Below are 57,671 nucleotides of genomic sequence, written 5' to 3' on the forward strand. Positions count from 1 at the left end.
CGGATACAATTATCAATACCGACTTTGCTAAATTAATTGCCCAGCAATCGAAAGATATTTGGAACGGTATTCTTGATGAATTAAATAAAAACTCCCATTACAACACTACTTTGCAATTAATTTTCATTACTGGTGATAATCACCTACTGCCGTCAATTTGCACAATATCAAGATTATTATATAGCGATGAAATAATTGTAAGTTCAGTATCAACCCTACTGGAAGACATGCGTAACATTAACGACCGTCTCTCTGGTTCAAAAATTCGTAGACAGAATGAAGTTACTGCGGTGCAAAATCTACATGATTATATTTTAAGTCATCTGGATGAACCATTACCCACTTTACATTACTTGGCTCAAATGTTTGGTATTGAAGAACACATATTAAAAAATGGTTTTAGAACCTTATTTAAAACCAGTGTCTATAACTTTTATCAAGAAGAACGCTTAAAAAGAGCGAATCTAATGATCCAGCAAACATCCGTTTCTTTAAAAGAAATTGCCTACCTGAATGGCTTTAAGGGCTATCTTAATTTCTATAAAGCCTTCAAAAAAAGATTTGGCTACAAACCAAGTGATATTTCAAGACCTAAAGAAGATCTTCAACCCTAATACTTTTGCACTGTTTTATTTTTTGAATAACGAAATGCCTGATTTGCATAATGTTATATGTTTTTTATTTACAATTTTACAATATAAAACGGACATAAAATGAAACCAACAACAAATTCAAAGAATAATATCATTTCAGCAATCTGCTATTTGTACGCATTCCTTTTTACATATGCTGCAATTAGTAAAATTCTAGATTATCATGATTTTAGAATTAAATTGGGTCAATCTCCATTACTGAGCGTATTTGCTGGTTATGTTGCTATTGGTATCCCCGTTTTAGAGCTGATAATAGTTCTGATGTTGATTTTTCACCAGTGGAGGATTAGTGGGTTATTTGCTTCATTCTGTCTAATGATTGCCTTTACAGCTTATATTTTCATCATCTTAAATTTTAGTTCAAATATCCCGTGTTCCTGTGGTGGAATTTTACAGGAACTTGGTTGGAATGAGCACTTGATATTCAACATAGTATTTATTTTATTAGCTCTTTTAGGGCTTATACTCACCTATCCGGACCAAAGAAATTGGCTTTCAAAGATGAAAATTATTCAATTTTCAATTACATTAACTGTTGCGGCTCTTTTAAGTATAACTTCAGTAGTGGTGCTGTTTTTAATTTCTGAAGACATTATCCACAAACGAAATAATTTTATTCGCCGCTTTCCATCGCATGCTGAACCTGCATATAACAAATATGACCTCCAAATAAATTCGTACTATTTTGCAGGTTTTGATAAGGACACAATCTACTTAGGGAATTATAGTACACCGCTGTATATAACAAAAATTGATACTGCATTAAAATCTAAAAATCGCGCAAAAGTGCAGCTTGACCAACCCCAACTTCCTTTTAGGGATATAAAGTTAAAGATAGTTGCTCCTTACTTTTTCGTGACAGATGGAACAGTACGTTCAATCTTTAAAGGAAAAATGAAGGATTGGAAAGCTACGAGCCAATTAGGGAAAATACCCTATTTTACGGTAGCTGAGCCAATGGATTCTACAACTGTTACATTAAGACTCACTAGTTATATTAAAAAGAATAACAGGTTGGTGACGTACGGCTTAAATGAAAAAAGGATAATAGCGGAAAATAAAAACTTACTTAAAAAACAAGTAGACGGCATTTTTGATACCGACGGTATGCTGCACTACAACAATCAATTGGGCGAGTTAAACTATATCTTTTATTATAGAAATCAATACTTATCCATCAGTCCGACAATGAAATTGACTGCTCAGGGAAAAACTATTGACACAGTACAGATCGCACAAATTCAGGTTTCTCAAATGACAAGCGGCGAAAAGCAAATGTCAAAACCACCTTTGATTATCAATAAAACCTCAGCAGTATATAGCAATTTACTATTCGTTAAATCCCTGCGAATTGGCAAATATGAGGACAGCAGAATCTTAAAAGAAGCTTCGATTGTAGATGTGTACAACCTATTAAATGGAAGCTACGTTGGTAGTATATATATTTATAATCTCGACAACCACGAAATGTCAAGCTTTCGAGTAAATGGTAATAAATTATATGCGCTTTCCGGAACATACCTTTCTGTAAATAGAATAAGCAAAAAGATAACTGATAGTTATGAAGCACCGTATCAAAAATCAAAATAAACATAACTAAAAACATACCCGGCCGGTATCAGGGAAAAGGCTGAAAACCTGTAAATAGAGTAAGCCATCACCACAAATTTTTTATATTATGAAAAAATTAATTGTACCAATGCTGGTAATTGTTGCAGCAGCAACCAGTGCATTCAATACGAATGCATCAGCAAAAAGAAGTTCAGCTCTCGTACCGGGATTTATTCCCCACAACGCACAAGGTACGAATTGTGAACAAAAAAATAGTTGCAGTGACGTGAATACTGGCATAGTCTGCCGAGTGGGACAAGTAAGTAGCGGAGCCCAGTTAAAGATTATGGACGGTAATGACGAGTGTGTCCTTACTGGTTACAAACCATAAATAGTTAAAAAAAACAATGCAGTCCCTTCGGACTGCATTGTTACTATTTCCATATTGGAGCAGCCATACCCTTAAGGTAATGATCAAACCATTCCTCAATTTTTGTAGTTAGGTCTATTGCACTCTCTTTCTTTTCTATACCATGGCCCTCATTAGCATAAGCAAGTAGGATATGCGTTTTACCCAATCGTCGCAACGCCATATAAAATTCAAAGCTTTGCCTCGGTTCTACCTGCAGATCTTTCAATCCGGTCCAAGATAACAGCGGAGTCTTAACATTCGCAGCATGAATCACTGGCGAATTCTTCAGATACCATTCCATATTCTCGTACGGAGATAGTTTCATCCTAGCCTGTCCATATTCCATTTTGAAGAAATTTGGAATCCCTAAATTTTGGGCAACAGATAAGTAGGAACTTAAGTTATTCGTGGTAGCAGATCCCGCTACCGCACAGGCAAACAAATTACTTTGGGTTATTATAAAATCTGTTTCATAGCCACCGAAAGAGTGTCCAATTAAACCTATTTTGCCATCGTCAATTAGAGATAATTTTTTTACCTCTTTTACTGCGGCTTCCACACATTCCAATGCCGAAAATCCAACATTGCCAACTTCATAGGTAATATCTGGAAGCAAAACGAAATACCCTTTAGTAGTCAAATTACTGATGTTGAAACCATCTTCATTCGTCATAGTGGGATTAACATAGGAATGCCGTTGGTACGATTGCTTTTCATAAAGGTGTACAACCATTGGATAAAGCTTGTTTTTATCGTATCCTGAGGGGTAATACAAAAGCCCCTGTAGTGCTTCACCCTTTAAATTTTTATAGGTTATCATCTGTAATTTGGTCCAGTGAAATTCTTTATGATGTACATTGCTATCCACCACAGAAGTAGATTTACCGCCAACTTTTCCAACCACGATACTTCGGGGCTGGTCTATATCTTCTTCCACCCATGCATAATCACCTCTTTCAGATTTCATTATTCCGGTTACACTTTTATTCACATAGCATATTTTTGTCATTCCCTTTTCTGGCTTCAATAAGTAAAACCCATTAAAGGAATAATCAACAGCTCTCGCACTTAAAAGCAGTGCGCTATTAAGGTCAAATTCTGCATTAGTAAATATCCTGTCGGTTATAGTTTGTGTTTGCTCTTTACTTTGTGCTACAATCCTAAAAACAATGCCCTGCTCACGACCCTGCGTTAAACGTACGGGATGCGATCCGTCTGATTGAACTTTCCAGATGTCAAATTGATCATACAACAAACATTCGCCTTTGGTAGTCCATCCGGGATTACCATAGCCATTCTCCTCTTTCTCAGTAAGACTTGGAACGCTTAAGGTATAAGGTACATTACTGCTGATTAATGTATGAGTTCCCTGTGCTACATCATAAACATACCAATGCCCTTCCTTAAAATAACTGATATATTTTGCATTTCGCGAAACTAGAAGATTGAATTCGCCACCAACATGCCTCCGAAGCATCAAGCTACTTTGTCCAGTTTCAAAATTTTTAATATACACATCCTTGTCTGGTACCGACTTGCTCTGTGGCTCATAGTCGTTTGGATTAAAAGTCAAAGCAAAGCTTTCGTCACCTGGGGTTGAACCATAAGGCTGTATCGAATCTGTAATCTGCAAGAAGCGACCTGTATCGGGTTCCCACATCGCCAGCTTTGGATTCTTAGAGTAACCCTCTGTAACAATGTGACGTGGATAAATATTTTTGTCAGCAGCATTCCATACCTGAACATCACTTTCTTTTCGCACAAGGTCAAGTTCTTGGCGTTGCTTTATTTTAAAGAAAACACGCTTGTTGTTCTTCGATATCGTTAATTTCCTTGACGGTATTAAATTCATGGTTTTTGGAAATTCGACAGCATTGGTAGAAAACGTTTCAAGTCTCTCTTCACCCAAATTGTAATAAAAAAGATGGGATTCCTTTTCATTGTAATTCATAAAAGCAATTGCTTTCCCGTCATCTGACCAACTAAGGTTTAGGAAAGGTCCACTTTTTTCACTTTTAGCTATGATTTTTTGCTTTTGAATAGCTGCAATATTGAGCAGTAGTACTTGATTGGTATTTTCTCTTTTCACTGACACTGCAATACTTTTAGTATCAGGACTAATAGAGAAAAATACTACGTCTTTTTCAGTGTGCAGCAAAACACCATCTAAAGTATAAACTGATAATAAATCCCCAACGGTACTGTACTCCGTCACAACTATAAAATTCTTAGAAACCGTAAAGGCTTTAACATTTCTCAATTTCCTTTCAACTCCATGCTGCAACGAAACAATATGAACGATGCTGTCAGGGGTCTGGCAAACGAAATGATCACCTGTAAAAGTCCCGTCTTTTCCCTTTGCAAAACTATAAAGTGTAGCAGACCTGCGGTGTTTAACAAATAACGAATCAGTGGCATCATAATAATTACGGTAGCTGATCCAATTTCCATCATCAGAAATTGCTTCGGCATCCATAGAATGCCACAAAGGATAATCTTCTCGTGTTACAGTTTTCTTTTCTAACACCTGCCCGATCAAAGGGCAGGAAACTACTACAAAAAAAAGGAACAAAAAAACCGAATGGCAACCTCTATCTAAAAGGTTACGTCCAATACTATAAAATAGAGCCTTCATTAATAACCGGGATTTTGAGGCCCAATATTAGGGTTCAGGTTCAACTCAGTCTGTGGTAGTGGTAACAAGTTATCAGTGTTGTTCCAATCAGCTTTAACACCTGATAGTGTCCTGTCTAGTGCATCAAAACGTCTCAGGTCAAAAAAGCGGTGGCCAAACTCACTAAACAGTTCCACTTGTCGTTCATGCAGTATGGCAGCAAGTATTTCATCTTGGGTAACAGCGCTTGTGTTTCCAAGTCCAGCAGTATTCCTGATTAAATTAAGGTCATCTTTAGCATTGCTAAGTTCTCCTTGCCTTGCACGGGCTTCCGAACGAATAAGATACATTTCAGCAAGACGCAAAACTATAGAAAATTCAACCTGAGGGCTATTACTGCCTGTTTTCTTGTACTTATAAGCATGATACCAGGTGATACTGCCTTTACTTATTGATCGAATCCATTTAGCCTTCCTTTGGTCATTTGCCTCAAATGCATTTACTAAGGAGTTAGTCAATGCCACAGAATTTGGCGGACCCCCATTAAATATGTAAGTGGTTCCCTCATCGGTATTTCTTGTTGGCGTTCTTGGGGCATATTGCCAGATGGTGGCGCTACTTCCTTTTAAAAACACAGCATTTAGTTCAGTAACCCATGTATAGATATCAGTCTTGTTAAGAACTGCAGAAGCACTGTTGGCTGCCTCAGGCCACATTCCGGCATACAAATATACTCTTGCTAATAACGCTTGCGCAACATACGAATTGGGACGAACTCGTGTCTGACTTATATATTCCTCAGGTAACAATTTTATGGCAGATTCTAAATCTTCAATAATCTTTGCATATACTTCAGCAGTGGGCAAACGTTTAACCATACTGTTGTACGTGTAATCTGTTCCGGTAATGTACGGCACATTGCCCCAAAGCTGCAAAACATAAAAATGTAAAAACGCTCTGGCAAATTTTGCCTCCCCTGTCAATTGCTCCTTATCAGCCTGCAAGAGTTTTGTCGATGCTGCTACACCCTCAATTACGGCATTAGCGGCATAAATCTGGCTATAGCTGTTATTCCACCAAGTTGCTAAAGTGGGATGCGTTGGAATGAGCGTATTAGTGAAGAAATTAGCCGAACTCTGAGCACTGTTTCCATACCATGTGAGTTCATCGGCATACAATCCCATTTCTTTCTGTATTCCAGTAGTTTTACCCGTTAGCATTCCATTGTCGCGCATTTGCGCAAAAACATTTGCCATTGCACTATATGCTGTGTTTTTTTCTTCAAAAACAGCCGCTGTGTTTAGTTGTGATACTGGCGTATCGATCTCTGTAAAGTCACTGCAACTGTTAAGCCAGAACACAATAAATAAAAGGGCTAGGGCGGAAAGAATCCTGTAAACCCTTGCGTTTTCGGTACAATACCGTATCAAAAAGTTATTGATAATCATATCTCTTGTTTTAAAGGTTAAAAGTTAAATTGTAAACCGACCGTAATAATCCGCAATGGTGGCAAAAATCCATAACCGGCAAATTCAGGATCAGCCCCTTTATAACCAGTAATCGTGAACACGTTTTGACCTTCAACTGTGGCCTTGCAGTTAACATTTTTAAGCCACCTCTCAGAGAATTCATAACTTATGGAAACGTTCTTCAGTTTTATAAACGATGCATCGGTTATCCCTGCATCACTGGCGGCATATTGGTAAAGGGCATTTTCGGCTGTGCCATTTGCACCCGAAGTATATAATTGGGAAGAGGCTACGTCTCCCGGAGATTGCCAACGGTCAACGATAGCGACGCTTTGGTTGTTCATCGTGCCAGCAACTCCCAGCGTTCGCGGTACATTATAATTTTGCTGCTTTACAAAACTGAACAGAAAATCAAATTGCCACCTTTGAAACCGTACGGTGTTTTGAATTCCTCCAAAATAAGCCGGGTTTAGATCTTTCACTATCTGCTTGTCTTCGGGCTCTGTCAATATACCGTCTCCATTTACATCCTCAAAGTTGTAAATACCAGTTTCAGGATCAATGCCGGTATAATGATAAACTTTTACAATATTCAATGGCTGTCCAATGACGTACGAATTACTGTAGGTAGAACTTTCAAGGTCTGGAAACGAGCGCAGCTTGTTTTTTGAAGCCGCAAAATTGATTGTGGTACTCCAGTTAAAATCAGTAGTTTTCACATTGAGAGTGTGCAAGGTTAGTTCTACACCGCGATTCTCAACTGAAGCATTAAGGTTCGACTGTATTTCAGTAAAACCCGCAGTCCCCGGCAGCGGTATCCCTACCAATTGGTCGGATGATCTATTGCGGTACCATGCCGCAGTCAGGAAAATGCGATCTTTCAAAAATCCGGTTTCTATCGCTACTTCCAGCTTTTTGTTAGTTTCCCATCCAAAACTGGAATTATATAAACGCGATGGAACCAGCCCCATTACTCCATCATAATTGGCATTTGATGGTGTGTACGTATTCAGGAATTGGTAATTCCCTATCTGGTCATTTCCTGTTGTCCCATAACTGGCACGAAGCTTTCCAAAACTCAGCACGGTATTGTCCTGCAGTAATTTCTCGCGGGAGAAAAGCCATGCTGCGCCCACGGCCCCAAACCATCCAAAACGTTTACCAGCACCAAAACGGCTTGAACCGTCTCGCCTTCCCGTAAGGTTAATTATATAGCGTTCTTTAAGGTTAAAATTAGCACGTCCAAAAAAAGATTGATACTTATACACTGATTCGTCAAAACCAAGTATCGAAGTATTTGTAGCTGCAGCAGGATTATAAATCATGCTGTTGCTGGAAAAGCCACTGCTTTGAACCGAAAGGGAGGTGTTATTTTGACTTTGGAAAGCGCTTCCTATCAGCAGCTCTGTTTTTACAACTCCTAATGTAGGTTTCCAGTTCAGTTGTGGTTCAATAATCCACGAATTCCTTTTAGTATCGGTATAAAAAATACGGGAAGTTTCACTACCAATTCCTAAGGATGGGTTATACATTGTAGAAGGAAACGTACTGCTTTCATGATGGTTGAGATCAGTATACCCAAAACTGCTTTTTATTTCAATGTTTTCTAATAAGTTATAGGAAAGTGCTGTATTGGCAACAAGGTCATGGGTTTTAGATTTCGATAACCCTTTTAAGTATCGTAGCGGATTTTCAAAAGTGTTGTTTTCCCAATTAAGGTTGCCTTCCGCATCATAAAGTGCCGGAGCATTTGGGGCAAGTCGCCAGGCCTCCGTGGTAAGGTCGGTCGATGGTTGATCGTTATTCTGTATTCCATAGCCACCGGTAAAACTTATTTTAAATCGTTGGTCCGCCGAAGCGTGATTAATGCTTGAACGAACATTGGCGCGATTATAACCAAAATCACCAGGTAGCACGGTTGTTTCTTTGCCATAGGTTCCGGATAGCATAAATTGGGTTTCCTCAGAACCTCCGGAGATAGAGCCGTTGATATTGGTAATTTTTGAAGTGCCTCCCATTAATTCTTTTTGCCAATTGGTAGATCGGGTTTGGTCCCAAGTTCCATTAATGTCATAGGCGCTTTCCGGATATTCCGTTATGCCGTCGTTCGCAAATGCTTCAGCACGCATAGCAAGGTATTGTTCCGTGTTCATCATTTTCATAAAATGCGGTACGCTTCCGGTTCCCTGTGCTACCGATGCGCTAAAACGAGTCTTACCTTTCTTACCTTTTTTGGTTGTGATCAATACCACACCGTTCGCCCCACGCGATCCATAGATGGCAGTTGCATCCGCATCTTTAAGAACTTCCAGACTTTCAATATCGATTGGATTAATGTTGTTTAGCGGATTCGTATTCATCGACATGACTGACATCGACATTCCGTTCCCGATTTCCTCACTTGAATACGGCACACCGTCAATAATGTACAAAGGCGAGTTACCTCCTCTTCTCACACTGTTCTGTCCACGAATCTGGATATTAAACCCACCTCCTCCAGTTCCTGTCTGTTGTGTAATATTCACCCCCGCCATCCTCCCCTGCATTGCTGCAAGCACATTAGTGACTGGTTGCGTTTCAATATCCTTTGAAGTTATTCTGGAAATACTGCCCGTGCGTTCGCTTTCTTTTACGCTGTAATAACCAGCGTTGACTTTTACTTCTTGCAAGTTGGTGGCATCCTCCTGTAATTGTAAACTAACTACTGTACGTCCCGCTATAGGAATATTTAATGTGCTATACCCTACGAAAGAAAAAACAAGAACATCAGTGGCCGTGGCCGTTATGCTATATTTCCCTTGATAATCGGTAATGGTGCCTATTGATTTTCCCTGAATAGATACAGTAACACCAGGCAGCACACCCTGACTGTCTCTTACAGTTCCAGTAATATTTTGTTGTTGAGAAATGGATTTTGGCAATGGTATCCGAGCCATAACAAGTAATGGAGTCAGGAATAACCCGATTATAAGGGAATACAACATTGCCCTTATACCCTTGTTTAATGAAATATTTTTCATAATATTGGTTTAGTTAATGTAAATGAATGTTTTTGTTAGCTATAGGTCCTTTATACAGTTGTCGAGACGGTGAGAGGGCCTTTTTTTATGTGTGTGCCACGAAGGCGCTACGGTTTAAAGTTTTTATTTTGTCATAGGCGTTTTTTAGAGTTAGGAGTTAGTGTTACTACTAAATAAGCTGTAGCTGTTTTTAAATATTTAAAAACAATTGCAACCATACAACCACAGGCATATTATTGCTAGTAAAGCTGCTATTAATGCAATTTGAATTTGTTTATAGTATTTCATCTTTGCAATTTTTGTATGTTATGGGTTATCTGATCACTGCAATCTGCAATCTGACCAATGTTGGCTATTTTCTATTATTGACATTACTATTAAAATTGCTATTGCCATTGTAATTGCTATTGTCATTGACATTGTAATTGCTATTGCTATTGCTATTAACATTGCTATTGTCATTGACATTGTAATTGCTGTTAAAATTGCTATTGCTATTGCTATTGCTATTAACATTGCTATTCTTATTGTGTTTTTATTGCATAGGCAACTGGGTTTTAAAGTTTTTTTTAAAGGAAAGTACACTGCCGTTGGCAGTTGCAGCCTGACGAAGACAGTGTATTTCCAAACTAACTAATTCAACAAATTAATTTGCGTGCGAGACTTTAAATAAGAAGGAAGATTGGCTAAGAATGGCAGCTGGCTTTGTGCCAATAAAAAATGGCGCAGAACTCAGCTTATCGTATCAGAGGTACTGGTATACCGGGGAACAATAAGTGAGCCCACGCCATGGGACGTGAGCATCATACTTATCTTCTCGTTCCTATAAAATTACCAGTTTTCTGATACGAGATTCAAAGCGAATGCTTCAATGTTTCTTGAAGAGTCGCAAAATTACAATTTTGAATTGTAATCTTAATACAAAGATAATTATTTTATTTACATTACCGAATTCGGTAATGATTATTTTTTGAGTTTTATTCAAATTGCATTAAAAGATAATAATGAAGAATGAAAATAAGACAAAAGAAATTAAAGAACTGATTGCTCAAAAGATAAAATCTTTAAAAGGAGATACTACTTATACAAAGATTGCTGCTAAATGTGAAATTCATAGTGGAAAGATAAGTAATATCGCCAATAATAAAATTGATTGTCAACTTTCAAGTCTTATAGAACTTGCTAAAGGTCTTCGTGTGCATCCTAGAGAACTATTTGAAATAGATTTCGATTTTGAAACATATTATGACGAATTAGACTCCGCTGATAATTCAAAAAAGAAATAAAATTTATAAAGGAAAGCTATATTTTTAAATTATTCTTCATAGGATTTATGGCCAGAGAAACCGCTATAAATATTAGATTAAAAAGATGCCTAGTGCATCTTTTTTTATGAAAACATTTAAATTACAGTATTAAATTCGCGAATCACATACTATACTACTTGCTACTATATCAATAAAATTATAGGTTTGACAATTAATTAAATTTATAATCTAAATGGAGTGGTATGAAATAATAGGGATAATTGTGGTTTGGATTGTAGGCCTTTACTTGAGAGGGAAACTTTATGAACGTATGAGAAACCGGCATTTTAATGATAGTTGGAGGGATAGGAATAAATGAAAGGTGCTGCGAGGTGTCTTTTTTTTTAGGGATTATGGAAAACCGTAAAGAACCAACATTATATTGCTATACTTTTACTTCAAAGGAATACATAAATATCACTAAAAGTGGGTATTGTGATAATAATTTAAAAAGCTTTTATTTCCTAATTAGATAAATATCGAAAATAAGTTGAAACTTTAAAAAAGTATAACTTATTGATGTTGTTTACTAGTTGGCAAAAAACCTATTATGAAGCATTAGAAATAAAGGAAAACAACAAAACTCAGAGGAAAATGAAATGGCAAGAATATCAAGAAGCGGTTGGAGTTTTATATGAACAAATGTCCGAAATGGGAGAAGTTAGAAAAAACATAACAATTCCAGACAGAGTTACTGGTCAAGCTAGACAAGTTGATGTTTGGTGGGAATTTCAAATCGGAAATCATACCATAAAAATTCTAATTGACGCTAAAATGAGAGCTTCAAAACTTGATGTTAAAGATGTTGAAGAAATATTAGCACTTGCAAAATCTGTAAAAGCAGACAAAGCAATAATAGTTACAAATAATGAATGGACCTCACCAGCACAGCTATTTGCAAATCACGAAGGGTTGGATTTTTTGATATTAACTATTGACGAAGCAACAGATTTAATCATTGATGGAAAATGGTTAATGTGCAAAGATTGTGGTAAAGATTGCGTTGTAATGGACTCAGATGGAGCTGTAGAAATAGATGAAAAAATTAATTGGTGGTTAGGAGGAAAATGTAGAAGTTGTAGAACTCTTCATATAATTTGTCAAGCTTGTGGCGCCAAAGGAATGATGAGAATAAATGAAAGTTGGAGTTGCAACTGTGATTTTGAATGGAAAAATACTGAAGAGTACTACGAGTTTAAAATTATAACAGAAAATGACGTAACAGAATTCAAAGACCCAAATCAACGAGAAATAGATTTTAATTAAAAAGTAATCGATAAAAAGGACATCCATAAACATCTCGCTTTTCGTTGCATGCGCAGTACGAATAATGAAAAATCAGGTTGAATGGAAATCAAAAGCAGTTAAAAAAGTGTTGTCTTGAAGTTGCGGATTTTGAAGACCGAAATAATACTATATAGAGTAAAGATGCTGAGTAGTATCTTTTTTTATCTAAAATAGATTAAACAATTTTAAAATTCCATCACAATGAACAATAAATTAAAATATTTTTTCTATCTGCAAATTATAACGTAAAGTTTAAAAGCTATATTTGTCAATAAAATTTTGTAAGAAACTAATTTACTTCAATGGAATCTTTAAAAAGTATGAGTGATAAAAAAACCTATATCGATTTATTTTCGGGCTGTGGAGGTTTATCTCTAGGATTACATAATGCTGGTTGGAAAGGTGCTTTTGCTATAGAAAAAAGTGAAGATGCTTTTAAAACCCTAGAGTATAATTTAATAAAAAAGAAAAAACATTTCGATTGGCCAACTTGGTTGGAACAAAAACACCACGACATCAATGAAATTCTTGAAAATCATTCTGAAAATTTAATTTCATTAAGAGGTAAAATAGATTTAGTTGCCGGTGGTCCGCCGTGTCAAGGATTTTCAATGGCTGGAAGAAGAATAGAAAATGATTCAAGAAATGATTTAATTAATTCATACATAAAGTTCATTGAATTAGTAAAACCTAAATTATTATTTTTTGAAAATGTAAAAGGGTTTACATTGGGTTTTAAAAATAATGATACAAAAGGTACGGCATATTCTACTTATGTTTTAGAAAAACTAGAGAGTTTGGGATATTCTGTAAAAGGTCAATTAATTGATTTTTCAAAATTTGGAATCCCACAAAAAAGAACTCGATTCATCTTAGTAGGAATTCAAAACGACTTTCTTAATGAAAATCCAAAAATAAATAAAGATACTTTCTTCGAAGAAATTAAGAATAACAAAGAAAAATTTCTAATAAATAAAAAACTTGTTGTAAATCCGACATTAGAAAATGCAATATCAGATTTACTTCAGTCCAACGGTCAAATAGAATCCGAAACACCAAATTTCAAAGCAGGAGTTTATGGAGAAATAGCCTCAGAATATCAAAAATACGTTAGGAAATACACGAAAAATGAAAGCAAAGTTGATAGTCACCGCTTTGCTAAACATACAGATGTCGTAAAAAATAGATTTAAAACAGCTTTAGACGAAAACTTAACTAGTTCAATGTTTAGAGCACGTTTTCAATTAAAAAAAAGTAGTACAAAAATTCTTGAAGCAAGTAAACCTACTCCAACCATTACGACGTTGCCAGACGATTATATTCATTATTGTGAACCAAGAATAATGACTGTTAGGGAATATGCACGTATTCAGTCTTTTCCTGACACATACCAATTTAAAGGAAAATATACAACTGGCGGAAAAAGAAGAACTCAAGAAGTTCCTAGATATTCACAAATTGGAAACGCAATTCCTCCTTTATTTGGAGAACAAGCTGGAATAATTTTAAAAAAATTAATTTCATAATGGCTAAGCAAAACGATTTACATTTTAAAACTAATGTTCAGTTAAAAAGCATTATTGGTAAAGATCTTATCAATGATGACAATATAGCGATTTTAGAATTAGTAAAAAACTCCTTTGATGCTGATGCTAAACAAGTTAAAATAAAATACTTTAACCTTAAGCAAAATGATGATAAAAAAGTTGAGACCTTTTCAGATTTCACATCTAGATTAATTATACAAGATGATGGTATTGGAATGGATATTACGGACATAAGGGACAAGTGGTTAAACATTGCCTACTCTGAAAAGAAGTCTAATAAAACACAGCACAAGAGAAGAATGGCGGGTGCTAAAGGCGTTGGCAGGTTTTCTTGTGACCGTCTCGGTGAATATCTAAATCTTTATTCCAAAACAGCCAATGATGATAAATATTTCAAACTATCGATTGATTGGAAGAAATTTGAAATTGAGGATGAAAACAAAGAAATACAGTCCATCCCACTAAAGTATGAAACATTAACACCTAAAGAATTTCAAGATTTAGGTTTTATAAGATTCGAACACGGAGTTTTACTTGAAATAATAAAATTGAGAAGTACCTGGGCTTATTCTATTTTAGATAAAAATGGAAATATTACAAATTGGGACGCAAACAAATTTGTTGATTTAAAAAAATATCTTGAAAAACTTATAAACCCAAATCAAGCATTTGAAAGTAATGATTTCGGGGTTTTTATAGACTCCCCTGAATTTATTAATGAGAATAATTCACTTAATGATAATTCAAAATTTATTGGTAAAGTTGAGAATAGAATTTTTGAGCATTTAGATTTTAAAACTACAAGTATTGAAACCAAAATTACAAATAATGGGAATGAACTTTATACTGAGTTAAAAGATAAAGGTGAAACAATTTTCTGGATTAGAGAGAAGAACCCATTTTATCCAAGCATTACAAATTCCAAAGCTACAATATATTACTTAAGTCCCTATGCAAAATCATTTTTCACAAAACAAACAGGAATAAGATCGGTTGATTATGGTTCAATTTTTCTATTCATTAATGGATTTAGAGTCCCCCCATATGGAGAATTTGGAAATGATTGGTTAGGGATAGATCAAAGAAAAGCGCAAGGACATAGTAGATATATTGGTTTAAGAGAATTAGTAGGACAAATTGAAATATTAGATGAGGAAAATGACTTTCAAATAGTTTCAAGTCGTGAAGGGATTGTAAAAAATGATAGCTTTAAAACTCTAACACAATCAGACAATAATAATAGTTTTTTCTATAAGGCATTTAGAAGATTAGAGCGATATGTAGTTGAAGGCTTAAATTGGGATAGAGCTCACGAGGATGAAGATCTTCTAAAGATTCACAAAAAAATCGTTAGTGGGGAAACAAAGGAGGAAGATTTAGAATATTATGAAGATACTATAACCAAACAAAAAAGAGTATATTCAACTATACATAATATTATTTCTGCAAAAGCGAGTGAGGTAATTGAATTGTACATAAATGAAAACCTCATAACTCAAAAAATAGATGAAGAGAGAGAAGTTACAGAGAGAGAGTTTAACCAGCTAATTGAGGATTTCAGTAATAAAAAAATAGATTCCAATACACTAAATAAAATACTTCAAAAAAAGGCTCTAGAAAATGCAGACCTTGAAAAGCAATTAAAAGAATTCTCGAAATATACCACTAATGAAGCCACATCAAAAGCTATTTTGGAATTACAGAATTACAAAGAAACAATTGAGAAACAGACTAAACTCATTCAGGAGCTTCAAAATCAACTTGAAGAATTAAAACGTCAAAAAGATTCTGCAGAAAAATCTGCAATTACATATAAGGAAAAGGCAAGTAAAGTAGAAGAGGATTTAACCACTGAAAAGGAAAAAAATCTTTATCTCTTAGCTACAAGAAGAACATTAAGTCCCGATGCAGACGGTTTAATTCACACCATAAAAATCAACAATATTGAGGTTAGAGATGGTATTGAAAATATAATTGATGACCTTACAGAAGATGATTATAATGTTCAAGATTTAATAAAAAAATTAGGGTTTTTGAAAATTTGTGCAGAAAGGTCCTTGAAAATGGCAGAGTTTGCTACTAGAGCAGATTTAAAAGAAGATATTGAAAAGAGAGAAATTGACATAGTTACATATATTGAAGAATATGTTACTCTTTATGGAGAAACCTTTTCAGAAAAACTCAAATTCACATTTTCAAGAAATAATTCCAGACTCACTAAAAGTTTGAGTGTTCTAAATATGTCTATAATTCTTGATAATTTAATAAGTAATGCCGTTAAATGGGGAGCAGACAAGATTCATTTTGAGTTTGAACAGAATTCTGATAAAAAGCTATCCGTTTTTATTTCAGATAATGGAAATGGTTTGTCTCAAAGATATCTTGACAATTCCGACAAAATATTTGAACTTTCAGTCAGAGACACTCCTCCTACTGGTTTAAGTGGTTCTGGTATTGGACTCTACTATACAAAAAATTTATTGAATGAAATGAATTGTGATATTGAGTTTGTTGGAAATGGAACAAAGCTATCAGGCGCAACTTTTGAAATAAAATTTAATACAATATGAGCGTAAAAAAACTCCTTTATATTGATGACAATAAGATAGATTCACAAATCGAAAACTTAAGAACTAAATTAAAGCGTCAAGGCTATGATCTTAATGAAACATTTATACATCTTAACGATGCATTTATGATGAAAAACCCTGAAAACGGAAAAACCATACTTGACAAAGCTAAAATACAATCTTTTATTACAGACAATTATCTAAATCAAAACTTTGATATCGTTGCCTCGGATTATGATTTTAAAGATGAAAATTTAGATGGTTTTGAGTTATTAAAATGGATTAAAAATGAAAGTGTGTCGAAAAAACATAAAATCAGAAGAGCCAAGTTTTGTTTGTATTCAGCAGAGCAAGATAAAGTTGCTAAGATTTTCAGTACTCCAGAACAAGTAAAAAAGCTTATAAAATTAAAGATTGATGATTTTATAGATAGAGCTAGAATCCCTGATGAGATTTCTCAAATTCTTATTGCTCCTCAAAAAAGTTATTATTTCAAAGAGCACATAATAAATTATTTAGAAAAGTTTGGAGATAAAACTTTCAAAAGTACATATCCGAAATTTAAGGGGATGACGCTTTCTGAGATAGCTCACGAAATTGACAAAGATTTGCCAAATGGGATTGAGTTCCAGAATAGTCTTGTTGAACTAACAGTGGCTCATTTAATAGAACTAAATAACTTATCAGAAGAGTGATACAAATAATCATTTCAATTGATCCCTCTACCAAATTTTTATTTGAGATAATTGAAAAATTAAGTTCAAAAGGAATCGAGTACAATTTGACCGAAATACATCCTAATGAAGAGTCTTACAGGACTTCGTTCGAAAATATCTCGAATTTTGATAAAAATTCAATTATTTTGTTCTTTGGTCATGGTCAGTCAAATCAACTATATGGAGGAGAAAGTCCTGATTCTTTTACTAAAAAACCTTTTATCAGACTAAATGAAATGAGTATTTTTCAAGAACAATATCTGTTCTTGCTTGCTTGCGACTCTGCAAGTTTAATTAAAAGTTCATTTAGGATGTCAAAAACAATCAAATCTATAGGTTTTGGTGCTTTACCAACATCAATTGAAGAAATAGAAAATGACAAGAAGTTATCTCTGGAAGGCATTTCGGTACAAACTATAGAGGATTTCAAGAAAACCATTGTTGATACTGTATCAAATGCATTATTAATATCAACAAAAGACTTCATCCATTTAAAAGACTACCTAATACTTTTGGTTGATAAAAAAATTAATGATGCAGTGCTTTTAAAGAATGACAGAAACCTTGCAGATTTGTTATATAGAATGAGAAATGAAATGGTAGTTTATTAATAATAACCGACCGCTCGGATATGTTAATTATTGATCGGTTTGTTAGCGACCGACCGCTCGGATTTGCACCATTCTGGTGCCCGTTTACAACAACAAGTACATATCTACTTTCCAAACGTAATAAAGCATTTGCAAAGTGGCTTATTACTCAACAGTAGAGCAGTAACTAAAAAGAAAAGCAACCCTAGATAGTACCACAAATCTTTATAAAAATCACGCAAAATATTTGAGTCAAATAATTTACTAGCTATAATTGGGCTTAAAAAAACTATTAAAACACTTAAAGTAATTTAATGCTTAATTCATCCAAGAAAACAAAATGGTTTAAAATTATAAAAGTAAAATCATTAAATTTTCTTGGCTGTATCTACGGTAGAATTTTAAATATCCTAAATAAGTGATATAAGTCAGAAAAAATGAAATCAACATGATAATTAATTCTATTTTTAGATTAATTTCTTCTAAAAATAATAATTTTAGAATTAAAAAAACACTTAACAAATTAAAAATAAAGCTAATAACTCTTAAAAATCCATAAAGCGCCACATAATTCATAAGTTTAGATTGATGAGGTATGTTAATATTATAACTGTGATGAATTAATAATTTATTATAATCATCATTGATAAAATCCATTCGATAATAAATATCGTGTTTCTTGAAAATATCTTCTATTTTTGCTTTAATAAATCTTACGTAAGGTTCTCCTAATTCTTTCTTATAAACAGAATTGTTTAAGTTTAAAATGTTGCCTATCGACACACTTGAAATTGAAATAGGAATTAAAAATATAAATAATAAAAATCTGAGAAGAAAAGATAATAAAGTTAAACCCCAATTGAACGTGTTATTCTTTTTCTTTTTTTCAAAGTACTTTACTACTTTAGGAATACCTAATAGATTTTTAGAGGGATATCCAAACATCCACACTGTGAAATTTTCAATAGTCAAAGTAGAAAGAAAGCTTAGAACATGACCTAAAATATAAGATAATATAATGAAAAATGTTATGTAGGGTATTGAAATAGTATTATTCAAAGTTTTAATATTTTCTAATTTGAGATAAAACAAGATTCCTTCGTTATTTTGTAAAAAACAAACTAAAAATATTGCAAAGGCCCCCGGTATAAAATATCCAAGAAAGTCGAAAAGAGAAAAAGGATTTTTTTCCATAGTATAATACATAAATTTATTTTCAAATGTATGTATTATTCTATTATAATAATATTTTGTGGGTTCTTTAGTAGATGTTTGTCACTTTTTCTTTAATGAAGCGTGGAAAAATCTTAATACAATTACAAACATTTTGGTTCAACATACAATACATATCAGGTTCGACATTAATACTCACTACTCGAAGTCTTAACAAAATTAATATTGAAAGATCTACTGTACGAAGTCCCAGCTACACAAAGTGTATAGCCAAAAGTTCTATTCAAACATAAGGAACTGAAATTATAATGGAATACTTTTACTTCAAATAAAATCATCAATATCACTAAAAGTTGGTATTGCAATAGCTAATTAAAAGAGGTTTCTTTACATAAAGATGAACAGTACAAATTGAGTATATATTCCAGTGATGATGTGTTGTAACTTTACAAAAAGTGTGGATTATTGATGTTATTTAATAGTTACCTACTATTTTGCCCAACAAACTAAAAAAACATAGAATGGGACATATAAAACTTAAACCATCAAGGGAAATTAAAATTGATTTCCATCCTTCAGACTTGGATGAAAGTATTGTACCCGAAGAGAGTAAAAAAGTTGCTAAAGAATATCTTAATTCAAAAAAATTAGCAGAAAATGCAAATTTTGATATTATGATGATGTTAGAAGGTAAAGTAATTTTTGGTTATGATTATTTGTATAAAGGGAAAAAAATAATTTTACCCGAAGTCAATCCTGTTACTGTTTTTTATTCTAATTCTGTCATGTCATTTGGTTTGTTGAATCATTATAAAGAAAAATTACTTTCTGAATCTTCCGAAGTAGGAAAAGCGGGGGAAATGTTAAATCTCAATCATTCGGGAATATTTTTCCAATTGGCTACAAACTGTATTATTAATCTTCAATCAGCATTAGAAAGTTTTGCAAACCGTGTTATTCCTGAGAATTATTTATATATTGATAAAACGGGAAAGACAATTTTCCCAACCGTTTCATATAAATTATACAATACTTTACCAAAGCTAAAAACTATAGACTGGATATGCAAATAAAAGCCGCAGTATTAGTTAAGCAACATTTTTAAAATTATTTTTCTGTTTCCAGAATTCTTCTATTGTTTTGTAATCTAAAGCGGAATGCCTTCTTTTTCTGTTGTACCAGATTTCAATAAATTCGAATATATCGAGTTCCATTTGCTCTTTTGATATAAGCTTATTGCCATAAATCTGTTCCGTTTTTAAAGTTTTAAAAAAGCTCTCAGCTACCGCATTATCCCAACAATTCCCTTTTCTGCTCATACTTCTTGTAATCATTTTATAGGAATCAATCACATTGGTAAACTTCTTGCTGGCGTATTGAACACCTCTGTCGGAATGAAATACCAATCCTCTTACAATACTTCGATTTTTAATAGCCATTCTCCAAGCCGCCAAAGATGTTTCCTCTACACTCATCCCGCTGCTTAAACTCCAACCTATGATTTTTCTATCGTAGAGGTCTAAAACGGTTATCAAATATAAAAAGCCTTCTTTTACTCGGATATAGGTGATGTCCGACACCCAAGCTTTTGACGGTTCTGTAACCGTAAATTCTCTGTTCAAAACATTGGGAACTACTAAATACTTATGCTTGGAATTTGTTGTCACCTTGAATTTCTTGCTTAATTTGCTTCGTAAACCGAGTTGGTTCATATATTTGGCAACTGTAACCCTTGATGTTTTATTGCCTAAAAAAGCCAATTCAGCAGTCATTCTTGGACTTCCGTATCTCTGTTTCGAGTCAAAATAAATGGAAGTTATTTTTGCTTTAACAAGTTCAGCTCTTTGTTTTCTCTCTGAAACAGACTGGCTTTTCCATTGATAATAACTCCTTTGACCAACTTGCAATACTTTGCACATCTTTTCAATCGTAAATATCTTTTCATTATTTTTGATGAAAGTATAAATCATCGACCGTTTTTGGAAAAGATGCCTATTGCTTTTTTTAATATATCGCGTTCTAGTTCTGCGTCTTTGAGCTTTATTTCAAGTTCGGTAATTCGTTCCTGTTCTGGCGTTTGTTTTAAATTGCCGTTCCCAGGAAAACTTCCTTGTCCGAACTCTTCATACTCTTTTCGCCACTTATATAACTGTGGAGCAGTAACTGGATAAACCAGTTGATGATGTGCCACTCTTTCCAGTAAAAAAGAGGTACGGATTCCGGTTGAAGATGTGCCACTTTTTAAACTTAAATTAGGATACGATTCCAGTTGAAGATGTGCCACTTTTTAATTTAATTAAGGATACAGATTCCGTTTGAAGATGTGCCACTTTTATTTTAAAGGGAACACAATTCCGATTTTGGACATTTTACCAAATGTGCAATTATCTTAAAATTAATTAGAGTTAATTTCTATAACCAAGCTATTTATTTTAGCGGTTCTAAACCACTGATTATATGGCTCAAAGTTTATTAGAAATTATGGAATTACGAGAAATCATTAAGTTACGACTGTTAAAATTTAGCAATCGAAGAATCTCACAAAAACTAGGTATTCATCGCAATACCGTTAATAAATACGTCCAATTACTACAGGTAAGTGGTTTTGATGATCAGGAATTGTTGGAGTTGGAGGATTCATCGCTGCGAGATTTATTTCCATCATATGACACCATCGACACTAATCGATACGAAAAGTTATCCAAAAACTTCTCGTTCTATGCTTCTGAGCTAAAGAAGACAGGCTGCACTAAGCTTCGTCTATGGGAGGATTATATACTACAAAGTCCAGATGGCTACGGCTCTTCACAATTCAATTTTCATTTAAACAATTGGCTTGATAGAAAAAAAGGGAGCGGTAAGATCATTCATCAATATGGAGATAAGATGTTTGTCGATTATACTGGTAAAAAATTGACCATTGTTGACAAAACCACAGGTTTAATCAGTGAAGTAGAAGTTTTTGTTAGTATCCTACCAGCGAGTCAATACGTCTTTGTAGAGGCCTCTTTAAGTCAAAAAAGGGAGGATTTTATCAGTTCAATTAATAATGCGCTTGATTTTTACGGGGGTGTTCCTAAAGTTGTCACTCCAGACAATCTCAAATCAGCCGTTACTAAAGCCTCTAAATACGAACCCGTTTTAAACAAAGCATTTAAAGATCAAGGCTTACATTATGGGTTTTGCATCAATCCGACTCGTAGTTATAGCCCTCGAGACAAAAGTTTGGTTGAGGGAGCTGTAAAACTAATATACCAACATGTCTTTTATGATTTATCCAAACAGACCTTCTTCAGCTTGATCCAATTAAATAATGCTATACAAGAACTCTTAGAGATTTTTAATTTAAAGGAGATGAAGACTTACGGTGCCAGTCGCTTTAAGCTTTTTAATCAATACGAGAAACATTGTTTATCTGCCTTGCCAATGGAAAAATATGAGCTTAAGGAATTCAAAGTAGCTAGAGTTCAAAAGATGGGATATATTCACTTGTCGGCAGACAAAAACTATTATAGCGTTCCCTTTCGATATATTGGGGAAAAGGTTGAAATTCAATACAATCAGGATACCGTTGATGTATTCCACAAACACAGTCGTATTGCTACCCACCAAAGAAGTTTTAAGAAAGGAAGCTATAATACAATTGAGAATCATTTAGCAAGTTCACATCAGTTTTATAGTCAATGGAAACCTGACTTTTTTCTGCAACAAGCCAATGAATTAGGTGAATCTGTTTACCAATTGGTGTCACAATTATTTGCTCAGGCAGCTTATCCTGAAATAACTTATAAGCGCGCCTTAGGAATCATTCATTTAAAGTCAAAATACAGTAAGGATCGTATCGATAACGCCTGCCAGATGGCATTGGAAAATCAAATCATTAGCTACAGTAGTGTCAAAAACATATTAGAGAACAATATGGATTTACAGCAGTCTGCGGATGATTTACGACAAATCCCAAAACACAACAATATTAGAAATAATTATTACTAACCCACAAACAATATTCAAATGAACAATCAAGTAGCTATTGAAAAAATGAAACAATTAAAATTGTATGGAATGGCAGAATTTCATCAACGAAACCTGGAAGCACAACAATACCAAGACTACACCCTGGATCAGTACATCGCACTTTTGTTAGAACAAGAGTACGATTACAGGACCAATAAAAAAACGTACAACTTGATTAAACTAGCTGGATTTAGTATCCTGGCTAATGTTGAAAACATCATCTATCAGAGCGATAGAAATCTTAATAGAAATCAATTTGAACGACTCGTAAATCTAGATTTTATTGCTCATAAAGAAAACATACTATTCACAGGGGCTACAGGAACAGGTAAAAGTTATCTTGCTCAAGCCTTAGGGATGAAAGCTTGTTTAAAACAGTTTAGAGTAATCCATTTCAACACATCAAAACTAATGGAAAAGTTGAAGTTGGCAAGAATAGAAGGTACCTATTCAAAGTTCATTGAAAAAATAGAAAAATGTGATTTATTGATACTAGACGACTTTGGACTAACTCCCTTCGAAAGCAATTCAAGACAAGCATTAATGGAAATAGTAGAAGCAAAATATGATAAAAGCAGTATTATAATAACATCACAAATTCCTGTCAGTGAATGGCATTCGATAATAGGCGAAAGTACTTTGGCAGACGCAGTTTTAGATAGGATAATTTATTCTTCGCATCGCATCGAGCTGGAAGGCGAATCACTAAGAAAAATCAGAAAATTAAATCAATAAAAAAATGTAAATTTGAACAGAAATTAGCTCATTATTTTGTGGCACATCATGACCGGAATTAGTGGCACATCATGACTGGAATATACAGTAACTCCTAATTCTCTGGCCAGTTCTGAGATGTTATGTCTATCATAACTCAATTGAACGGCTTTCTCTTTAAAAGCTCGGTCATAAATTTTACGCACTTGTTTCATAAGTTAAAATTAAGGTTTTATTCTTAACTATTTATGCGAGTAAAGTTAGCATGTCCAGACTTTAAACAAGCAAAAAATAAAAAGTATAACAAATCAATAGACAAACTTATCCAATTAAGAAATGATATTGTACATTTAAAACCCGTTGAAAAAACCAATTCAGGCTATAAAGGTATTTATCGCGATTTATTAGATTTTGATTTTCAAAAAACCATATTGGCTGTAAAAATTTTTATGAATTTTTATGAAAATAATTTAATAGAAGAATGTCAATGCGGAAAAAATTTGTTTTACGACACAATTGAAAATAAATAAAAACAGCAAGTAACCATCGTTTTGAGCTAGTTTGTCATTTAGTGGGATTACCAATATAGAATTTTAAATCAACAATTTTAACTAAATTAATTTACTACTATGGCAGAGTATAGAATATCAGGGATTTGGAAAGATGATAATAGTGTAATAACTCACTATGCAGTTCATTTGAGAACTAGAAATGCAAATGGGAAGGGTAATTTAATTGCTCATGCAGTAAAGATGACTAAAGCAGCCGCAGTTACGCTTTTGCAAAATCAACAAAATAGTGCAAAAACCTATTTATGGAATTACACAACAGCTAGTTGGTTCGCTGGTGGAGATACACATGTAGTTAATGGTAATCCTCCATTCCTAAGAACAACTCACGATGCAACAGTAAAAGACAATCTACTTCATCTGATAGATTATGGCTATGTATATTAATATAAGGCAATTAAAAACACTTGCTACTGCAGGGCTTACATATTAAAATGATTTATTCATAATAGATTAAGTAAAACAGATATATAATTAAATATGAATAATATGAAAATTAAAACTTTAGAAATAAAAAATTTTCGACTGCTCAAAGATGTAAGTCTTTCTTTGGAGGATGATACTACTGTCATCGTAGGGAGAAATAACTCAGGAAAAACATCACTGACAGAAATTTTCCGCCGTTTAACTGGTGATAAAACACCTTCGTTTTCTTTACATGATTTTAGTGTTCCCGCTATCACTGGCTTTACAAATGCACTTCACGCAAAACTTGCGGGTGAGGATGATGACGTAGTTCGAGCAGAAATACCTGCTATTGAAATCAAAATTACAATTCAATATCCAACTGAAGCAGTTGATCTAGGTGTACTTGGAGATTTTATAATTGATCTTGATGTAGCTACAAATACTATCACAGTTGCCATTCAATATTTACTTAAATATGGAAAAATCAATGCTCTTTTTGATGGAATAGAAGATGAAAGCCCAGAGAGTATTTCGCTATTTCATAAGTCATTAAAAGAAAAAATTCCTAATCTCTATGAAACGCGTATCATAGCTATAGATCCGAATGATCCTGAAAATGCTATCTTGATGGATTATTCCAAATTTAAACTCCTCATAGGTGCAGGTTTTATTAATGCACAACGTGGGCTTGATGATGTCACCCATGCTGAGAAAGATGTATTGGGTAAGGTTTTAGCAAAGTTGTTCAAGACTTCTACATCAGTGACAGCACCAGCTGATATGAAAGTTCAATCAGATGCATTAAAAGGTATAATCGACAATATTCAAGGCACCGTCGATGCTGATTTCAACGCTCGGCTAGATTTGCTTATGCCTGCCCTTGGGTTATTTGGTTATCCTGGTCTTTCAGACCCCACTTTAAGTACAGAAACAACGATTGATATCTCAAATATTTTAGAAAGTCATACAAAAATTAGGTATGCGCAGGGAAATAATCTTTTTCTTCCTGAAACGTATAATGGTCTTGGTTCAAGAAACTTGATCTATATACTGTTTCAACTTTTTGAATTTTTCCGTGAATATCAAAGCAGATCTATTTCAAATAGCTTAGACATTATTTTTATTGAAGAACCTGAAGCGCATTTGCATCCGCAAATGCAACAGATATTTATTAGGAAGCTGGATGAGATAGCAAAAGAATTCTCTAGAACTCTAAACGGAGGAATAGCGTGGCCAGTGCAATTTGTGGTAACTACTCACTCAACACACATAGCTAACGAAGCAAAGTTTGAATCAATTCGTTATTTTCTAACATCAACAAATGCACAACGAGAAACAACAATAAAAGATTTAAGGAAAGAATTTACCGTTCCGGCACTTGCGGCAGATAAAGAGTTTCTACATAAATATCTTACTTTAACAAAGTGTGATCTCTATTTTGCAGACAAAGCAATCTTGATTGAAGGTGCAGTAGAAAGAATAATGATGCCTTTGCTTATCACAAAAAGTGACGCTACTGATATAACAAATCCTCCGCTAGCTACGCAATATGTTACCACAATAGAAGTTGGTGGAGCATACGCGCACCATTTTTACAAGTTTCTTGACTTTCTTGAATTAAGGTGTCTAGTAATTACTGACTTAGATTCAGTATCTCAAGCAGCCGGCAGTACCACTTATAGCGGTTGTCTAGTTAATAGAGGTACACATACATCAAATGCAGGTATAAAAAACTGGTTTGCATCAGGCACACAGGGACATTATCCACTTCCTGACTGTATAGCCAAAACTAATGAACAAAAGATCTCAGGATCAAGAAGAATTGCATTTCAAATTCCTGAAAATGGTATGACAGCTATAGGAAGAAGTTTTGAAGAAGCATTAATTTTGGCAAATAGAACCAAGTTTGGAGTTGCCGGAGCTACCGGGGCATTAATAGAAGCAAATGCAGAATCACTAGCTCCAAATAATAAGAAAAAAACAGAGTTTGCTCTCAAATATGGATTAGATGACATCATATGGCAAGCTCCATTATATATAGTAGAGGGACTTCAGTGGTTGGCTAGAAATCCTATTCCACCTATGGCTGAAGTAGTTGTTGTTAATAAACCTGAAGAATAAATTATGAGTACAGAAGTAAATATTAGTCCTGCAGAAAAGGCTTCGATTGAATGCTTAAAAAAGGTCTATCATGCAATTGACAAACAAAAGAACTTTCTCGTTGAAGCTGGTGCAGGTGCAGGTAAGACGTATACATTGATAAAAGCACTAAAGTATTTGATTGAGAAAAATGCGGATGCATATTTAAAAGCAAATAAAAGAATTGCATGTATTACTTATACCAAAGTCGCTAGAAACGAGATCCGCTCTAGAACTGATAATCACCCTGCGATATTTGCTGATACGATCCACGCATTTGCTTGGGGGGCTATACAAGATTTTCAGAAAGCATTACGTGAAAGGATATCGGGTTTAAGTGATAACTGGCAATCGCGGGTCGATGAGATTGGAGGGATAACCAATCAACAGGTCGTCTATAATCTAGGATATCCAAAGATTACAAATGATGAAATTTCCCTGCATCACGACGATGTGATTAAACTACTGACGTCATTTTTAAATGATGAAAAGTTTAAAAGAATATTGACGAGTAGATACCCAATAATTTTAATCGACGAATATCAGGATACTAATAGACATTTAGCGGATGCTTTGGTAGCTAATTTCATCGAGACTGAAAGTGGCCCAATGATTGGTTTTTTCGGAGACCATTGGCAGAGAATATATGGCACTGCTTCAGTTGGTTTAATTCAAGCGAGTGAAGCTAAACTCGAATTAATCGGCAAAAAAGCAAACTTCCGTTCTGACAAAAACATTGTTGCTGCCCTCAATAATATGAGACCTCAATTAAAACAGTTTGAGTACGACCCAGAATCCGAAGGCGATATTATTGTTTTCCATGCGAATAATTGGATAGGTGTACGAAGAACCGATGGACATTCTGCTGGTGATCTTCCTGCGAAAACAGCACATAATTATCTGGAATGGACAAAGAATAGATTGAATGATCAAGGTTGGAATATTTCATCTGACAATACCAAGATCCTTATGCTTACAAACAATGTATTGGCTTCAGAACAAGGTTATCAAAAAGTTTTTGCAACATTTAGTGATACGGACGATTTCCTAAAAAAAAATGACCATTATATTAGTTTCTTGGCAGATGTGGTTGAGGTTGGGTCTGTTGCATTTGTGCAAAAAAAATATGGAGAAATGATTGAAGCATTTAAATTAAGTACTCCTCGTATAAGGACGCATTCTGACAAGAAAGTTTGGCATGATGATCTGACGGCTCTACTTACTCTCCAACAAGCGGGGACAATAGGAGAAGTAATAGATTTGCTTAAGACAACAAGGAAGCCAAGATTATCAAGAAAGGTGGGAGAAAGAGAGCAACGCTTTGCTGAAATCTCTGCAATCGTGGAAGAGGATAGAATCGATGAAGACAAAAAGTTCTTCGCCAAAATTCAAGCTATACGATCTATACCTTACTCTGAAATTAAGAATGTGGTAAAATACATTGATAATAAGACCCTTTATTCAACAAAACATGGTGTTAAAGGTGCTGAATTTGAAAATGTTATAGTTGTTCTTGGGCGCGGTTGGAATCATTATAACTGGAATCAACTTCTAGAATGGATCCATGGAGGTGTACCAGCACTAAAACAAGATACATTTGAACGTAATAGAAATTTGTTTTATGTGGCATGCTCAAGACCAAAGAAAAGGTTAAGTCTATTATTTACACAAGAATTATCAGCTAAAGCAATTTTAGGGCTACAATCATTGTTTGGAAATGTTATTATTCAAGCTGATTTACAAATTTAGAATTCCGATCGCTCCCCTCGCTAGGCAAGCGTCACGCTTGTGCCCCGATCGCTCGGATATGTTAGTTATCGCTCGGTTCGTTAGCGCAGAATTGCATTCTGTGCCCACAAAGATTGTCTCGTCTTAAAATAAATTTAATAAAAGAATCGCTAAATAATCCCGACCGCTCGGATATGTTAGTTATCGTTCGGTTCGTTAGCGCAGAATTGCATTCTGTGCCCACAAATACTGTATCGTCTTAAAATATATCTAATAAAATAATCCCTAAATCATTCTCAAAATAAAGCCCGCTTCCGCGCGGATCCTTTCGTGTGGAAATCGTACGAAGAGGTTCTTATAAAGTGTGGATGTGACTCCCCTTTTTACACTCAAACAAAAGTATTCAATTCGCGAATCACACACTATACTATTTGTAGCTACATCAATAAAAATAAAGGTTTGGCGTTTAATCAAATCTATAATCTAAATGGAATGGTATATAATAATAGGGATAGCTGTTGTTTGGGTGTTGTAAGACTTTACTTTAGAGGGAAATTTTATGAGCGTATGAGAAACAAGCATCTTAATGATAGTTGGAGGAATAGGAAAAAATAAAAGGTGCTGTGAGGTGTCTTTTTTTTGGGGATTATGGAAAACCGTAAAGAACCAACATTATATTGCTATACTTTTACTTCAAAGGAATACATAAATATCACTAAAAGTGGGTATTGTGATAACTACTTAAAAAAGGTTTCTTTACACAAAGATAAATCTCACAAATTCAATTAAAAATTTGCAAAAAGTGTAACTTATTGATGTTATATTTAAGTTGTGCGTCATGATATGGCGACTTTGCTACTATTTAAATATTTCAGTTGAACAAAATAATAACTAAAACAAAATGACATGAAAAATTTAATCACATTATTAATAATCGGCCTGCTTTCAACAAGTTGTGGAGGAAGTAGCGACAATTCTCAAGCGAGAAACAAAACGACAAATTCGACAGTTACACAATGGTATGAAGGAGGAACATTACACAAAGCAAAAATAGCTGAATGGAAAACCGCCACAGACAAGAATAAACTGTCTACTTGTGGTGACTTTATGGCTATTGTTGACAACTCAGTTTCTATGGACATTCTCAAAATAAGAGCAGAAGACTTGAAACTATGTATTGATGAAGCAACAAAAGGTTTAGACAGTACAAACAATGAGGCAGTTTCAACTATTGCTGCTTTATGCATTAAACAAATGGAATACTAAAAGTAAAATGAAAATAATAATAATAATAATAATAATAATGATCACCGTATTTGTGGCAGCAAGTATTATGTCTTGCCAAAATTACACCACGGAAACTCAACAGACTGAACAAGTACAAAAAGTTGAGAAAATTGACGATACTGAAAAAATCGAAAAAGTTTTTGGAAAGTTTAAATCACTTTACAATCAGTTGCTTGAATTCAAAGACAAGGATAACTTCAAAAAGTTTGGATTTGGTCAAGGTAGTCCCTATAATAAATGGTTAAAAGAAGTTGAACAGCTTGAAAACAACGCTGACTCTAAACTCCTCCTACAAAAAGGTTTTGTTGCTGGTGATCTTAAATCTCTGGGAATGGAATATGTTGGTTCTAAAGGACAAAAAACAGAAGTTACAAATTACTTTAATAATATATTCTTAGAGGCTATAAATCCTAAACCAGTTGAGTAAGGGGAAACTGCCTCAGGATGATAATTATGAACAAATCAAGAAAGAATAATTAATTTGTCCAGGATAATTAATTTATGCAATAAATACCCCGATCGCTCGGATATGTTAGTTATCGTTCGGCTCGTTAGCGCAGAATTGCATCCCGATCGCTCGGATATGTTAGTTATCGTTCGGCTCGTTAGCGCAGAATTGCATTCTGTGCCCACAAAGATGATCTCGTCTTAAAATAAATTTAATAAAAGAATCGCTAAATCATTCTCTAAAGAAGCCCCGCTACCGCACAAATCCTTTCATGTGGAATTCGTAGGTAGCTTCTCAACGAAGGGGTTATTATAAATTAGAAGAAATGTAGCTACCCCATGAACATCTAGATTTCTATTTAATAAATAAGAAAAACCACATTTATTACACGCAAAATTTGTAAAAAGATGTATACATTTGATGTTATATACAAGTTATGCATTATTATGAAAAAACCTAGTTCATCTAAAATATTTCAGGAACTTGTAAAGAAAACCAGTTATAAGGATAAAGTTAACTCAAACTTGATTAGTCTTACAAATATGACTTTTTTTCTAGGTGCTGGATTTTCAAAATCTTGGGATTTAAATTATCCAACTGGTCAAGAACTTTTCTCTTTGGATAGAGATGATATATCGGATGATTTTTTTGAGTTTTTACTAAGCATTGGCTACACAGATTTGAGTAGTATTGGATTCAATGAATTCAAAGAAATTGCATACCAAATAAGTATGCAAAAAAAATATCCTTCACTTAGAAGAAGATACATAGATGAATACAATTTAGAGATTATTGAGAATGAAATTAGTTCCATCATCACTAAAAGATTTAATAAACTTGTTCCTCTAAATTATATTGAGGACGCATCTCATAAATTAAAGTTAGAAAAAAGCCCTAACCAAAACCAAAAAAATATTGTGGCCTTTTTTAATTGGTTAGAATCTCATAAAACTGGGGATACCGACCAAATTCCAGAAGGCTTAAGAATTAATTTTATTACTACTAATTATGATTTTTTGATAGAGTCAATTTTGGACGAGACACTTGGAGCGGACGATACACATTTGATTTATGCTTATCGAGGTTTTACACCTAAAACTACAAATAAAGTAAAAACACCAACAACAGTTCATCGTCATTGGTTGGTTCAGAATTTAATTAAACTAAATGGAGGTTTTGAGATATTTGGTTCCGATGAACAAGGATTTAGTGTTGATTATACAAAAAAATCCGCTAAAGATTTAGACCGTAAAGCACCAACATTAATTCTTCCAAATAGAGAACAAGATTATACAGGTAAATATTTTCAAACTATTTTTCCAAAAGCCGTTAGAACGTTACAAGAAACTAAAATACTAGTAATTGTAGGTTATAGCATTCCAGAAGAAGATGCCTTAATAAGATTATTACTTAGACAATTTGCAGAAGAAAATGTTGATGGGACAGAGAAAGTTATTTTCTTCATTGATATGATGAATGAAGAAACTCAAATACAAAAGTTGGAAAGTGTCTTTCCTTATCATAATAGAGCACGAAAACGATATAACATTATACCATTTGAGGGAACATTTAATGATTGGGTAAACGAAATAATAGCGCTAAACAACAATGCACAACACCGTATATAATTTATTGCTAGTTTTAGCTTACCTACGAAATTCCTCGCGGACTTTCTATTAGGTTTTTTTTATCAAAATGGGTGCTTAAATACGGCACCAAACCATATACATAAACGTAGGTGCAAGCTGAAAAAAAACATAAAAATGACAAAGAAATTTTTAGATTTAAATACTGCTTTTCCATTAATGGAGAAATTCGATCAAGAAGTTTTTAAAAAAGTTTTTCCAAAATCTACTTATTTACAAGCTTATTTCGGAGGAAAAATAGCTGGTAAATTTGATTACAAAAATTTATTTGAAGAAACTGACTACGAAATATCAAAAGATCAATCTTTTATTCATTACACTTCATTACAAGCATTAACAAGTATCTTAAATAATGGATATTTCAGATGGTCAGAGTTTAGGCATTTTGAAGATATAGAAGAACTACATTATGCTTCCAAAATTTTTGATGATATTGATTCATTAAAATCGAATGGAGAGAGAATTAATGACCAAAAAGGGAATTGTTTTGCTTTATCAGCTTGTTTAAATACCGAAAAAACTCGTAAAAATCCTTTTATGTGGGAAAAATATGGAAACAAAGGAAAAGGAGTTATTATTCAATTTAAAATAAATTATGATGAAATATTCAATTTTCTTTTAGGAAAAGTTCAATATGGAGAAGATGGTATGAAATACCTAGTTAATCTCAAAAAACTTGCCGAAAAATTTAGACTAAATAATGATGGTTTCACTTATGATCATTTTCCAGAAAGAATAATGGAGTTTTTAGCATTTCACAAACAAGAAAAATATCTATCAGAAAATGAAGTCCGATTTTTTTTCAGAAAAAGTAAGAGTAAAGATGATAAACATAATCACCCATCAATTTATGAAGATATTACGTATAATAATGAAGTAAGATATTTCTTTAAAACTTTTTTAACTGAAAGAAAATCCATTTTAGAATTAGAAATCAATGATGAAGATAATAGGAATGAATATTTTAAACTTTATCCAACTATTGAAATCGAGGAAATAATTTTAGGAAATAATTTAGAAATTGCAAGAAAAGTAGAAATATTTCAACTACTGGAAATCTTACAAATTAAATACAATTATAATTATAAATTATATCAATTAACAAACGAAAATAAAATAGTTGAATCTAATGGAATATTTTAGCCTCCGATAAACTCTTTTGAGGGTATTTAATGCGCACATTCTGGGTGGTTGATTTCATGTTATGCAAGGGCTGTAGCATCGTGATTTACGCAAGCCAATACGATTGCATTGGCTTCGGCTAAATGGATTCCTTTGGTTGTTCCTCGTGCTCCGCGAAAGATATCGATTCATAATACTATTGGTTATGTCATCAAATAAAATAGAATGGTTTCTCAATTCGTTCAAACTCATAAACAAAAACGAAAGGTTTTTTGTCAAGTAAATCAGTTCCATTAATGGATTGCCATAAAAAGAAAAAAAATTCAATTGCATAAATATCTGTATAAGAGGCGTCTGGCTCAGTATAAAGTTTGTAACCAGTAGATCGATAATCAGCCCCGCTACCGCGCGAATCCTTTCGTGTGGAATTCGTAAGTAGATTATTAACGAAAAGCTTCTTAAAAAGTATAAATGTAACTCCCCTTTTTACACTCAAACAAAAGTATTCAATTCGCGAATCACACACTATACTATTTGTAGCTGGATATTCCGCTGCAAAGTTCGCCACGATACCGACCGCTCGGATATGATAGATATCGCTCGATTCGTTAGCGCAGAATTGCATTCTGTGCCCACAAATACTGTATCGTCTTAAAATAAATCTAATAAAATAATCGCTAAATCATTCTCTAAAGAAGGCCCGCTACCGCACAAATCCTTTCGTATGGAATTCGTACGAAGAGGTTCTTATAAAGTATGGATGTTACTCCTCTTTTTACACTCAAACAAAAGTATTCAATTCGCGAATCACACACTATACTATTTGTAGCTATCTCAATAAAGCTATAGGTTTGACAATTAATCATATTTATAGTATCTATGCAATAGTATGAAATAATAGGGCTGGCTGTCATATGGATTGTAGGACTTTACTTGAGAGGTAAATTTTATGAGCGTATGAGAAATAGGCATTTTAATGATAGTTGCAGGATTAGAAAGAAATAGAAAGATGCTGCGAGGTGTCTTTTTTTTTAGGGATTATGGAAAACCGTAAAGAACCAACATTATATTGCTATACTTTTACTTCAAAGGAATACATAAATATCACTAAAAGTGGGTATTGTGATAACAACTTTAAAAGCTTTTATTCAGGTACTAGAACAGAAGGCAGGAAATGTAATAAACCATTAAAAAAGTGGTGCTTATTGATGTTATATATAAGTTAGCTGCAACCGTAAAACTGCAAAATAGACAACTATGGATTTTCCGAAAAGAATTAAACAGCATAAATCTCAATCTGATTCGTTTGCAATATTACTATACAAACTTAAAGACCTAGGTATATTCAGAAATGCAACCGAAAATGATTATGGAATTGATTTTGAAATCGAAATTGTATTTAAAGACAGGGTAATTGGAAGGTACTTAAAAGCACAAGTTAAAAGTGCAGAAGAACTTTATATTCGTGCTGACGAAAAACCAACAGTTGGAGGAATCAAACAAACTACATTGTCTTATTGGACAGAATTATGTTTTAGAACACACGTAATAGTGTTTGCAGTTGATTTAAAAACTGAAAAAATATATTTTACAAACTCAATATTTTGGCAAGCAACCACTTTATTAGATGGCTCAGAAAAGAGTAAAACAATTGAATTTTTACCAGCTATAGATCTTTCAAAGGGAATTCCGAGTAAAACTCCTGAAGATGCGAAGACATTAGAAAAGACAGAAAACTTCTTATCAACAACTCTTATTCAAAAAATAGCATTTCAAAGTAGCATTGTTGACATTCTTTATGCTCATAAAAGCATTCTTAGAAATATACATTCTATCTATGAACTATATACTGATACTTGGCACTATGATGCATGGACAGAGGTACAAGCATTAGATATGTTTAAAACGGTGTTGGAATGTGCAAAAATATTAATTGATGAAGTTCCGAAAGAAGACTTAAATGACGAAGAATATAAAAATCTTTTCAATTTTGAATATTGGGCAAGAATTACAGATTGGTCTTATGATAATGTCTCAAACGAAGTTGCAAAAAAGCCGTTAAAAATTATTTTACCTTTACTTTTAGACAAAATTAAATATTACAGCATGCTCGTTTTGTCTGGAGCATATTATTGGATTCATAAAGACATACCATATCTAAAATTAGTTTTTAAAACTATAATTCCTGAAGGTAGAACTCATGAAAATATGATTCGTGTAAGCTATGACAATACAGAGTTTGAAAATAAAGAAGATTTTGACTTATTTATTCACGAAGCCATAGAGAAAAATAAGAAATTAAAAGATGAAACAAACGGCAGCAGCTAATCGAGTAGACGGCCCCGATCGCTCGGATATGTAAGTCACCCAACCGCTCGGATATGTTAGTTATCGCTCGGTTCGTTAGCGCAGAATTGCATTCTGTGCCCACAAAGATGATCTTGTCCTAAAATAAATCTAATAAATAATCACTAAATCATTCTCTAAAGAAGGCCCGCTACCGCACAAATCCTTTCGTGTGCAATTAGTACGAAGAGGTTCTTATAAAGTATGGATGTAACTACCCTTTTTACATTCAAACAATAATATTTAATTCGCGAATCACACACTATACTATTTGTAGCTAACTCTGTAAAATTATAGGTTTGACAATTAATCAAATTTATAGTAACTCTGGAATGGTATGAAATAATAGGGCTAGTTGTGGTTTGGATTGTAGGCTTTTACTTGAGAGGTAATTTTTATGAGCGCGTGAGAAATAGGTGTTTTAATGATAGCTGGAGAGATAGGAATAAATGAAAAGTGCTGTGAGGTGTCTTTTTTTTGTTTTATAACTAATTGATAATTTATATAAAAAATACTATATATTTGAGAATCGATAAAGCGAAACGAACCTTCGCTAATCTACCTATATTAGGGTGTATATACGAAAGTTTGTTTCGCCTATATACTAGTTATGCCTCAGTTTGGTATAGCCGAAAACGAAATGATAAAAAATGAATAATAATAGACTTAAACATAAATTATTAAAAATATTATCAAAACAATATGTCATTTCAGGTTTTGAGAACGCAGAAAATACGGAAATAGGATTAAATGATGATATTATTTTACCTTTACTCAAAGTGTCTATTGAAGAATACGAGTTATTGAAAATGTCGTTATTTGAAGAAAAAGAAGTTTTTAGACATAATCCTAAATACAAATTAGGATTGTATGCTACCGACAAAGGAGTAGCTTCTTTTGTAAACAAAAAATATAAAAAAAGGAATGAAGACATAATTCTTAATTGGTTTAAGGTTTTTGTTCAAATTGTTGTGCCTGTTTTAGCTTTAATAATTGCTGTTCTTTCATTGACTATAAAATTAGACACTCTGAAAATGCAATCCGATAAAGAATTACAAAAACTAGAAAATATAATGCAAGAGCAACAATTAAGTATAGAAAAGTTGGAAATGAAAACCAAAACTCTTCCCAATCATAAAAAAAATACTTCTGAATAAATTGTTTGATTTTTGACATAATAATTAATTTATAAATACTTCTGACTTAAACGGTGCGGAAGCGAAACCGAAAAAAAAACTTAAACATTTTAAATATGGGACGTATAGGAATACAAGAAATTTTAATAATTATTATACTATTATTTGTATATTTTTTACCATCAATTATTGGTCGTAAACAGAGAAATTTTAGTTCAATTCTACTTTTAAACCTATTTTTAGGTTGGACATTAATCGGTTGGGTTGTTGCTTTAATTTGGGCAGTATCAAAAGAAAAAAAAGAAACAGTAATCATTAATTCAAATAATAGTGTTTCTGACGAATTACAAAAACTAAAGCAATTATATGATAATGGAACATTAACTGCCGAAGAGTTTGAAGTAGAAAAGAAACATTTATTGCAAAAATAAAACCGAAGGCATAACAGTTGTTTGTGTATAGTGGGGATTTAGTGGTAAATTCACGTTCACGTTTCGCAAGAACTTTTGTAGTAACCGAAAATACTCCGCTCCCGAAATCCCCACCATCCACAAGCAACGGGACGTTGGGCTTAATACAAAAACAGGATACAAAAATGCTTGGTACAATAGTAATTGAAAAATATAAAAAAACTGAAACAAGTAGTATTTTAGCTGCTTTGGAAAGACTAATTCTAGAGAATAGTAGTGATTGGTCAACTGCTGGTATATACTGTTATTGGGATTATTACAAGAAACAAGTTCTTTATATTGGTTTAGCTGTAGACTTAATAGAGCGATTTAAACAGCATAATGGAATCGTTGAATGTTTACCTAATAGCTGTAAACTTGATAGAATTAAAGAATATTTTGAAATAAATGAATACTTAGGTTTTACTATAATATTACAATCACAGCTATCACAGCCTTTTAATAATAGACAAAAGAGAAAGTATAAAGGAATTTATAGTGACTCGGAATTAAAAAACATTCTTGGTAAAGAAGGAGCAGAAGACATTAAAAATACTGAAGGAGTATTAATTGAAGCGCATAAAACTAAACATGGAAAACGTCCTTCTTGGAATAAAATTGGAGGTTCTGCTCAAGCTCAAAGAATAGCGAAAGATAAGAATGTCAAAATGCTAGAATATTTAATTACAAATGAACAAAATAAATATACTTCTCTTGTTTCTCTGAAGGAACTGAGCAATAGTTCTTTATTTAATAAATATGAAGCTTACCTTCATTCGTTAAGAACTTCGATACTACCTGTTGAAGCAATGATTAAAGAACATGAAAAACTTGGAATAGAAACATATCGTGAAATGAGGAGCGATAATTATTTTTCAACAAAACTTGAAATATAAAAAGTACTAACCCCGATCGTTCGGATATGTTAGTTATCGCTCGGTTCGTTACCCTGATAGATTCTGTTTTCTAAAATCGGAAATACTACGGTAATTGGGTACAATTCCACACAAAAGCCATTTTAGTTCTGTGTTGCGAACGCACTCTTTTTCTAACTTTCTTGAACTTCTTAATCCATTGAGATAACCATATAAGTAGATTTTTAGAAAGACTTTAATATCAAAGCTCGGGCGATCTTCAGTTTTAATAGTTTGAATAGAAAACCTAAAGTTTGTAATGATAACGCATCGATAAAACGAACGGGGTTTTCTGGTAAAATAGTATCTTCTAAACTAGAAAAAACCATCTGATTGCGAGGAATTCCTGTGATGTGTTGCATCTTTAAATATACAACTTTTCTGTCTAATAATTAGATTATTTGCTTATATTTGATAGAATTAAACGGCGGTTTTTTCACAGACTGACGTTGAGCGACAGCTTGGTAAACCGCAAATAAAGCTTAAAATGAAAAAATTAGAAAAAGAATTAAACAATATATTCGAAGAATACAAAGGGAAATACATTTCTGAATTTGACAAATCTGAAGGTATAAATGCTAAGTTGAACAACCAAGTTAAATTTACTCCTTTGTATCATGAATTAACTGCTAAGTTAACTGAATTAGTAAATACAAAACGAGGTTATACTTCTAGTGCTGACGCTGAGATAATGGTTAAAAATTCACTTTCAAAATTTAGTCACCTTTTTCAAAACCCTTTTGGCCACTAAATATGAACTCTAAGTTAAATCCATTAGAATTTAAAAAATCTTTAACTTCAATTAACTCTTTTAAAAGAAAAGTTAGTTTTTCAAGATTTGTAATAATTTCTGATTAATTGGGAACACAGTCCTCAATTTTAATTTCTTTTTTTTCCATATTGAATATATTTAAAATTATTTCTGACTTAAAAGCGGTGCAGAAACTAAACCGAATAATTAATGAGTGAATGTCCAAAATGTCAAAGCAGAAACGTAAAACAAAATAGTTTTTTTGAACACCACAATCTTAATGAATGTTTAGATTGCAAATCTATTTTTACTTCTAAATTTGAAGACTGTTGTTTAAATCCTGATACAATTTTAGTAATCGAACATTGCTCAAATAATAGAACCAGACTTTTTAAACAATGTTCAAAATGTGGCGGTGCTTTTAGAAATATCCAGTTTGCTTTTAAAACCCACGGTAATTTATTTGAAAGTGAGTTTAGCCAAATAAACTTTGACAATTGGAAAAAGAAAAAAAGCGATGAAAATAAAATCATTAGTGAGTATTTTGATGTTTTTAGAAAAAGCAAATTTTATAGTTATTATAAATATTTAAAATCTGCCGAATGGAAAATAATTCGTGATAAAGTAATCGAAAGAGATAATGGAATTTGCTTGTATTGCAAAACAAAACCAGCTCAAGAAGTTCATCACAAACATTACAGAACTATTTATAAAGAGAAAATAGACGATTTAGAATCTGTTTGTAGCGATTGTCATCGTGCAATTCATAAAAGCGTTTTCTCCGAGGTTTTGAAGGGTCATTAACAGTGAATTTTAATTTACCATTAATGATTTCCGTTTTGACTTCTAATCCTAATTCATTAGCTCTTCTTATATTATTTTCTATGGCAATTTCATTCCAAATAAGGATTGAAGGAATTCGAAGTTTAAATAGTTCGTCAGACATTGGAATATATACGGGTTTGTTTTTATTTTTTGACATAATAATTAATTTTTATAATACTTCCGACTTAAAATCGGTGCGGAAGCGAAACCGAAAATTGAAATAAATAAAAATCCGATCGCTCAATCGAGTAGACGGCTCCGCCCATAATGGAACGGAGTGCGCCTCTCACACCACCGAGCGTACGGGTCACGTACTCGGCGGTTCGCAAAGAGATGGATTAAGTGAGATGTAAACATCAGTCAATGATTGATACCCTTTTTGTTTTAAGCGTTTCAAGGTTATGGTAGTTCCCAAGATTGGACTCTGAGCAATTGCCCAACCACCTTTGCGAGTTCGACTCCATGCATAGGCGTGGTCTTGGTCAATTCCTAATCGAATTAGGTTTTTCCTTTTCCTCTCAGGTTTCTTCCAATCGTGCCAAATACAGTATCGAAGTCGGTTTACTCATAAGTGTTTATTGTTTTTTTTGTATTCGTGATACCGCTTCGCTAAATTCTGAGCCAGCCATCTATATCCCGTAATTTTCCCGTGATACTCGTTCCCCGAAAATAGTTTAACCATCCTCGTTGAATTTCGTTTATCTTGGCAATACGGTCTTCTAGCTTGACTGGAGCGGTTTTGCGGCTCATGTTTTTGAGCTTTTCTTTGAGTTTCTTCCACGCTTTTTCTCCCACTACCAACTGATAATCGTTCTTGCTTCCTTTCTTGTAAGTTGGCACAAATCCGAATCCCAAAATAGTGAAGTGAACAGGACGTTTTATCCCGCTTTTCTCCTCGTTGATGGTCAGTTTTAGCTTCGTTTTCAAGAATTTGCAAGCGCTTGTGCTGTCGCTTTTTTCGTTAGCGCAAAATTGCATTCTGTGCCCACCTTTATCTCGTCCTAAAATAAACCCCGCTCTTGAAGTCTCCTGACTTCGTAACCTCTTGCTCTTTTAAATCGAGTATTTTAAAACGATATCAAGCGTTTGCAATGTGGCTTATTTAATTCAATTTTTGTATTATTACAGATTGAGTATTGCAATGAAAGGCAACTTTACTTTTCATTAGGCTGTTCTTTGCTTATTAGGCGTTGTCGTCCAATATTTTACTCAAATTTCAACTATGCAATTCGGGAATTTCAATATTCAATTCGGGAATTGAATACAGGACTATTTGTACCCTTGATGTCAGACCAATAGATTTGTCAAAACATCTAATACTCAAATCAGTACAATTGACCAACCTAAATAACCTAAAATGAAATTGTTTTCTCAATCCCTCTTATCCGAATTAGAACATCAATTAGACAAAATACATCTGGAAATGCAAGAGCCCGTCCAGTACGCGGAGAAGTCCATAAAGATTTCGATATCCATTTTAGAAAAACTAAAAACATATTGCCTAAATTACAAATTCCACGATAAAAATGAGGAGATTGATTTTTTCCGCAATATCAAACCTATGTTTGCTGCGAAGCTCATTTATTACAATGAAATCTATACTATTGAAACCAATAAACCCTACGGTTCAAAAAAAACACTTCGTAAATACTACAACACTGAAATATTAAAATTAAAAACATTCTTCGAAGAAAATCAGGAATTTTACCGCTACCACCGTACAAATAATCGATGCCTTGACAAAAGGTATTTTGTAAGAGGTAAATATGACATTAAACTCACACTGGATAGTTTTTACTTTCAAGCAGATCAGAGTTTCTCAACTTCACATGATTATAAATTGGCAAAAATTCTGGCCAATGATTTAATTAAATCCTACATAGAATCAGAAATTATAAAATTAGAGCATAACAGCGACCAGCTACAGCCAACTATTCTATCTTCCAAAAAGCAGAAATGGACAGGCTCAAAAGTTGAATTAATTGAAATAATCTACGCATTACATACAGAAGGTGTTTTTAATAATGGAAAATCCAGTCTAAAAGAAGTAGTAAGTTATTTTGAATCCGCTTTTGATATAGACTTGGGGCAATTCCACCGTGTTTTCCTCGAAATCCGCAACAGAAAAACGGAAAAAACCAAATTCATAAATACCCTCAAAAACAAACTCATCAACCGCATGGACGAAGCAGATGAAAATTAAAATCAAAAACGCTTCCAAGTTTTTAACCGCCCTTAAAATAAAAACCTCAAAAAACAATAATAAACCATGAATATTTTTTTGTTACCGTCACCCTGAGCGAAGTCGAAGGGTTGATCAAGAAGGAAGTGAAAAATTGAATCGAAAACCATTCTAGATTGGAAATAACAACTTCAAATAAACCACAAAAAATGATTACACTGTAAATGAGATTCCTTCGTCCCTCGGAATGACTACAAACACTATTTATGATGTAGTATCAAACCGCGCCCTACTATTTTTATATCAAAAATCACGATAAGAATTTTAGCGTTGGCCGGCGGGAGTGATCCCGGAGACGAGGAGGAACGACGAGCGGCTGGGGTCACGATAGAAAAATTTGTTCGATGATTTTGAGATAAAAATCGTGAGGCAGTGATTTTTTTGTTACTTTTTTGATCAAGCAAAAAAGTAAAATTATAATTTTTGAAAACCATTGGTTCTTACTTTTAATAAAACGTTATTGAAATTATTTTCGGCTTACATAATCAGTATCATTAACCATTTTCTTAAACACGCCCTTAAATTAAAAGAGTCAAATGCAAAAAAAGGCTGCCCTATCTGGACAGCCCTGTTAACCTACTTATCTAAAAATACAATTTCTGCTACAAATCAACAGCTAATACTTTTTTGATGAACTTACTTCTCTAAAAAGTATAGTCCAATCAGGATCTTTATTCTTTGGAGGCCTTATTGACTCTTCATAAGTTTCATACCGAACAACGGATGAATTCGTTAGGATAACTTCTTTATCATTTTCCGAAAACGTCTCACTAGTTAAAATACTCGCTTCATAATGGATTATAAAATTATAAAGAACTTCATATCGTTCTTCTGTTTTTGAAAGAAACAGCAAGGAATTAATAAACCGACTAAAACTTAATTTCGCTTCTACTGACACATCCCAATTAGCAATTATTTCAGACAAACTATCCGAAAGAATAACCAATACTTTGCTTGACGCTACCGAATTGGAATCACTACTCTTTACTTTGCTAGTTACACTTCCTTTACCTGAGATTTTCAAAATAGGGTAAGATCCTTGCTTATAAAGTGCTTGTCCTTCATCATCAAAGGGATTACCGCTGTTGGCTGGGATTTCAACTCTACTTTTAGAATTTTTAATAGCATTCAGCTTCGCCTTTTCAAAACTATTGGGTACATTGTCAATAGTTGGTTCAGAATCAGTACTACAAGACTGCAGAATAAGCGAAATGGAATAGCACATTAAAATGGCTAAGAATAAAAATACTTTTTTCATTTTTGTAAATGTTTTAAATGTTACTGATTACTTTTTTCATCAGTTCTTTTCACCCGGGGTAATGGGAACAGTGGTGATTATGCTCATAACAAAACCATTTGAATTCAGGACAAAACTAAATGTGTAATCCGTAACACACAACCCTACTGCTGTTCAATTCGGGAATTTAATAGGTGTAATTCCCGAATTGAACAGCAGTAGATTCATAAACAACTCATACATAATCAATAACTTAACATTCAAAAAATACATTTAAGGTTACTTAGGGTTAATATTCTTTATATTGAAGTTTTTTAGCTACATTTATTCCTGATAAATAAAGGTCGAACTCCTTTATTTCGTTTTTAAAACGCTGTAATCCCCATTTTAGAACATGAAAAAAAACTACTTAATCCTACTGTTATTTTGTTTTTTTACTAGCTTAAGCGCTCAAAAAAAGTTTATAATTCCAGATAGTCTCTCTAACAAAAGTTGCGACTATTTCAATGAAAAAATAAATTATAAGGAAAGTGATAGTTTAAAAGAAAAATTATATGCACAATCTTGGTTAGCTAAAGCCAAATCCGAAAAAAACGATAAGCAAATGGCGCTCGCCTATAAATCCTTAATATATAAATTCGATAAAAAACTCCGACAAAAATATGCTGACAGTTCGGTTACTGCTGCTAAAAGAACAAACAGTGATGAATTGATTGGGTCCGCTTACATGACAAAAGGAATAGTATATTATGATGATAAACAGATGATGAAAGCATTGGATAATTACCTCATCGCCGAGGATTTTATTTCCAAGACAAATGACGAATATCTTATTTACAAATTAAAATACTGCAAAGCACTAACTAAATATTATCTTGGATTTTATCACGAAGCAATAGCTTTATTCATAGAGTGCGTTACTTATTTTAAAGAGCAAAATGATCACGCCTATGTCAATTCATTATATTCATTGGGTCAATGCTATAGCAGAGTTAATAAATATCAATTAAGCAGTCAAATAAATCAAATAGGAATAAAAGCGGTAATTCAGTTTGAAATTTTTAGAATGAAATCATACTTTCTATTTTCTGAAGGTATAAACCAATCTTTTAAACACAACTATGTCGATGCTATAAAAAAATTATCGATGGCATTACCGGATATTAAGAGTAATAAAGATTTTGCCAATGAAACTCTTGCTTATTTTTATATTGGTAAAAATTATTGGTCTCAAAATCAAAAAGAAAAAGCGGTATTCTATTTCAAAAAAGTAGATGTAATTTTCCAACAACAAAACCATATAACACCGGAATTAAGGGAGGCTTATGAACTACTAATTGATTATTCTCTAACTAAAAATGATAAAAAAGCACATTTACTTTACGTAGGACAACTCTTAAAAATAGATCAATTATTAGAACACAATTACAAATATCTTTCAGGAAAAATAACGAAAGTATACGATACTGAAAAACTACTTCAAACGCAACGTAATTTAGAACACTCCAATAATTCCATAACTGTTATTGCCATTAGTACCACAACAGTCTTGATGTCAATAATTTCATTCCTTGTTTACAGGAACTATAAAAATAAAAAGTTATTCAAAGAGCTGATGAACCGTCAACCGGAAAAATCCAAATTATTTGTAGCAAACGAAAGTAAGGAACTCGATATCAATCCTGAAGTAGTTGCTGCAATTCTAAAAAAATTGGAAAAATTCGAATATAGTAAAAAATATCTCGAAAAAGAGATGAATTTATTGAAACTGGCTTCTTTATTGAATACAAACACCAAATATGCTTACAAAATAATTGCAAAATACCGTAACAAAGGAACCATTGAATATATCACTGATCTTAAGATTGATCATATCATAGAACTGCTTAAAAGTGACAATAAATACCGTAACTACAAAAACAAATCTCTAGCAGACGAAACTGGCTTTGGTTCTACTCAAAACTTCACAAAAGCATTTAAAACCCGTACAGGCATATCCCCTAGCTATTTCTGTACAGAATTAAACAAATCAGTAGCAGTAAACACTTAAAAATACTTTTTTATTGTGATTTTTATATATAAAAAAAACCTAGAAAAAATCAGCTCTACTCACTCCTAAAACCCATTGGGTATAATTACTCAAAACGTCAGTTCAGTCTATCCCGTACTTGCTTCGGGAAGTGTTTTTTGTGGAGTAAAACGTAGCAAAAAATGTATCGAGAACCGTTTTTAATTCAAAATTATCTTAATTCCGAAACAATTTTCCAACGAAAATCACTCAAACTGACGACAATTAGGACTAAAAACTAATTACAACCAACGGGCTTATTTATTTTTAAAACTACATATCATGGTAAAGATTTTACCGTTCACTTTAGGAAGTGTCCAAGACGACTACTGCGGGCTTGACATTGAAAATTAAGCGAGCCCAATAAAAGTCAAGTGAGCTAAAAGAAAAGAATCTCTTCAAGAAAACTACCCACTACTAACTATTCACTACTCGTAAAAACGCCCTTAAATTAAAAACGTCAAAAAACAATGAAAAAACGGAGTGGCAGCAGTCCGCGAGTTGAGCCTGAAAGGCGAACGGCTCGGACTGCGGAACAGAGCTTTGAGGTAGTTTTTGAGTTTTTAATTTTCAGGCTTGATTTTTTTGTTTCTTTTTTGATCAAGCAAAAAAGAAAAGAATAACTTCATGAAAACCACTCGCCATCCAGTACCCTTAAGCCCGCACTTAAATTAATAACGTCAAAAACAACATTTGAAATTAAAAGGAGGATCGCCAGTGGCTGCCAGGTAAACTACAAAAGACAGTTTCGTAAGATTTGAATTTTCAGGCTTGATTTTTTATTTCTTTTGCATCAAGTCAAAAGAAAAGAACATCTTTATGAAAATTATCCTCATTAAATATCCACTATTCTCAAACTCGCCCTTAAATTAGAAACGTCCGAAAACAATGAAAAAACGGAGTGGCAGCAGTCCGCGAGTTGAGCCTGAAAGGCGAACGGCTCGGGCTGCGGAACAAAGTTTTGAGGTAGTTTTTGAGTTTTTAATTTTCAGGCTTGATTTTTTTGTTTCTTTTTTGATCAAGCAAAAAAGAAAAGAATATTTTCATAAAAACTACTCTCACTAAATGTCTACTATTCGCAAACCCGCCCTTAAATTAAAAAGCATAAAACAATGAAAAAACGGAGTGGCAGCAGTCCGCGAGTTGAGCCTGAAAGGCGAACGGCTCGGGCTGCGGAACAAAGTTTTGAGGTAGTTTTTGAGTTTTTAATTTTCAGGCAGTGAAATCGAAGATTCATGAATACAAAAAAAAAATATTAACCCATGAATAATTTTTTGTTTCTTTTTTGATCAAGCAAAAAAGAAAAGAATAACTTCATGAAAACCACTCGCCATCCAGTACCTTAAACCCGCACTTAAATTAATAACGTCAAAGACAACATTTGAAATTAAAAGGAGGATCGCCAGTGGCTGTCAGGTAAATTACAAAAGACAGTTTCGTAAGATTTGAATTTTCAGGCTTTATTTTTTGTTTCTTTTGCATCAAAGCAAAAGAAAAAATTAAATAAAACCCAAATTGTTATTTTATTAAAAGAAGTCAATAAACACCGCCAATTAAAAACAAAAACTCATTTTTTTCTTTCACAACTTGTGAACCACTTGTGATATAAAAACTTCCAAAACCGACACTTTTGCATCATAACAATTTAAAACACAAGTTATGGCAATCGAAATCCTTACCAAAGAAGACCTAAATCAATTTCACAAATCTCTTTTAGAAGATATTAAAGAAATACTTAAAGGCAAAAATGAGCAATCCAAAAAATGGTTAAAATCAACAGAAGTCAGAAAGCTTCTTAACATCTCCCCTGGTACGCTCCAAAACCTTCGAATAAACGGAACACTTACCTATACAAAAGTGGGTGGTATAATATATTATTCTGATTTAGATATAGAAAAATTATTCGAGATCAACAAAGTACAAGCTACACCCAATCTATTTAAACAGCAATAATAATATCATCTGACATTGTTTTTAACCCCATCAAAGAAGGGATCTAATCATCATTATTATTGTCATCCCATAAAAAGGATGTGCTCCTAGGAAAGGATCTCATAACCATTAACCACAACCTTCTAAAAGCCCCGCTCCTTTGGAGAGGGGTTTAGGGAGAGGATAAACCACTAACTTCGAATGAACTACATAAAACACTTAACCGGGTTTTTTGATAAAGTATCAAAAGACAAAATTCTCAATCCAACACACGTTAGTTTGTACATTGCATTATTCCAATTCTGGAATTGCAATCGATTCAAAAACCCCATCAGTATTTCTCGTGATGAGGTGATGCGAATCAGCAAAATTAGTTCCAAAGCAACCTATCACAAATGCTTAAAAAACTTGCATTCTTTGGGCTACATCAATTACGAGCCATCTTATAATCCATTCAAAGGAAGTCAAGTATACCTATTTAATTTAGCTGACGAACTAAAACCAATGCCCAAAAGTGAAAGAAACACAAGTTCAAATACTGAACCAGTTTTTAAACTAGTTGATGAACAACTAGTGAACAAGTCCTGTACTAGTAGTGATACAGGCACTGAACAAGCGCTAGTACCTTATATAAACAATACAAATAATACAAACAATCAAAACATTATAAAGATTGTAAACGGAAATGAGCAAGCACAAAATTTTAAAGATGACGATTCATTTTTTAAAAAAGTAGATACTGAAATGCCTTTGGCATTCGCTGACACCAATAAAAATCAAACTGAAGGCGGTCAGCAAAAGAAAGAAAAAAAGTTGCGCGAAAAAAAGAAATCCTTTTCGGATTCAACGACAAAGAAAATAAGCAAAAAAGAAATAGTCGGTAAAGAACCTCCACCTTTCGAAGAAATCAAAACATATTTCCTCGAGCAAATCTTCCCAGAAATCGAAGCACAAAAATTCTTCAATTACTTCTCCAGCAATGGATGGCTAGTAGGCGGCAAAACCCCAATGGTCGAGTGGAAAGCCGCAGCACAAAACTGGATGATAAACGCAAACAAATTTAACTCAAATGAACAAAATCAACCCAACAGAGCAAAACACCTCAATACAACTGTCGACAAAGACTATTCCGAGCCTTTGTAAGCCATTCGTCAGTTTGAGTGATTTTATAAAATTACAACAAGCTATTTTATAAAAATGTATCGAGAATCGATTTAACCCATACTCCCGATCTGAGCATTAGAAAGGATCAGTTCTATGACAACTCAAAAGTAATTTTAAAAACTAAGCAGCTCAAAGTCCCTCTCCTTCGGATAGGGATTTAGGGTGAGTAAAAAATTAAACTATGCAAGAAATCAAGTCCCAATACAACTACGAACAAGTAATACTTTGGCTCGAAAAAAAAGGCGGGGAATTATACGGAAATCATTTCAAAATCTTGGAAAGCGATCTTCCCATAATCTACAAACTCATAGCTTATTTTCTCAAAGATCAACAAACTTGTTTTCAATTTAACATCAACCTGAATAAAGGAATAATGTTGAGCGGCCCAGTGGGCTGTGGTAAAACATCGCTAATGAATGTGATGAAATACCTCACCCCTACGGAACATAAATTTTACATAAAGCCCTGTCGGGATATCAGTTTTGAATTCATTCAAGAGGGTTACGAAATTATCCACAAATACAGCAAAGGAAAGCTCTACGTATCGGAGCCCAAAACAATCTGCTTCGATGATTTAGGTACAGAAAATAATCTTAAATACTTTGGCAACGAATGCAATGTAATGGCAGAAATACTATTATCTCGCTATGATTTATTCACTTCTAAAAAACTACAAACCCACATCACCACTAACCTATCAGCGTCCGAAATAGAAACTCATTACGGCAATCGAGTCCGCAGTCGATTACGCCAAATGATAAACTTAATTGCCTATGACAAGACCACCAAAGACAAACGATAATATCATCCATTGTCATCCTTACGCAGGAAGGATCTCTGCAACAAACGAACTTTAAACCCTAAACGAATAACCAAATAACCTTTTCACACAATGAAAAAAATCAATACCTTCTGGAACTGGTTCCAAGACAACAATCAAACCATCAAAAAACTTATAAATGAAACACCTGAAAATCAAAAGCATATCCTATTTTGGTTAGGCAAAAACCTCAGCTACTACTGCAGGGAAATCGACTTTATAATTGTCTTTCCAAAAAAAGAAAATAGCAAAACAGAATTCATTGTCACAGCCAATGGAAATTCCAACTATTTCCAACAAGTCACTCTTTTAATCGACAATGCCCCAAGACTGAGAACCTGGAACTTCACTGCATTCCTGATGCCAACTGAGCAAATCAATAAAGTTATTGAAGAACTGGAAAAACCATACATAATTCGCGAAAACACTTTAAAAGCAAAAAATCTGAATTTTATAGCATTAGATCATGACCACGAAACGCATAAGTTTGAAGTCCGGATTTGTCTCAAAAACTACAATTTATTTTGTAGTACAAAAACACTTTCCCAAGTCATTTGCATAATTTTACAAAACCAAATGACACAAGAATCATTATCCCAAAATAGTAGTTTTGTCCAACTCGCACAGCTGCAGGACAACAAGGAGGAATTGATTTATTTATACGATTTTCAAATATTTCTGGAAATACTGAATTTAAAGTGATTAAACTTTTTTTCGAAATGTGAAAAACCGTAAAATCAACTAAAAAATAAAGTTTATTTTCATCAATAAAAATTATTTAAAATTTGTTCAATATATTGCACTATGTTACACTGTTTTTATTATATTTGTTTTTGAATCTAAGAAATAGTCTACTTAAAGATGATTAGTTATGAAATCAATTAAAAAAGGAAATATTGTCAAATTCCACACACCATTACCAAACGAAAATCCTAACCAATTGTATGTAGTTCTGCAAGTTATTGAGGACGACGAAAGACCTAGAGCTGACATACAAGCTTTAAACACAGGACTTTCCTTTCCTCCCGTTAATACCGTACGCTTTGATGATTTACAAGAGGTAGAAGTTAATACGAATGAATTAATTGGCCATAAAGTAACAATCAATAAATCCGACTATTCACAAGTAGAAGGAAGAGTAATCAAAGTTAGTGAACAAAAAATAGAAGTTAATCTGTCTAACGGAGTTCATGGTGTAGAAACTAATGTTTGGCTTACTATTGTTGATAATGATGGTGTTGAACATGTAGGAACCTTATTTGTTATTCCGGCGTAAATAATTTAAATCTTAACCATATAAAATTCGATTAAAATGAATACATATATAAATGAAGAGGAAAAATTAAAACATCCGTACTACAAACTAATGGAATTACGTGGAGATAAACTTCAATCAGAACTGAGTTCTTGGTCACGAATAGATTTAATTGAATGGTTAAGTTGGAATGATAGAAATGGTGTTTACAAAGATGAAGATTCGTTATGGGAATTTGATAATGTTCTAGCAAAAGAGGAAGCCATAGAAATTATTACTAGACAGATTGCAGAATCATAAATAATTATGAAAACAGAAACAAATAGTGTTGCGAATTCAATGGAGAGTCACCTCTATAATTGTCGTTTAAAAATTGGTGAAACTATCCGTCAGATACGAGAAAATAAAGGTTACAATCAAGAACAGTTAGCCGAAATAATGAAAGTAAGCAGAACCACTATCTCCAAAATTGAGAGTGGTAAGTTCAATTGTAGTTTAGATTACTTGTCTAAATTTTCATGGTATTTGGGTTTTGAACTAAAAATAACGGGCACTAGTCCAAAATAAAAGGTAAAAATTAATAGCAGCAGAAAATAATGCTTCTGAAATATTAAAAGTAGCCAATGTCAATATTAATTCAAATTAGAAATAAATGGTATATATCGAGAATTTAGAAAAAGAAATATTTCTATTGGAAGAACCTTATGTTGATTTATTCAACTATATGGATGAGAACAACTTAGAAAAAGATTTTATTATTTCATCTAAAACAAAGAATGTTAGTTTTGAATCAATTACAAAAAATAGTCTTTTAGGGAATGGTAATTGTAATGATTTTATGGCTTTTATTGGTTCTAATAGTGTTGATTTAATACTCACAGATCCACCATATAATTTAGGTGAGTTCATGCATAACCGAAATACTAACCTTGTAAAAATGAGAGAAAACCAGTTTGCATATGCTGGATGGGACAATTTATCTCAAAAAGACTGGGAAATAGAAATGAAATCATTTTTTAAGGAAAGTGGTAGAATATTAAAAAAGAGTGGCTCATTATTAATGTTTATGTCACTGATAAAGTTAGAAACTATTATAAAAATTGCAGCTGAATACAAATTCTATTATAAAACAACAGGTATATGGCATAAAACCAATCCAATGCCTAGAAACATGAATATTCATTTTGTAAATTCTACTGAAGCATGGGTGTATTTCGTATATAATGACACTTCGGGCACTTTTAATAATGAAGGTGTTTTGCATCATGATTTTATAGAAACATCATTAACTACTGCTAAAGAAAAGAAATTCGGTAAACACCCTACTCAAAAGCCATTAAAAGTAATTTCTCATTTTGTTAGATTGTTATCTAATAAAAATGATGTTATTTTAGATCCATTTATGGGCAGTGGTACTACAGGAGTAGCTTCATCAAAACTTAATCGTAAGTTTATTGGTATTGAATTATCAGAAGAGTATTTTGAAATTTCTAAAAACAGAATACTGAATGAATAATTTGAAAATTATAGATTTATTTGCAGGTGTTGGTGGTCTTTCTCAAGGATTTATTTTAAATGGTTTTGAAGTAGAATTTGCTATTGAATATGATAAAGATATTGCTGAATCATATAAATTAAACCATCCAAATAGTACAGTTTATGCAGAAGATATATCAAATATAGATTTTCATAAATTAAAAGATAAACATAAAAAAGTAGATGTTATTGTTGGTGGACCTCCATGTCAAGGATTTTCTCAAAAAGGCAAAAGATTAAGTATTAAAGATGAGAGAAATTATTTGTTTCAAAAATTCATTGATGCTGTAAAAATATTTAAACCAAAGTACTTTGTTTTAGAAAATGTTCCAAACATACTTACTACAGCAAATGGCTTTTTTAAAAACGAAATAATCCAAGGGTTTGAAGAAATAGGTTATGCTGTAAATGCGAAAACTTTAAATGCGTCAGACTATGGTGTACCACAAAATAGAAGACGTGCTTTTTTTATAGGGACTTTAAATGAAAAGATGATTGAATTTCCAGAGCCTTATGATTTTAAGGTAACAATTAAAGAAGCTATTTATGATTTGCCTTTTATTGAGTCAGGAGAAGGAATAAAAGTTTGTGATTATAGAGAAGTTGAAAAAATTTCAAATTATCAAAAATTATTACGAAAAAAATCTAAAGTAGTTCATAATCATATCTCGACTAAACATTCGAAAATTGCAATTGAAAGGTTAAAATTAATTCCTGTAGGAAAAGGAAAAGAAGTGTTACCTGAAGAACATAGGACAAAATCTATTTTTAGTGGTACATGGACAAGATTAAAAGAAGAAGGTATAGCCGCAACCATAACAACAAGATTTGACACTCCTTCATCAGGTTTATTTACTCATCCAATATTAAATAGATGTTTAACAGTTAGAGAAGCTGCTAGAATTCAATCTTTTTCCGACAATTTTATTTTTTATGGTTCAAAGACATGCCAAATGAAACAAGTTGGTAATGCTGTTCCTCCACTATTAGCATCTGCGGTAGCAAAACAAATTTTAAATGATATAAACAATGAAAGTTAATCCACAACATGTAGTAAATCGTGAAGAGCTAAACTTGAGATTAGGTATTAAATGCTCATTACCAGAAATAAATAAATTATTAGCTGTAACCTATACAATTTATGCTGCAATAAAAAAAAGTGAAATTATTTTTGTGGATGAATTTTTAAATAGTAGTACAAAAACAGCCATAAAGCTAAAATCAGAATACGAAACTCTCGTTTGTGATTTTTATGATTTACAAATTAATACTTTGGGCATTGATAGAAATACATTTTTAGGATTATTTAATAACACTCCTTTATTCAACCAACATTTAGAATCACTTCAAGTAGCGCTTCAACTTTATTGGAAATTAGGCGAAATTAATTTTGAAGACTCTTCTAAAGCAAACACATCTGAAAGAAAAGGTGGAAATAGGTATTCAAAAAAAATTAACTTTTCAACTAATATTGATTTAATAGAGTTGTCATTCAGTAATGAAGAAAATATTTTATCTGAAAGATTTAAAAGTTTGTTGTTTGAGATAATTACAAATCAAAATTCTAACGACGAAACAGTAAAAACAAAACTATCTAAATTACTTTCGACTTTCACGGAAGAAGCTACATTTAAAATCAGGGTAGCTGGCGAAGAAATTGTTTTTCAGCAGATAGGTGTTTATGAAGAAATAATATTAGGAAACACGGTTGAGAGTAATGATTCCATAGAGCAAGTTGGACCATTAAGAGTACTTAAAAGTTCTCTTAGTGATAATTTAAATTATTACATTGAAGACAACAAAATAGAAGGTTTTAAAATTAATACAAATACCAGCATTGACGAATTAAAAGATTACTCTAAAAGAGTAAAAACAAAACTAAATTTATCTCCAAAATCAACAAACATTGAAATAATAATGTTTGAAAATGATGAAAGTTTAAATTACGCAGAAGTTCCTATTGCAAAAAATATTATTTACTATGGTTCCCCAGGCACAGGTAAATCTCATAGAATAAAAGAAATAGTTAAAGGAAAAGAAGAGTTTACAGAAAGAGTAACATTTCATCCTGAATACGATTATACATCTTTTGTCGGAGGTTATAAGCCAACTTCAAAAGATGGTGATATTAAATATGAATTTGCTCCTCAAGTTTTTACAAATATTTATGTAAAAGCATGGAATGATCTAAATAACAATGAGCATTTCCTTGTTATTGAAGAAATAAACAGAGGAAATTGTGCTGAAATTTTTGGAGACATTTTCCAACTATTAGACCGAAATCCAGAATACTTGATAACCCCTTCTGATGAACTAAAAAATTATTTAGAAAAAAATCTTACCGAAAAAGGTGTCGAAGGTATTGCAGCTGGCAAAATGAAATTACCTGAAAACCTTACTATTCTTGCTTCAATGAACACGTCTGATCAATCATTGTTTCCTATGGATAGTGCTTTTAAAAGAAGATGGGATTGGGAATACATCCCAATCTGTTATGATCAAATGGATGATTTCAAGAAGAAAAATGAATCTTTTGATTTCGAAATAGATATTGAAGACGGTAACAAATACAGTTGGTTAAAATTTATAGAAGCGGTAAATCTGAATCACATCAAAAACAATGCTTCATTGGGCATGGATAAATGTCTTGGAAACTACTTCATCAAACCTGATAACGCTAATACAATATCGTTAAAACCTTTCATCAATAAAGTGATTTTTTACTTGTGGAATGATGTGTTTAAAGACGAGGAAAATAAAGTGTTTGAAGAAAATACTTCTTACGAGGATTTTTTCCCTATAAAAACAAAAGGAAAAGAAAAAATTAAGGAATTATTTGAACGAATAGAGTTAAAACCAAAAGTGGAATTAAAAGTAGTAGAAGCTCATTCGCAATTAGGTCAAGTAGCTGAGGGTAAAGAAGAAATAGAGTCCTAAAATATGCAAATCTTAATAGAAGGCGAAATATATCCAATTGAATTACTACAAAAAGTATTTGATGATCCAAAGTTTTACAAACAAAACGGCTTCGATGGTATGATAACTTCGGTAGGTTATTATCATTCGTTTGAAAAAAACAGTTTGGTTTTCATGCTCCCAAAAGTCTTTATGAAAGACGGGACAGAGACTATATTTGGCTGTAATAAAGAGGTTTTGATCGATTTAATCAAAAATCAATCAATAAAACACAAAACGCAATACAATTGGGTACGTCAACTATCAGTACATTTCTACAATAGTTTAATTGAATTCAAGAAAAGATACAACGACACTTCAATAATTCATAATACAGAAACATTTGAATTAAATACCAATTTAGGAGATAAAGAATATTCTTTTCTTGATTTATTACTAAGCTTTGTAAACTACTATAAAAAGAACAAACAACAAATATTGTTTAAGCACATCGAATTTGTTTCAAACCAAGTAAAAAAACCAAAATGGGAAAAAACAATCAGAAAGTCATTGCCTATTTTAGCGAACGGAAGAACTCCAATTTATGTTGAGATAACCAATAAGAAAAAAATAATAAACACTGAAGAAGAATTACTAACCTATTTTTTTTCAATTCTAAATCACCTAAACAAAGAGCATCATCTAAACCTAAAAATTGACAAATCATTCAATCTAATTGAAGGGCAATCATTTGAAAAATTGTGTGGAAATGGTATTTCAAAACTCAAAAAAATTAAATACCGTTATTTCAACGATACGCTCAAGAAAATGTATGTACTTTGTGAATTGTATTTCTCTCAATTTGACAAAAGCAGTATCAAGAAAAAACGAGAGGATTTTCTAGCAATAACCAATTATAACTTGGTATTTGAAGATATGGTTGACAAATTGTTTTCTAATAAACTGAATACTGTAGAAATTGGTGGTGTAACAATTGACAAACTAAAAAATAATGATGATGGTAAAATCATTGACCATATCTACGATTATAAATCACTGATTGACACAAGTGATATTTTCTATATTGGAGATTCTAAATATTACAAATCGAATAGTTCAGCTGGGAAAACATCAAAATACAAGCAATTCACATATGCTAAGAATATTATTCAGTTCAACATTGACTTACTAAACAAAAACAGAACTTACAATGCTACAATGCGTTATAGGGATACTGATTTAACAGAAGGTTACAACATTACCCCTAATTTTTTTATTTATGGATTCATTGATGATATAGTAAATTACGATTCCCATAACATAACAAAAAAAGGAAAACCAATTCCTTCATATCATTTTAAAGAACGTTTGTTTGACAGAGATACTTTATTTGTCCATCAATATAAAATCAATTTTTTATTTGTTTTAAAGGCTTATACAAACTTTAACGATAGTGAAATAGAAAATTTCAGAAAAGAAGTAAAATCAACTTTCAGAAACAACTTCCTAGATTTTTTTAACCACAGTTCAAAATGTGGATTTGAATTTTATGAGTCTACAATAAAGCAAGAAGACTATTCAGGTTTTATTAATGAAAATTTTAAGAGATTAAATGGTAAATGTTTCTGTACAAATGATAATCGTTTACTATTAGCCAAACATACAGAGGACACAACAGTAAATGACTTAATAGAAAAATTTATTAAAATAGAACAACTAGTATAGTTTTTTGTCTTGGAGTACTAACTTATTAAAAGTAAGAAACTATTGAGCTAATTTTATTTAATTGCTTCATTAGTAAAAAGGCTTTCTAAAATAGAATAACAAATAAACAATATCTGAGACCAATGATACAGAAAGTAACTAAAATAAAAGACTTTGGTATTTTAGACAACCATAAACCTGATATGGTTACTAAACCTTTTAATGTTTTCAACCTTATTTATGGTTGGAACGGTAGTGGCAAAACTACATTAGGTCGCTTACTGCGTTGTTTAGAAAACAAAAAAAATCATAGTGAATTTGCTGAAGCAGATTTTGTTGTAGAATCAGTAACCAATGGTAAAATCGATTCTAAAACATACAATCACAATCTGGAAATTAAGGTTTTTAACCAAGATTTCATAAAAGATAATCTGGATTTATTTGATGCTACAACAAAACCAATACTGTTTATTAGTAAAACAAAAATCGACGAGAAGAAATTATTAGACAAACACAAAAATGATTTAAAAACAAGCGAATTAGAGATTATAAAAATTGATAAAGACCTTGGTGTTTATAATAAAAAAGCAGACGATTTTCATAAAGATGCTGCTAAATCGATAAAAGATTTCCTGTTAGGAACCATTTATGCAACAGTGCATTACAACAAAAGCCTTTCTGCTAATATTTGGAAAGTAATCCTATTACAACCAGAAATATTAGAGTCGTATGTTTTAACAGAAGAAGAACTGACCACTCAAAAAAGCTACACATTAATTGATAGTGAAAAAGCAGAAATTGACCCAAGTACTTTACCAGTAGCAATAGATATTGATAAAATTGCAGAAATATACAGCGAAGTAAATGGTTTAATTGCAACCTCCATAAGTGCAAAAGTAATAGAACGGCTCAAAGACAATCCTGATATGGGTGAATGGGTTGCTACGGGATTAACTTTACACAAAATACACGAAAGTGACAATTGTGAGTTTTGTGGTCAGACTTTACCGGAAAATTGTATTGCAAATTTAGAAGCGCATTACAACAAAGAATACCAAGAACTTATTGGCAACATCACTGAGTTAGCAACAAAATTATTGCAAGGGATTAGAACTGAAATTGTAAACCAAAGTCATTTGTTATTTCAAACTTTTACGGAACGTTATAACAATTCATTAACCGAAACAAATAAAAATATTCAACTTGTAAATGCCGAAATTCAAGACTTGATAAGTGTTTTGGAATTAAAAAAATCGAATCCATTTGCAACACTAGAAAAAGTAGTTATAGAAAAGGAAGTTTTTGACAATTTCAATGCGCATCTTAAAACTATAGTTGATGTTATCGGAGAACACAACACCACAAGCAAAGCATATTCAGATTTAGCAGAAAAAGCAAAGATCAAAATTGAAA

Annotated in this window: 52 protein-coding genes (1 of these 52 running past the window's edge); 40 read left to right on the forward strand and 12 right to left on the reverse strand. The window is 32.7% G+C overall.

Annotation, left to right across the window (positions count from 1 at the left end; translation table 11 throughout):
* The 3 genes from BLV35_RS17060 to BLV35_RS17070 all read left to right on the forward strand — a co-directional run.
* A partial coding sequence (locus tag BLV35_RS17060; protein ID WP_143031877.1) for a helix-turn-helix domain-containing protein occupies nt 1-614 on the forward strand: 614 nt, incomplete at its 5' end.
* A gap of 99 nt (nt 615-713) precedes the next feature.
* On the forward strand, nt 714-2,243 hold the full coding sequence (locus BLV35_RS19340) for a MauE/DoxX family redox-associated membrane protein (protein ID WP_176980647.1): 1,530 nt from the start codon (nt 714-716) through the stop codon (nt 2,241-2,243).
* Nucleotides 2,244-2,331: 88 nt separating this feature from the next.
* Nucleotides 2,332-2,595: a DUF6520 family protein gene (locus BLV35_RS17070; protein WP_091093076.1), complete on the forward strand. Its 264-nt coding sequence runs from the start codon at nt 2,332-2,334 to the stop codon at nt 2,593-2,595.
* Between the two features lie 43 nt (nt 2,596-2,638).
* Here BLV35_RS17070 and BLV35_RS17075 read toward each other — a convergent pair whose 3' ends face one another.
* From BLV35_RS17075 to BLV35_RS17090, 4 genes are all read right to left on the reverse strand, one after another.
* Nucleotides 2,639-5,251: a S9 family peptidase gene (locus tag BLV35_RS17075; protein ID WP_091093080.1), complete on the reverse strand. Its 2,613-nt coding sequence runs from the start codon at nt 5,249-5,251 to the stop codon at nt 2,639-2,641.
* Nucleotides 5,251-6,678, reverse strand: a complete 1,428-nt coding sequence (locus BLV35_RS17080) for a RagB/SusD family nutrient uptake outer membrane protein (RefSeq protein ID WP_091093083.1) — start codon at nt 6,676-6,678, stop codon at nt 5,251-5,253. The genes BLV35_RS17075 and BLV35_RS17080 overlap by 1 nt, the downstream gene beginning before the upstream one ends.
* 17 nt (nt 6,679-6,695) lie before the next feature.
* The gene (locus BLV35_RS17085) at nt 6,696-9,719 is read right to left on the reverse strand and encodes a SusC/RagA family TonB-linked outer membrane protein (protein WP_091093086.1); all 3,024 of its coding nucleotides are present in this window, start codon (nt 9,717-9,719) and stop codon (nt 6,696-6,698) included.
* 321 nt (nt 9,720-10,040) lie between these two features.
* Nucleotides 10,041-10,235: a hypothetical protein gene (locus tag BLV35_RS17090; protein WP_176980648.1), complete on the reverse strand. Its 195-nt coding sequence runs from the start codon at nt 10,233-10,235 to the stop codon at nt 10,041-10,043.
* Between the two features lie 488 nt (nt 10,236-10,723).
* On the opposite strand from BLV35_RS17090, the gene BLV35_RS17095 reads away from it, so the two are divergent.
* From BLV35_RS17095 to BLV35_RS17120, 6 genes are all read left to right on the forward strand, one after another.
* Nucleotides 10,724-11,005, forward strand: a complete 282-nt coding sequence (locus tag BLV35_RS17095) for a helix-turn-helix domain-containing protein (RefSeq protein ID WP_091093089.1) — start codon at nt 10,724-10,726, stop codon at nt 11,003-11,005.
* Between the two features lie 615 nt (nt 11,006-11,620).
* Nucleotides 11,621-12,292: a restriction endonuclease gene (locus BLV35_RS17100; protein WP_176980649.1), complete on the forward strand. Its 672-nt coding sequence runs from the start codon at nt 11,621-11,623 to the stop codon at nt 12,290-12,292.
* A 341-nt stretch (nt 12,293-12,633) separates the two neighbouring features.
* The gene (locus BLV35_RS17105; protein WP_091093355.1) at nt 12,634-13,839 is read left to right on the forward strand and encodes a DNA cytosine methyltransferase; all 1,206 of its coding nucleotides are present in this window, start codon (nt 12,634-12,636) and stop codon (nt 13,837-13,839) included.
* A complete protein-coding gene (locus BLV35_RS17110) occupies nt 13,839-16,430 on the forward strand; it encodes an ATP-binding protein (protein ID WP_091093094.1) in 2,592 nt (863 codons plus the stop codon). Before BLV35_RS17105 ends, BLV35_RS17110 begins: the two co-directional genes overlap by 1 nt.
* Nucleotides 16,427-17,125, forward strand: a complete 699-nt coding sequence (locus tag BLV35_RS17115; protein ID WP_091093097.1) for a response regulator — start codon at nt 16,427-16,429, stop codon at nt 17,123-17,125. The genes BLV35_RS17110 and BLV35_RS17115 overlap by 4 nt, the downstream gene beginning before the upstream one ends.
* Nucleotides 17,122-17,757 carry a hypothetical protein gene (locus BLV35_RS17120; protein WP_091093100.1) on the forward strand — a complete coding sequence of 212 codons (636 nt, stop codon included), beginning with the start codon at nt 17,122-17,124 and terminating at the stop codon, nt 17,755-17,757. Before BLV35_RS17115 ends, BLV35_RS17120 begins: the two co-directional genes overlap by 4 nt.
* Nucleotides 17,758-18,087: 330 nt before the next feature.
* Here BLV35_RS17120 and BLV35_RS17125 read toward each other — a convergent pair whose 3' ends face one another.
* Nucleotides 18,088-18,930 (reverse strand): hypothetical protein, encoded by an 843-nt coding sequence (locus tag BLV35_RS17125; protein WP_091093103.1) that lies wholly within the window; start codon nt 18,928-18,930, stop codon nt 18,088-18,090.
* A 500-nt stretch (nt 18,931-19,430) separates the two neighbouring features.
* On the opposite strand from BLV35_RS17125, the gene BLV35_RS17130 reads away from it, so the two are divergent.
* Nucleotides 19,431-19,982 (forward strand): hypothetical protein, encoded by a 552-nt coding sequence (locus tag BLV35_RS17130; RefSeq protein ID WP_091093107.1) that lies wholly within the window; start codon nt 19,431-19,433, stop codon nt 19,980-19,982.
* 15 nt (nt 19,983-19,997) lie between these two features.
* Here BLV35_RS17130 and BLV35_RS17135 read toward each other — a convergent pair whose 3' ends face one another.
* Nucleotides 19,998-20,918, reverse strand: a complete 921-nt coding sequence (locus BLV35_RS17135) for an IS3 family transposase (RefSeq protein ID WP_143031878.1) — start codon at nt 20,916-20,918, stop codon at nt 19,998-20,000.
* On the reverse strand, nt 20,876-21,193 hold the full coding sequence (locus tag BLV35_RS17140) for a hypothetical protein (RefSeq protein ID WP_091093115.1): 318 nt from the start codon (nt 21,191-21,193) through the stop codon (nt 20,876-20,878). Before BLV35_RS17140 ends, BLV35_RS17135 begins: the two co-directional genes overlap by 43 nt.
* 173 nt (nt 21,194-21,366) lie before the next feature.
* On the opposite strand from BLV35_RS17140, the gene istA reads away from it, so the two are divergent.
* Together istA and istB are read left to right on the forward strand one after the other, a co-directional pair.
* On the forward strand, nt 21,367-22,902 hold the full coding sequence (gene istA, locus BLV35_RS17145; RefSeq protein WP_091093117.1) for an IS21 family transposase: 1,536 nt from the start codon (nt 21,367-21,369) through the stop codon (nt 22,900-22,902).
* 18 nt (nt 22,903-22,920) lie between these two features.
* On the forward strand, nt 22,921-23,658 hold the full coding sequence (gene istB, locus BLV35_RS17150) for an IS21-like element helper ATPase IstB (protein WP_091093120.1): 738 nt from the start codon (nt 22,921-22,923) through the stop codon (nt 23,656-23,658).
* A 23-nt stretch (nt 23,659-23,681) separates the two neighbouring features.
* On the opposite strand, the gene BLV35_RS19175 is transcribed toward istB, so the two are convergent.
* Nucleotides 23,682-23,852: a transposase gene (locus BLV35_RS19175; protein WP_143031879.1), complete on the reverse strand. Its 171-nt coding sequence runs from the start codon at nt 23,850-23,852 to the stop codon at nt 23,682-23,684.
* Between the two features lie 33 nt (nt 23,853-23,885).
* Here BLV35_RS19175 and BLV35_RS17155 point away from each other — a divergent pair, with 33 nt between their 5' ends.
* From BLV35_RS17155 to BLV35_RS17215, 12 genes are all read left to right on the forward strand, one after another.
* Nucleotides 23,886-24,167 (forward strand): hypothetical protein, encoded by a 282-nt coding sequence (locus BLV35_RS17155; protein ID WP_091093123.1) that lies wholly within the window; start codon nt 23,886-23,888, stop codon nt 24,165-24,167.
* 99 nt (nt 24,168-24,266) lie between these two features.
* The gene (locus BLV35_RS17160; RefSeq protein WP_091093125.1) at nt 24,267-24,593 is read left to right on the forward strand and encodes a DUF3892 domain-containing protein; all 327 of its coding nucleotides are present in this window, start codon (nt 24,267-24,269) and stop codon (nt 24,591-24,593) included.
* 102 nt (nt 24,594-24,695) lie between these two features.
* A complete protein-coding gene (locus BLV35_RS17165) occupies nt 24,696-26,735 on the forward strand; it encodes an ATP-dependent nuclease (protein ID WP_091093358.1) in 2,040 nt (679 codons plus the stop codon).
* Between the two features lie 3 nt (nt 26,736-26,738).
* On the forward strand, nt 26,739-28,502 hold the full coding sequence (locus tag BLV35_RS17170) for a UvrD-helicase domain-containing protein (RefSeq protein WP_091093127.1): 1,764 nt from the start codon (nt 26,739-26,741) through the stop codon (nt 28,500-28,502).
* Nucleotides 28,503-29,387: 885 nt separating this feature from the next.
* Nucleotides 29,388-29,747: a hypothetical protein gene (locus BLV35_RS17175; protein WP_091093129.1), complete on the forward strand. Its 360-nt coding sequence runs from the start codon at nt 29,388-29,390 to the stop codon at nt 29,745-29,747.
* A 7-nt stretch (nt 29,748-29,754) separates the two neighbouring features.
* Nucleotides 29,755-30,195: a hypothetical protein gene (locus BLV35_RS17180; protein WP_091093132.1), complete on the forward strand. Its 441-nt coding sequence runs from the start codon at nt 29,755-29,757 to the stop codon at nt 30,193-30,195.
* 467 nt (nt 30,196-30,662) lie between these two features.
* Complete coding sequence (locus BLV35_RS17185) at nt 30,663-31,844, forward strand: SIR2 family protein (RefSeq protein ID WP_176980650.1); 1,182 nt, start codon at nt 30,663-30,665, stop codon at nt 31,842-31,844.
* Between the two features lie 135 nt (nt 31,845-31,979).
* Nucleotides 31,980-33,005, forward strand: a complete 1,026-nt coding sequence (locus tag BLV35_RS17190; protein ID WP_143031880.1) for a DUF2971 domain-containing protein — start codon at nt 31,980-31,982, stop codon at nt 33,003-33,005.
* Between the two features lie 1,236 nt (nt 33,006-34,241).
* Nucleotides 34,242-35,312 carry a DUF4365 domain-containing protein gene (locus tag BLV35_RS17200; protein WP_091093142.1) on the forward strand — a complete coding sequence of 357 codons (1,071 nt, stop codon included), beginning with the start codon at nt 34,242-34,244 and terminating at the stop codon, nt 35,310-35,312.
* A gap of 668 nt (nt 35,313-35,980) precedes the next feature.
* Nucleotides 35,981-36,487: a hypothetical protein gene (locus BLV35_RS17205; RefSeq protein ID WP_091093144.1), complete on the forward strand. Its 507-nt coding sequence runs from the start codon at nt 35,981-35,983 to the stop codon at nt 36,485-36,487.
* Nucleotides 36,488-36,582: 95 nt separating this feature from the next.
* Complete coding sequence (locus BLV35_RS17210) at nt 36,583-36,897, forward strand: superinfection immunity protein (RefSeq protein ID WP_091093146.1); 315 nt, start codon at nt 36,583-36,585, stop codon at nt 36,895-36,897.
* 164 nt (nt 36,898-37,061) lie between these two features.
* Complete coding sequence (locus BLV35_RS17215) at nt 37,062-37,811, forward strand: hypothetical protein (protein WP_143031881.1); 750 nt, start codon at nt 37,062-37,064, stop codon at nt 37,809-37,811.
* 48 nt (nt 37,812-37,859) lie between these two features.
* Here BLV35_RS17215 and BLV35_RS19585 read toward each other — a convergent pair whose 3' ends face one another.
* On the reverse strand, nt 37,860-38,093 hold the full coding sequence (locus BLV35_RS19585) for a transposase (RefSeq protein WP_317040187.1): 234 nt from the start codon (nt 38,091-38,093) through the stop codon (nt 37,860-37,862).
* Complete coding sequence (locus BLV35_RS19590) at nt 38,015-38,191, reverse strand: hypothetical protein (protein ID WP_245712097.1); 177 nt, start codon at nt 38,189-38,191, stop codon at nt 38,015-38,017. Before BLV35_RS19590 ends, BLV35_RS19585 begins: the two co-directional genes overlap by 79 nt.
* Nucleotides 38,192-38,316: 125 nt before the next feature.
* Here BLV35_RS19590 and BLV35_RS17225 point away from each other — a divergent pair, with 125 nt between their 5' ends.
* Both BLV35_RS17225 and BLV35_RS17230 read left to right on the forward strand, forming a co-directional pair.
* Nucleotides 38,317-38,580, forward strand: coding sequence for a hypothetical protein (locus BLV35_RS17225; protein ID WP_091093152.1), 264 nt, complete (start codon nt 38,317-38,319; stop codon nt 38,578-38,580).
* Between the two features lie 210 nt (nt 38,581-38,790).
* Nucleotides 38,791-39,384, forward strand: a complete 594-nt coding sequence (locus tag BLV35_RS17230; RefSeq protein WP_091093154.1) for an HNH endonuclease — start codon at nt 38,791-38,793, stop codon at nt 39,382-39,384.
* Nucleotides 39,385-40,014: 630 nt separating this feature from the next.
* On the opposite strand, the gene BLV35_RS19760 is transcribed toward BLV35_RS17230, so the two are convergent.
* Nucleotides 40,015-40,332 carry a group II intron maturase-specific domain-containing protein gene (locus tag BLV35_RS19760; protein ID WP_394331049.1) on the reverse strand — a complete coding sequence of 106 codons (318 nt, stop codon included), beginning with the start codon at nt 40,330-40,332 and terminating at the stop codon, nt 40,015-40,017.
* Between the two features lie 430 nt (nt 40,333-40,762).
* On the opposite strand from BLV35_RS19760, the gene BLV35_RS17245 reads away from it, so the two are divergent.
* Nucleotides 40,763-41,608, forward strand: a complete 846-nt coding sequence (locus BLV35_RS17245) for an RteC domain-containing protein (protein WP_091093157.1) — start codon at nt 40,763-40,765, stop codon at nt 41,606-41,608.
* A 655-nt stretch (nt 41,609-42,263) separates the two neighbouring features.
* Here the strand turns inward: BLV35_RS17245 and BLV35_RS17260 are convergent.
* A complete protein-coding gene (locus BLV35_RS17260; protein WP_091093164.1) occupies nt 42,264-42,905 on the reverse strand; it encodes a hypothetical protein in 642 nt (213 codons plus the stop codon).
* Nucleotides 42,906-43,278: 373 nt separating this feature from the next.
* Here BLV35_RS17260 and BLV35_RS17265 point away from each other — a divergent pair, with 373 nt between their 5' ends.
* From BLV35_RS17265 to BLV35_RS17325, 13 genes are all read left to right on the forward strand, one after another.
* On the forward strand, nt 43,279-44,934 hold the full coding sequence (locus BLV35_RS17265; RefSeq protein WP_091093167.1) for an AraC family transcriptional regulator: 1,656 nt from the start codon (nt 43,279-43,281) through the stop codon (nt 44,932-44,934).
* 1,677 nt (nt 44,935-46,611) lie between these two features.
* A complete protein-coding gene (locus BLV35_RS17270) occupies nt 46,612-46,905 on the forward strand; it encodes a helix-turn-helix domain-containing protein (RefSeq protein ID WP_091093170.1) in 294 nt (97 codons plus the stop codon).
* Nucleotides 46,906-47,085: 180 nt separating this feature from the next.
* Entirely contained in the window at nt 47,086-48,027 is a 942-nt protein-coding gene (locus BLV35_RS17275) for a transcriptional regulator (RefSeq protein ID WP_091093172.1), read from the forward strand.
* A gap of 202 nt (nt 48,028-48,229) precedes the next feature.
* Nucleotides 48,230-48,850 (forward strand): AAA family ATPase, encoded by a 621-nt coding sequence (locus BLV35_RS17280; RefSeq protein WP_091093175.1) that lies wholly within the window; start codon nt 48,230-48,232, stop codon nt 48,848-48,850.
* A gap of 90 nt (nt 48,851-48,940) precedes the next feature.
* Complete coding sequence (locus BLV35_RS17285) at nt 48,941-49,570, forward strand: hypothetical protein (RefSeq protein WP_091093178.1); 630 nt, start codon at nt 48,941-48,943, stop codon at nt 49,568-49,570.
* 169 nt (nt 49,571-49,739) lie between these two features.
* Nucleotides 49,740-50,144 carry a hypothetical protein gene (locus tag BLV35_RS17290; RefSeq protein WP_091093181.1) on the forward strand — a complete coding sequence of 135 codons (405 nt, stop codon included), beginning with the start codon at nt 49,740-49,742 and terminating at the stop codon, nt 50,142-50,144.
* 36 nt (nt 50,145-50,180) lie between these two features.
* Nucleotides 50,181-50,423, forward strand: a complete 243-nt coding sequence (locus BLV35_RS17295; RefSeq protein ID WP_091093184.1) for a hypothetical protein — start codon at nt 50,181-50,183, stop codon at nt 50,421-50,423.
* A 6-nt stretch (nt 50,424-50,429) separates the two neighbouring features.
* Nucleotides 50,430-50,690, forward strand: coding sequence for a helix-turn-helix transcriptional regulator (locus tag BLV35_RS17300; protein ID WP_091093187.1), 261 nt, complete (start codon nt 50,430-50,432; stop codon nt 50,688-50,690).
* Between the two features lie 85 nt (nt 50,691-50,775).
* Nucleotides 50,776-51,639 carry a DNA-methyltransferase gene (locus BLV35_RS17305; protein ID WP_218133017.1) on the forward strand — a complete coding sequence of 288 codons (864 nt, stop codon included), beginning with the start codon at nt 50,776-50,778 and terminating at the stop codon, nt 51,637-51,639.
* Nucleotides 51,632-52,699, forward strand: a complete 1,068-nt coding sequence (locus BLV35_RS17310; RefSeq protein ID WP_176980651.1) for a DNA cytosine methyltransferase — start codon at nt 51,632-51,634, stop codon at nt 52,697-52,699. Before BLV35_RS17305 ends, BLV35_RS17310 begins: the two co-directional genes overlap by 8 nt.
* Nucleotides 52,689-54,596, forward strand: coding sequence for an McrB family protein (locus BLV35_RS17315; protein ID WP_091093189.1), 1,908 nt, complete (start codon nt 52,689-52,691; stop codon nt 54,594-54,596). The genes BLV35_RS17310 and BLV35_RS17315 overlap by 11 nt, the downstream gene beginning before the upstream one ends.
* Before the next feature lie 3 nt (nt 54,597-54,599).
* The gene (locus BLV35_RS17320) at nt 54,600-56,279 is read left to right on the forward strand and encodes a hypothetical protein (RefSeq protein WP_091093192.1); all 1,680 of its coding nucleotides are present in this window, start codon (nt 54,600-54,602) and stop codon (nt 56,277-56,279) included.
* Nucleotides 56,280-56,401: 122 nt separating this feature from the next.
* A protein-coding gene (locus tag BLV35_RS17325; RefSeq protein ID WP_091093195.1) for an AAA family ATPase crosses the window boundary here: on the forward strand, nt 56,402-57,671 show its 5' portion. It continues 1,022 nt past the right edge of the window; only the first 1,270 of its 2,292 coding nucleotides appear in the window; its start codon is at nt 56,402-56,404; its stop codon lies beyond the right edge, outside the window.

Origin of the sequence: Flavobacterium gillisiae (assembly GCF_900107635.1) — a bacterium.
In the GTDB taxonomy this organism is placed as follows: domain Bacteria; phylum Bacteroidota; class Bacteroidia; order Flavobacteriales; family Flavobacteriaceae; genus Flavobacterium; species Flavobacterium gillisiae.

Coding starts and splice junctions, on each gene's coding strand:
- BLV35_RS19340 (WP_176980647.1), top strand. CDS start 714: ATGAAACCAACAACAAATTCAAAGAATAATATCATTTCAGCAATCTGC.
- BLV35_RS17070 (WP_091093076.1), top strand. CDS start 2,332: ATGAAAAAATTAATTGTACCAATGCTGGTAATTGTTGCAGCAGCAACC.
- BLV35_RS17075 (WP_091093080.1), bottom strand. CDS start 5,251: ATGAAGGCTCTATTTTATAGTATTGGACGTAACCTTTTAGATAGAGGT.
- BLV35_RS17080 (WP_091093083.1), bottom strand. CDS start 6,678: ATGATTATCAATAACTTTTTGATACGGTATTGTACCGAAAACGCAAGG.
- BLV35_RS17085 (WP_091093086.1), bottom strand. CDS start 9,719: ATGAAAAATATTTCATTAAACAAGGGTATAAGGGCAATGTTGTATTCC.
- BLV35_RS17090 (WP_176980648.1), bottom strand. CDS start 10,235: ATGTTAATAGCAATAGCAATAGCAATAGCAATTTTAACAGCAATTACA.
- BLV35_RS17095 (WP_091093089.1), top strand. CDS start 10,724: ATGAAGAATGAAAATAAGACAAAAGAAATTAAAGAACTGATTGCTCAA.
- BLV35_RS17100 (WP_176980649.1), top strand. CDS start 11,621: ATGAAATGGCAAGAATATCAAGAAGCGGTTGGAGTTTTATATGAACAA.
- BLV35_RS17105 (WP_091093355.1), top strand. CDS start 12,634: ATGAGTGATAAAAAAACCTATATCGATTTATTTTCGGGCTGTGGAGGT.
- BLV35_RS17110 (WP_091093094.1), top strand. CDS start 13,839: ATGGCTAAGCAAAACGATTTACATTTTAAAACTAATGTTCAGTTAAAA.
- BLV35_RS17115 (WP_091093097.1), top strand. CDS start 16,427: ATGAGCGTAAAAAAACTCCTTTATATTGATGACAATAAGATAGATTCA.
- BLV35_RS17125 (WP_091093103.1), bottom strand. CDS start 18,930: ATGGAAAAAAATCCTTTTTCTCTTTTCGACTTTCTTGGATATTTTATA.
- BLV35_RS17130 (WP_091093107.1), top strand. CDS start 19,431: ATGGGACATATAAAACTTAAACCATCAAGGGAAATTAAAATTGATTTC.
- istA (WP_091093117.1), top strand. CDS start 21,367: ATGGCTCAAAGTTTATTAGAAATTATGGAATTACGAGAAATCATTAAG.
- istB (WP_091093120.1), top strand. CDS start 22,921: ATGAACAATCAAGTAGCTATTGAAAAAATGAAACAATTAAAATTGTAT.
- BLV35_RS19175 (WP_143031879.1), bottom strand. CDS start 23,852: ATGAAACAAGTGCGTAAAATTTATGACCGAGCTTTTAAAGAGAAAGCC.
- BLV35_RS17155 (WP_091093123.1), top strand. CDS start 23,886: ATGCGAGTAAAGTTAGCATGTCCAGACTTTAAACAAGCAAAAAATAAA.
- BLV35_RS17160 (WP_091093125.1), top strand. CDS start 24,267: ATGGCAGAGTATAGAATATCAGGGATTTGGAAAGATGATAATAGTGTA.
- BLV35_RS17165 (WP_091093358.1), top strand. CDS start 24,696: ATGAAAATTAAAACTTTAGAAATAAAAAATTTTCGACTGCTCAAAGAT.
- BLV35_RS17170 (WP_091093127.1), top strand. CDS start 26,739: ATGAGTACAGAAGTAAATATTAGTCCTGCAGAAAAGGCTTCGATTGAA.
- BLV35_RS17175 (WP_091093129.1), top strand. CDS start 29,388: ATGAAAAATTTAATCACATTATTAATAATCGGCCTGCTTTCAACAAGT.
- BLV35_RS17180 (WP_091093132.1), top strand. CDS start 29,755: ATGAAAATAATAATAATAATAATAATAATAATGATCACCGTATTTGTG.
- BLV35_RS17185 (WP_176980650.1), top strand. CDS start 30,663: ATGAAAAAACCTAGTTCATCTAAAATATTTCAGGAACTTGTAAAGAAA.
- BLV35_RS17190 (WP_143031880.1), top strand. CDS start 31,980: ATGACAAAGAAATTTTTAGATTTAAATACTGCTTTTCCATTAATGGAG.
- BLV35_RS17200 (WP_091093142.1), top strand. CDS start 34,242: ATGGATTTTCCGAAAAGAATTAAACAGCATAAATCTCAATCTGATTCG.
- BLV35_RS17205 (WP_091093144.1), top strand. CDS start 35,981: ATGAATAATAATAGACTTAAACATAAATTATTAAAAATATTATCAAAA.
- BLV35_RS17210 (WP_091093146.1), top strand. CDS start 36,583: ATGGGACGTATAGGAATACAAGAAATTTTAATAATTATTATACTATTA.
- BLV35_RS17215 (WP_143031881.1), top strand. CDS start 37,062: ATGCTTGGTACAATAGTAATTGAAAAATATAAAAAAACTGAAACAAGT.
- BLV35_RS19590 (WP_245712097.1), bottom strand. CDS start 38,191: ATGCAACACATCACAGGAATTCCTCGCAATCAGATGGTTTTTTCTAGT.
- BLV35_RS17225 (WP_091093152.1), top strand. CDS start 38,317: ATGAAAAAATTAGAAAAAGAATTAAACAATATATTCGAAGAATACAAA.
- BLV35_RS17230 (WP_091093154.1), top strand. CDS start 38,791: ATGAGTGAATGTCCAAAATGTCAAAGCAGAAACGTAAAACAAAATAGT.
- BLV35_RS17245 (WP_091093157.1), top strand. CDS start 40,763: ATGAAATTGTTTTCTCAATCCCTCTTATCCGAATTAGAACATCAATTA.
- BLV35_RS17260 (WP_091093164.1), bottom strand. CDS start 42,905: ATGAAAAAAGTATTTTTATTCTTAGCCATTTTAATGTGCTATTCCATT.
- BLV35_RS17265 (WP_091093167.1), top strand. CDS start 43,279: ATGAAAAAAAACTACTTAATCCTACTGTTATTTTGTTTTTTTACTAGC.
- BLV35_RS17270 (WP_091093170.1), top strand. CDS start 46,612: ATGGCAATCGAAATCCTTACCAAAGAAGACCTAAATCAATTTCACAAA.
- BLV35_RS17275 (WP_091093172.1), top strand. CDS start 47,086: ATGAACTACATAAAACACTTAACCGGGTTTTTTGATAAAGTATCAAAA.
- BLV35_RS17280 (WP_091093175.1), top strand. CDS start 48,230: ATGCAAGAAATCAAGTCCCAATACAACTACGAACAAGTAATACTTTGG.
- BLV35_RS17285 (WP_091093178.1), top strand. CDS start 48,941: ATGAAAAAAATCAATACCTTCTGGAACTGGTTCCAAGACAACAATCAA.
- BLV35_RS17290 (WP_091093181.1), top strand. CDS start 49,740: ATGAAATCAATTAAAAAAGGAAATATTGTCAAATTCCACACACCATTA.
- BLV35_RS17295 (WP_091093184.1), top strand. CDS start 50,181: ATGAATACATATATAAATGAAGAGGAAAAATTAAAACATCCGTACTAC.
- BLV35_RS17300 (WP_091093187.1), top strand. CDS start 50,430: ATGAAAACAGAAACAAATAGTGTTGCGAATTCAATGGAGAGTCACCTC.
- BLV35_RS17305 (WP_218133017.1), top strand. CDS start 50,776: ATGGTATATATCGAGAATTTAGAAAAAGAAATATTTCTATTGGAAGAA.
- BLV35_RS17310 (WP_176980651.1), top strand. CDS start 51,632: ATGAATAATTTGAAAATTATAGATTTATTTGCAGGTGTTGGTGGTCTT.
- BLV35_RS17315 (WP_091093189.1), top strand. CDS start 52,689: ATGAAAGTTAATCCACAACATGTAGTAAATCGTGAAGAGCTAAACTTG.
- BLV35_RS17320 (WP_091093192.1), top strand. CDS start 54,600: ATGCAAATCTTAATAGAAGGCGAAATATATCCAATTGAATTACTACAA.